Source organism: Kitasatospora sp. NPDC022785, from assembly GCF_055561295.1.
On sequence record NZ_JBVHHB010000001.1, the window covers coordinates 682,349 to 727,688 of the forward strand.

A 45,340-nucleotide genomic window follows, 5' to 3' on the forward strand; every position below is an offset into this window, starting at 1 on the left:
AAACCTTTCCGGGGTGGGCCGCCTTTACCGGGCCCCCCCCCCCCCCCCCCCGCCCCCCCCCCGCGGCGGCGCCGCGCGCCCCCGGGGGGGGGGGGGCGGGGGGGGGGGGGCCCGCCCCGCCCGCGCCGACCGACCTGGAGCGCACGGCGGCAGCGCTGGACACCTGGGAGAAGGTCGTCGACGCCGACGACGAGCACGACCGCGCCGAACTGCTCAACCGGATGCTGGCCTCCGCCTCCGACCACCCGAGGCTGACCGACCACTCCGGCGACGGCTGGCACCTGCACTACCGGGACGACCGGCAGTCGCTCGGCCGGCTGCTCTGCTCACTTATCTCCGTCGGCACCGCGCTGCACCTGGTGGGACGGGGCATGCACCGCCTCGGCCGCTGCGCGGTCACCGAGTGCACCACGATCTTCGCCGACACCACCCGCACCGGGCGGCAGCGCTACTGTTCCCACCGCTGCGCCAACCGGGACGCGGTACGCCGCCACCGCGCGAGGCACGCGCGATGACGGCACACCGGCGCGGGCTGTGCCCCGGCGCCTCTCACGCCCCGGCGCCTCTCACGCCTCGGGGTCGCCGTCGCGGCGCGCCTCCCGCTCCGCCGCCTCGGCGACGCGCTTGATGGCCGCCAACCGCCGGTCCCAGTCGGTGGCCAGCGCCGCCATCCACCGCGCGGTCGCGTCCAGGGCGGCCGGGCGGACGGTGTACCGGACCTCGCGGCCGGCCCGGCCGCCGGTGACCAGGCCCGCAGCGTCCAGCACGGCGAGGTGTTTGACCACGGCCTGCCGCGAGACGGGGAGTTGATCGGCCAGGGTGGTCGCGCTGGCCTCGCCGTGGGCGGCGAGCAAGTCGAGCAGCCGGCGCCGGGTCGGGTCGGCCAGCGCGGTGAGCACGCTGTCGACGGGCTCCGCCTGGTCGGCCCGTTCTGTGGCGTCGGAGTGTTCGCCGGTCACACCGACGACTGTTCGACGCGCTTCTTGAAGGCGTCCAGCACCTGCGGCCAGCCGTCCGTGTTGTCCTTCAGGGCCTTGCTGCGCAGGTCCTCGGAGCCGGCCAGCGCCACGAACCCGCTCTCCACGACGTGCAGCCGGGTCTTGTCGCCCTCCTGCACCAGCGTGAACTCCACGAGGGTGCTGTTGTCCGCGCGCAGGTCCTCGCCGGGGAAGGCGCTGGCCCAGCGGTAGGCCAGGTAGGTCGGCGGCTCGACCTTCTCCACCCGCACGGGGAAGTCGCCGTACTCGGCGTTCCTCGCCACCATCGACTCGCCTTCCTTCGCCACGGTGCCGGGCAGGCTCGCCTCGTCGGCGACCCAGAATCCGGGCTGGGCCACCAGCGGCCAGACCCGCTCCACCGGTGCTTCGATCAGGATGTCGCGCTCGATCCGGTCCTTGCTCATGAGGGGCTCCTCCGTTGCTGCCAGTAGGTGCAACTCCAGGGTTGCACATAGTCACGGCAGGTGCAACCTGCGGGTTGCATCAAGGGCCGGGGTCGTGGCGGAAAAGCGCTGTGGCCGGGAACGGCCCCGTGCTTACATGGGGCGCATGGTGTCGACCGACCGGTTGCTGGCATTCGCGGCCATGTCCTTCCTGCTGATCGTGATCCCCGGCCCCAGTGTGCTGTTCGTGATCGGGCGGGCCCTGGCGCAGGGGCGCCGGGCCGCGCTGACCACGGTCGTGGGGAACACGCTCGGTGCCTACGTGCTCGTCGTGGCCGTGGCGTTCGGGGTCGGGGCGGTGGTGGAGCGCTCGGTCCTCGTCTACACGGGGCTGAAGCTGGTCGGCGCCGCGTACCTGGTCCACCTCGGTGTGAAGGCGGTTCGGCAACGCGGTTCGCTGCAGGCAGTGTTCACCGGTGAGGGCCCCGCGCACGGCAGCCTGCGCACCCTGTGGGAGGGGTTCGCCGTCGGCGTGGCCAATCCCAAGACCATGGTGTTCTTCGCCGCCGTGCTCCCGCAGTTCGTGGACCGAGACCGGGGCCACGTCGCGGTGCAGATGCTGCTGCTCGGCCTGATCTTCAACGTCATCGCCGTGGTCTCGGACAGCCTGTGGGGGCTGGTCGCGGCCACCACGCGGAGCTGGTTCGCCCGCTCGCCGCAGCGGCTCGCCCTGGTCGGCGGGGTCGGCGGGCTCACCATGATCGGCCTCGGGGTGACCGTCGCCGTGACGGGCCGTAAGGACTGACACCCGCACTTCTGTTGACGTACGTTCGGCGTGGTCAAGAGTTCAGGAGCGAGTCATGTCCCTCTTCATCCCCGACTTCGACGAGACCGTCGTCGTGCGCGCCGCCGACGCCGAGCTGACGGGCGCGGGCGGCCCGGTGACCAACCAGCTGCTCGTCGACAGCCCGGCCACCGGCGGAGCGCTCTCCACCATGCGGGTCACCCTCGGCAAGGGTGCGAACGGCGCCCGTCCGCACCGCCACGGCAAGTCCGCCGAGATGTTCTACGTCCTCGACGGCACCGCCCAACTGCTCTCCGGCGACCAGGTGGTCACCGCGGAGCGCGGCGACGTGGTCGTCGTACCGCCCGGCATGCAGCACGCCTTCGCCGCCGCCCCCGGCGAGATCGCGGACATGCTCGTCATCATCACGCCCGGGGTGGAGCGCTTCGAGTACTTCCGCCACCTGGAGCGCATCCGCTACGGCAAGGTGCCGCCGGAGAGCCTCCTGGAGGTCCAGGAGCTCTACGACTCCTACTTCGGGACCAGCGCCGTCTGGGACGCCGCCCGCGGATGACCCCCCCGGTGGGCCGGCGCAGCCCGCCGGGGGCAGTGCCGACCCACGCCGCCCCCTCGGACCACCCATCCGGGTCCCGGCCCAGTGCCGACGCCGCGCGCCCGGGTCGGGCGAGGTACTCCGGCCGGGAGATGACGCCGTCCCCGTCCACGTCCAGCATGGCGAAGATGTGGCTCTTGGCGGTGGTGGTGTCCATGCGTGCGCCTTTCGCGGGGGTGCGGAACGGGATCGACGCGTGATCATTCGCCCTGACATACGCCCGCCCCGGCCGGGGGTCGCTGCCGGTCCGACCCGCCGACGGCCACGCCGCCCGGGCAGCCGAGGGGCGCGGCTCGCCCGTTCGCCCCGGATCAGCCGCCTTCCGGCGTGCAGCCGCAGGAGCGGCGGACCACCAGCCGGGTGGGGAACGTCCGCGCGCCCGCCGGGGCGGGCTCCTCGTCCGCGCGGGCCTGCAGCACCAGGTCGACGGCGGCGCGTGCCATCTCGTCCTGGGCGGCGGCCACGGTGGTGAGCGGCGGTCCGGCGATGACGGCCTCGGCGATGTCGTCGAAGGCGGCGACCGCGAGGTCCTCCGGGACGCGGATGCCCAGGTCGTCGGCGGCCCGCAGCAGGCCGATCGCCTGGTCGTCCGTCGCGCAGAAGACGGCCGAGGGGCGGTCGGGGCGACTCAGCAGCGCGCGCGCCTCGGCGTGCGCCCGGACGCGGTCGAACGGTGCCGGGGTCAGGTGCCCGTCGGCGGGCAGACCGGCCTCGGCGAGGGCGGCCGCCCACCCGGCGGTCCGGGCGGTCACCGGGTCGTTGTGGCTGAGCGCGAACGTGCCGCCGAAGCAGTGCACCCCGGCGTGGCCGTGCGCCAGCAGGTGGCGCACCACCTCCTGCGCCCCGCCCTCGTCGTCCGCGACGACGGCCACACCGCTCTCGGTCTCCGCCCGGTGGTGCAGCAGCACCACCGGCGTGCCGTCGCCGGCGTCGACCCCGGACACCCCGGGTACGGCCGGGTCCTGCGTCACCAGGATCAGGCCGTCCACCTGCATCCCGAGGAACGCCCGGATGTAGTGGGCCTCGCGCTCGTCCGCGTAGTCCGAGTTCCCGATCAGCAACAGCCGGCCGCGCTCGGCCGCGGCCTGCTCGACCATGTGCGCGAGCCCCGCGAAGAACGGCTGCCGGGCGTCCGGGACGACCATGCCGATCAGGTTGGTCCGCCGCCGGGCCATGGCCTGCGCGACCCGGTTCGGCCGGTACCCGAGCTCCTCGACCACCGCCAGCACCCGCTCCCGGGTCGCCGCCGCCACGGGCCGCGGCCCGTTGTTGATCACATAACTGACAACTGCGGTAGACGTCCCCGCCGCCCTCGCCACATCGTCCCGCGTCACCCTCGCCATGTCCGCGAGCCTACACACCACCTCTGACCGTCCGGCCCGGCATTTCCCGGCCGCGCGGTGGCCCTGCCCGCCGCGGTCAGTACAACTGGTCGGCCACGACGTCCGCCGACAGGGTGAGCGCCCGCTCCGCCGCCTCCCCCCTCCGCGCCAGCAGGGTGAGCGTCAGCGCGTCGACCGCGGTCAGGTGGGCGATGCGGCTGGCGGTGGTCTCCAGGCCGAAGACGAGGTCCTGGCCGCCGGCGACGAGGGTGTGGGTGGCCAGCTCGGTGAGGGGGGAGCGGGCGTAGCTGGTGAGGGCGATCACGGCCGCGCCGGCCTCACGGGCGCAGCGGGCGGTGTCGACCACCGTCTGGGTCGCGCCGGTGTGGCTGACGACCAGGCAGGCCGCGGCGGGCGGCAGCTGGGCCGCGGCGAGCTGGGCGGTGAGCGGGTCGGCGGGGGCGTCGACCAGCAGGCCGAGGGCGCGCAGGCGGTAGGCGGCGTCGAGGGCGACCGCGCCGGAGAGGCCTGCGCCGACGAGCAGCACGTGGCGGGCGGCGTCCAGCGCCTCGGCCGCGGCCCGCAGGTCGTCCGCGCCGAGGGTGGTGGCCATCCCGTCGAGCGCCTCGCGGGCGGCCCGGACGGTGTCGGCGAGCGCCCGGGCGGCAGGGTCCCGCCGGTCGTCGGGGGAGGGCGTCGGGGCCGGGGCCTGCCGGACGGCCGCGATCTTCAGCTCCTGGTAGCCGCGGAACCCGAGCCGTTGGCAGGCCCGCACCACGGACGAGGACGCGGTGCCGGCCAGCTCGGCGACGTCGCTCACGCTCAGGTGCACCAGGTCGGCTCCCCGGTCCAGGACGACCTGGGCGACGCGGGCCTCGGTGCCGCGCAGCTCGCCGAGGTGGGCGCGGATGTGGGCGGCCAGCTGGGATTCCAGGGGAGAAAAATCGGAACGGTCTTCCATGGATCTACTGTAGCGTGGAACTTGGTTCCGGACCTGCTGGAGGGAGCTTTGCCATGCCCGAGATCGCGCTCGCGCTGCCGGGCGGTGGGTCGGCGGCGGCCGTGCCCGTCGCCGTCCTCGCCGCGGCGGTCCTGCACGCCGTCTGGAACGGGCTGGCGCACCGGATCCAGGACAAGCTGGTCGGCTTCGCCCTGATCAACCTCGCCTACACGGCCTGCGCGGTGGTCCTGGTCGTGCTCTGTCCGCTGCCGGCCGCCGAGTCCTGGCCGTTCCTCATCGCCTCGGTGGTGACGGAGGTGACGGCCCAGATCCTGCTTCTCCGGGCCTACCAGCTCGGGGACTTCGGGCAGATGTACCCGATCGCCCGCGGTTCGGCGCCGATGCTGGTGGCACTCCTCTCGGTGACGCTGCTCGGGCAGGGCCTCGGCGGCGGGCAGCTGCTCGGCGTCCTGGTGATCTCGTCCGGCCTGATCGGGCTCGCCTTCGCCAAGGGGATACCCGGGCGGGCGCAGCTGCCCGCGCTCGGGGCGGCCGCCGGTACCGGCGTGATGATCGCCGCGTACACCGTGCTGGACGGCAGCGGCGTGCGGCACGCCGGGACGGTGGGCGGCTACGTCGCCTGGCTCTTCCTGCTGCAGGGGCCGAGCCTGGCCCTGATCGTCCGGCTCCGGCGCGGGCGGGGCCTGTTCGCCGGGGTCAGCGGCTCGGTGGTGCGGGTCGGGCTCGCCGGCGGGGTGCTCTCGCTGACCGCCTACGGGCTGGTGGTCTGGGCGCAGTCCCGGGGCAATCTGGCGAGCATCGCCGCCCTGCGCGAGACGAGCATCGTCATCGCGGCGCTGATAGCCACGGTGGTCTTCCGCGAGCGCCTCGGCCGGCTGCGGATGACCGCCAGTGCCATCGTCCTGGCCGGCATCGCGGTCCTGGAGCTGGCCCACCCGTAGACCGGGCAGCCCGTTTCGGCGGCCGGAGCTCCGGGGCTCCGGGGCCATGGAGCGGTGGGGCTCCCGGGCCATGGGGCGGTGGGGCTGAGGGGCGCGGGGCTCCCGGGCTGTGCGCCGCGGGCGGCCGCGGCGGGGCCCGGCTTGCGGCCCGGTCTCGGGCCTGGCGGCGGGGCTCAGGGGACGGCGACCGTCAGGGTGGACTTGGTCACCCGGAAGCCGAGCGATTCGTACAGGCGCCGGGCGGGGTTGCCCTCGGTGACCGCCAGTCCGACCTCGGTGCGTCCGTGGCCGGCGAGGTCGCCCAAACAGCGGTGCAGCAGCTCGCGGCCGAGGCCCGGGTAACTGCGTTCCGGGTGGCGGAAGATCTTCGCGACCCACGGCACGCCGTCGAAGTCGGTCAGGACGAGGCCGCCGACGACCTCGTCCTCGTCGTCCACCACCAGGGAGCCGGCCGGCAGCAGCGGCCCGATGACCTCTCCGGAGAGGACGCGTCGCAGCTCCTCCCGAAGCTGCTCGTCACTGGTGGGCCGGTGGTCCGGGTGGCCCGGGCCGAAGGCGGTGCGGCACGCCGCCAGCATCGTCCCGGCGTCACGATCGCACGGCACCGCGCGGAACCCGTCCCGCAGCGGGGTCCGCGCCCACGCGGCCCAGCCGACGGAAGGAGGATCACCGGTGAGGTCCCGGTGCATGCTGTGGCCGTGGCGGACCACGGCCGCCCCGCGGCCGCGCAGCCGCTCGCCGAACTCGACGGGACAGGTAACCATCCAGCCGGCCATGGAGGCCAGCACGAACTCCACCGGATCGGCGGCACTGACGGCAGCGCCGCCGGCCTGGCCCGGCGCCAAGGCCTCCAGCAGGCTGGCCCAGGGCCGCCCCTCCCGCTCACCGCGCAGGAACCGCACCACAGGAAGGCCGTCGATGTCGCGCCCGAACTCCCAGTCAGTTTCCTTCTCCGCCATGCCGTCCGTCCGATCTCCGAGGGCAACCGTCCACCCGCCATGCTCGGCGGTGGCCCGTCTCGGGATCAACCGGGTTGCTCGCCCGGGCCGTTACCGAGCGGGCCGAGGGAGCCGAAGCCGCGAACGGGAGCCGAGGTGGCGCAGCCGGGCTTCCGGCGGGCCCCGGAGGCGAAGGCTTCGTGCGACAGCGCGGTGAGACCGTCGCGCGGGTACGGCTCCGGGGCGGTGTCCCGCATGGCGGGCGGGCTCCCGGCCGGGTGCGGGCCGGGGCGTCGGCAGGCGCGTCCTCGGCCGTACCCGGCCCCCGTACCCGCCCCGGACTCGCGCCGGACCCGCGCTGGACTCCGCCCCTGGCCTCAACCGACCACCGCCGCCCGCACGCAGAGCACGTCCGGCAGGTGGGAGGTGAGCAGGGACCAGCTCTCGCCCTCGTCGGGGCTGCCGAAGACGTCGCCGTTGCGGTTGCCGAAGTAGATGCCGGCCGGCTCGGCGTCGTCGGTGCGGAGGGCATCGCGCAGCACGACCCCGTAGTGGTCCTCACCGGGGAGGCCCTTGCTGAGCGGGAGCCAGCTGTCGCCGCCGTTGTCGGTGCGGAAGACGCGGCAGCGGCGGTCCGGCGGGATCCGGTCGTCCGCGCCGCCGAGCGGGAAGAGGTAGGCGGTGTCGGCGCGGCGCGGGTGCGCGGCGACGGCGAAGCCGAAGTCGGCGGGCAGGCCGTCGGTGACGAACTGCCAGCTGGCACCCGCGTCGTCACTGCGGTAGACGCCGCCGTGGTTCTGCAGGTAGAGGCGGTCGGGGTTGACGGCGTCGCGGGCGATCTTGTGCACGCACTGGCCGAACTCGGGGTACTGGTTCTCCTCGGGGAGGAACTCCGCGCGCAGGCCGGTGTTGGAAGGCTCCCAGCTTCCGCCGCCGTCCTTGCTGCGATAGACCCCGCCGCTGGACACGGCGACCAGCAGGCGCCCGGCGTCGCGCGGGTCGGTGAGGACGGTGTGCAGGCCCTGGCCGCCGTAGCCGGCGCCCCACTCCGAGCGCTGCGGGTGCGCCCAGAGCGACTCGACCAGGGCGAAGGTCTCGCCGCCGTCCTCGGAGCGGAACAGCGCGGCGGGCTCGGTGCCCGCATAGACGACCCCGGGCGCCTCGTCGCCGGCCGGCTGGAGCTGCCAGACCCGGGTGAGCGAGGCGCCGGTGTGCTCGGGGAAGCGGATGGCGGGCTTGGGCGGCTCGGACCAGCTCGCGCCGAGGTCGTCCGAGCGCCAGACCGACGGGCCCCAGTGGCTGCTGTCGGCGCCGGCCAGCAGCCGGACGTTCCCCGCCCGGCGGTCGATCGAGACGGAGTAGATCGCGTTCATCGGGAAGTGCGGCCCGCTGAACTCCCAGTTCAGCCGGTCGCGACTGCGGCCGAGAAAGAGGCCCTTCTCGGTTCCGACAGCCAACAGCACCTCGGTCATGCCACACACCACCTGGTCGGTGAAACGGCCCCCCTCCGGGCACCCCCTCCACCGGCCAGTGTCCCGCCGTCCACCCGAGGGCACATCTCGCCGCGCCGGTGACGGCCCGGTGGCGGTGACGGGTCCGCGCCGGCGACGGCCCTGTTCCGGCGACCGTCCTGCGCCGGCGACGGGTCCGTGCCGGCGACCGTCCTGTTCCGGTGACGGGTCCGTGCCGGTGACCGTCCTGCGCCGGTGACGGGTCCGTGCCGGTGACCGCCCTGCGCCGGTACCCGCCGCACGCGGCGAGACGCCTTCCTCAGCCCCGGCACCCCTCCAGCAGCCGCAGCCAGACCTCGCTGATCGTGGGGTACGCGGGCACGGCGTGCCAGAGCCGGTCGATCGGCACCTCGCCGACCACCGCGACGGTGGCCGAGTGCAGCAGCTCCGCGACCCCGGGGCCGACGAAACAGGCGCCGACCAGCACCTCCCGGTCCAGGTCGAAGACGACCCTGGCCTTCCCCCGGTAGTCGTCGCCGTACAGCGAGGCGCCGGCGACGGCGCCGAGGTCGTGGTCGACCGCCGTGACGCGAAGGCCCAGCCGCTCGGCGGCGTCCAGGGTGAGGCCCACGGCCGCCACCTCCGGCTCGGTGAAGACGACCTGCGGCGCACCGGCGCTGTCCGCGGAGGCGGCGTGCGCGCCCCAGCGCGACGTGTCCAGCGGCCGCCCCTGGGCGCGCGCCACGATGGCGGCGCCCGCGATCCGCGCCTGGTACTTGCCCTGGTGGGTGAGCAGCGCACGGTGGTTGACGTCCCCGGCCGCGTACAGCCAGGCACCGCCCGGGCCGCCCGAGCCGCCCGAGGCGCCCGAGCCGTCCGAGGCGGCCACGCCGAGCACCGTGCAACTGTCGTCCACGTCCAGCCAGGAGCCTGGCTTGAGGCCGACCTGCTCCAGGCCGACGTCCGCGGTGCGCGGCGCCCTGCCGGTGGCGTACAGCACCTCGTCGACGGTGAGCCGCTCGCCGTCCGCCAGCACCACAGTGACGTGAGAGTCGTCGGCCCCCGGGCCGTCCACCCGCTCCAGCGAGGCCACCGAGACCCCGAACCGCACGTCCACCCCGGCTGCCCGCAGACCCTCGGCGACCAGCTCGCCGGCGAACGGTTCCATCCGGGGCAGCAGCGCGTCGCCGCGGACCAGCAACACCACGTCGGAGCCGAGTGCCCGCCACGCCGTGGCCATCTCCACGCCGACCACCCCGCCGCCGACCACCGCGAGCCGCCCGGGAACGGTGGGCGAACCGGTCGCCTCGCGGTTGGTCCAGGGGCGGGCCTCGGCCAGTCCGGGAACGGCCTGCGGCAGCACCGGCCGGCTGCCGGTGCAGACGGCGACGGCGTGCCGGGCGGTGAGCACCCGCTCGCTGCCGTCCTCGGCCTCGACGGTGACGGTCCGGACCCCGGCCAGCCGGCCGTGGCCGCGGACCAGCTCGATGCCGGTGTCGCGCAGCCACTTCACCTGGCCGTCGTCCTGCCAGTGCGAGGTGAACGAGTCACGCCGGGCCAGCACCGCGGCCGGGTCCAGCGTCCGGCCGCCGACGGCCTCGCGCGCTCCCGCCACCGCCCGGGCGCCCGCCAGCGCGGCGACCGGCCGCAGCAGCGCCTTGCTCGGCATGCACGCCCAGTACGAGCACTCGCCCCCCACCAGCTCGCTCTCCACGATCACCGTGCGCAGGCCGGCGGCGGCGGTGCGGTCGGCCACGTTCTCGCCGGTGGGTCCGGCGCCCACCACGATGACGTCGTACTCCTCGGGCGCGGCCGAGGAGGAAGAAGAGGCGGAAGAAGTGGTCGTCACGCGTGGTCCTCCGTCGTGTCGATGGCCACCCCGGCGCGCAGGGCGAGGGTGACGGGTGTGCGTTCGCAGATGTCGAGCAGCCGGGTGCGCTGGGTGTCGTCGAGCGCGCCGCTGAGTGCGACCCGGCGCGTGATCCGGCCGTTGCGCCCGTCCGTCTCGTACCCGAGCCTGACCCGGACGGACTCCAACGGCCACTCCTTGCGCTCCGCGTACATCCGGAGGGTGATCGCGGTGCAGGAGCCGAGCGAGGCGAGCAGCAGGGCGAACGGCTCCGGCCCGCTGTCCGAACCGCCGCGCCGCACCGGCTCGTCGGAGGTCAGCGGGTGCGTGCCCGCCTTCACGTCCACATGGAACGGCGCGTCGGCGGAGGTTCCGGTCACCAGGGCGGTGGTGACCCGCCGGAACTCGGGGGCGGTGGCCTGCGCGTCGTCCTGCGTGGCGCCCGGCGCGGTACTCCCGTCCACGTCTGCACTGACGGTCGAACTGGTCGGGTTCTGGCTCATCGCGGGCTCGCCCTCGCTGTCGGTGGGTCGGCGCCGGACGGGTGCCGACGCCGTGCCCATCCTGCGACGATTCGCCCGCTCGGCGCAGCCGAACACGCGGACGATGCGCTCTCGGCACAGATCCAGGGCCCCCGGAGACAAGCCGGGGCTGCACCCCGGGGGACCGGCCCGCCCGACCCGCCCGGCCGCGCGGCCGTCTGACCCGGCCGGACGGCCTCGGGCGGCAGCCTCGAACGCCTCAGGCCGTCGGGAGCTCCGCAAGCTCCGCCAGCACCGCCGCCGTCTCGGCCGGCCGGGAGAACATCGGCCAGTGGCCGGTCAGCACCTCCCGCAGCTCCCATTCCGGACCGCCGAGCGCCGCGAAGTACGGGTGGCCGGCCGCGATCATCGCCCGGACCTGCTCCAGCGGGATGGAGCACGAGATCAGGGCCTTCGGCAGCTTCGCGGCCCGGCCGGCCAGCCGCACCGGTTCGCTGACCGTCCGGGCCGGCTGGTCGGTTGCCAGCTCACGGAACCGGGCCAGCCCGGCCTCGTCGATCCCCTCCACGCCGGCCCCGCCGGAGGCCAGCACGTCCCAGGCCGGCAGTGGGAGCCGCCACCCGTCGACCATTGAGGCCTCCAGCGTCTCGCGGTAGGCCGGCTCCCAGAGGTCGCTCAGCGCGACGCCGTCGTCGAGCGGGCCGGAGTCGACGAAGACGACTCGGCGGATGCGCTCGGGGACCCTGTCGGCCGCGCCGGAGACGGCGATCGTGCCGCCGCTGTGGGCGACCAGCACGACGTCCCGGAGGTCCTCCCCGGTCAGCAGGTCGGTCAGGTCGGCGATGTGGGTCTCCGCGCCGACCCCGGGCGAGGCCTCGCCCGCCCGCTCGGCGAGACCGGTCAGGGTCACCGCATGGACGGTGTGCCCGGCCGCGCGCAGGGGTTCGGCGACCGCGTCCCAGGCCCAACCCCCGAGCCAGAAACCGGGGACGAGTACGAAGGTGCTCATGGTGGATCGGTCCTCTCCGGGCAACTTCGCCGTCAGCACTGTGCCGACGGCTCTTTCCGGCGGTGGCGGCCTTGCTTACTCGGCGGCCTTGCCGTCCTTGCTTCCCTGCCGTCCTTGCTTCCTTGCGGTGCAAGGCGGTCGGCGAACCGACGACGTCACACTCCGCCCGCCGCTACGCCGACCTCGCTACGCCGACCCTAGGATCGAATCCGGACAGAACACGACCGGATTTACCGGCCGGATCGAAGGAGTGTCGATGGACCACCCGGTCAGCCGCGTCCTCGCCCTGTTGGAGCTGCTCCAGGCCCGGCCCGGCCTCACCGGCGCCGAGCTGGCCGAGCGGCTGGGCGTGGACGAGCGCACGGTGCGCCGGTACGCGGCCAGGCTGGCCGGTCTCGGCATCCCGGTGCAGGCCGACCGCGGCCGCTACGGCGGCTACCGGCTGATGCCCGGCTTCCGGCTGCCCCCGCTGATGCTCACCGGGGACGAGGCGGCCTCCGTCGTGCTCGGGCTGCTGGCCGGGCGCCGCTCGGGGCTGTCGGTGGGGGAGCAGGCCGCCGAGTCGGCGCTCGCCAAGATCCAGCGGGTGCTGCCGCCGATGCTGCGTGAGCGGGTCGCGGCGGTCGAGCAGACGCTCGGGCTGACCTCGGCGCCCGCGGCCGGCCCGAGCCCGGACACGGCCGCGCTGTTCACGCTCGCCGAGGCGGCCCGCCGCCGGCGCCGCGTCCGGCTCGCCTACCGGAACCGCGCGGGTGCGGCCGGCGAGCGCGAGTTCGACCCGTACGGGCTGGTCTTCCACTCCGGCCGCTGGTACACCACCGGGCTGGACCACCGCAGCGGCGAGCTGCGCACCTTCCGGTTGGACCGGATCGAGGCCGCCGAGCTTGGCGAGGCCGGCTTCGAACCGCCGGAGGGCTTCGATGCCGTCCAGCGGGTGATGGAGTCGCTGGGCTCGGTGCCGTGGACGCACGAGGTGGAGGTGGTGCTCACGACCACCCTGGCCGAGGCCCGGCACCGCATCCCGCCGACGGCCGGAAGCCTCGCCGAGACCGGGGACGGCCGCGTCCTGCTGCGGGCCCGGGCCCAGGACCTCGCCGGCTGCGCGGTGATGCTGGCCGGCCTCGGCTGGCCGTTCACCGTCCGTACCCCGGACGCCCTGCGCACGGAGGTGCGCGCCCTCGCCGCCCGGCTCACCGGGTGGAGCGAGGACGCGCCCGAGCCCTAGCGTCCTGAGGCCGGTCAGGCCGGCGGTCCGATCCTGCTGAGCCCTGCCCCCGTCCCGGCCCTCGGCCGGTGCCCTGCCCCCGTCCCGGCCCTCGGCCCCCGTCCCGGCCCCCGTCCCGGCCCCCGTCCCGGCCCCCGTCCCGGCCCCCGTCCCGGCCCCCGGCCGGTGCCCTGCCCCCGTCAGTGCACCGCCGGCGCCGGTTCGTCCGCGTCACCCGACCGTTCGCCGGGCGCGTCCCCCGCTCCGGGCCCGTGCATCAGCCGCTGCGGACGGCGGACCAGCAGGTAGCCGAGGCCCGCCAGGGTGACCAGGCCGACGCCGAGCACGGCGGCCCACACCTGGTACCAGGGTGCGCCGGGCGGCGCGAGGATGGTGCGCGGCCAGCAGATGTTGACCACCTCCAGGCCGGTCCAGAGCACCGCGAGGGCGTTGATCACCGTCCCGGCGGGCCCGTACGAGACGGCGCCGGACGGCCGCCAGGCGCCGCGCAGCCGGGCCAGCAGGGCGGCCAGGCTGAGCAGGAAGAACGGCAGGAAGGTGGCGGCCGTGCCGAAGGTGATCAGACTGCCCATCGCGGTGGACTCCAGCCCCAGCGGCAGCGCGGCCGAGCTGACCAGGGTGGCCGCGACCAGCCCGCCGATCGGAGCCTTGTGCCGGTTGACCCGGCGGACCCGGGCGGAGAACGGGAAGACGCCGTCGCGGGCCAGCGAGTAGAGACCGCGTGCGGCGCCGCCCTGCGAGGCCATCAGACAGGCGGTGAACGAGACCAGGACGACCACGACGAACGGCTTCGCCGACCAGTCGCCGAACCCGGCGGTGACCGCGGTGGTGACCGGGTCGAGGTCCTCGCCGTGGACCACGGCGGCCGGGTCCGGGTGGGCCAGCTCGACGGCGACGGCGTTCAGGATGACCACCACGCCGACGCTCAGCAGCGCCCACCACATCGCCCGCGGCACCTGCCGGGCGGCGTCCTTGGTCTCCTCGGCGGTGGAGACGCAGGCGTCGAAGCCGATGAACGCCCAGCCGCCGACGGCGACCACGGCGAGGAACGCCGCCCCGGTGGAGACCCCGGCGGTGGCGGGCGCGTCCAGCAGGTCGGTCAGCAGGCCGAAGCCGTGCTGCCGGAAGAAGAGCAGCAGCGCGAAGCCCACCAGCACGGAGGCGACGGCCTCCGCGGCGATGCCCAGGGAGACGAACCGGCGCAGCAGGTTGATGCCGTAGGCGTTGACCAGCGTGCAGGCCAGCATGAACGCGGCCGAGACCAGCACCAGCTGGACGGGCGTCGGGGTGAGCCCGAAGAGGGCGAAGAACCAGGGCGAGGCCAGGTAGGCGACGGTGGTGTTGGCGAACATCACCGCGAACTGCCACATCCAGCCGGTCAGCCAGGCGAAGGTCGGCCCGGCGAGGCGCCGGCTCCACTGGTAGGCGCCGCCGGCCAGCGGCCACTGGGAGGCGAGTTCGGAGTAGACCGCCACCACCAGCATCTGGCCGAGCAGGCAGACCGGGAGCGCCCAGACCCAGGCGCCGCCGGCCACGCCGATGCCGACCTGGCTGACCGCGTAGAGGCCGACCACGGGGGAGACGACGGCGAAGCCCATCGAGATGTTGCCGAGGACGCCCAGGCTGCGGCGCAGCTCCTGCCGGTAGCCGAGCGCGGCGAGCCGCTCGGCGTCGGTGGCGGATCCTGCGCCTGCGCGGGGGCCTCGGTCGGCGCCGGTGTCCGTCGCGCGGGCCGAGGCCGGCGAGGCCCCGGTGCCTGAGCCGGGGGCCTGGGAGATCCGGGATCTTGGGGGGTGCTCGGTCATGGGGCGTCCACCTTGCCGTCGTCCGCGGCTGGCCCGGGGAGGGCCGCCATGGAAAACTAACTTTGTTAGTCCGGGACGGTAACGCGTCGCCCCGGGGCAGCGGAAGAGCCGAGACCGGGCTGTAATAACGTGAGCCGGACACCGTGGGCGACGCGGCCGGCAGCGAGGGGCGACAGGCGTGGGACGACCGAGCAGGGCACTGCTGAGCAGGGAGATCATCGCCAGGGCCGCCCTCGACACGGTCGACGAGCACGGCCCGGACGGCCTCACCATGCGCGCCGTGGCCGACCGCCTGGGCGTGAAGGCGGCCTCCCTCTACAACCACGTGAGCGGCAAGGACGAGCTGATCGACGGGCTCGCCGAACTGGTCAACGCCGAGATCGACCTCGGCCCGCTCACCGGCACCGACGGCACCGGGTGGCGGGCCGGCATCACCACCTACACCCGCGGCTACCGTGCCGCCTTCCTGCGCCACCCCAACACCATCGCGCTGCTCGCCCGCCGCCGGGTCGGGGCCGAACGCCAGCTGCTCGGCTACGACACCCTGCTCGCCGCCCTCGGCCGGGCCGGCCTCGCGCCCGCCGACGCCGCCGAGGCCGCCGCGGCGCTCGACTACCTGGTGCTCGGCTCCGCCCTGGAGACCTTCAGCGCGGGCTTCAGCAGCCCCGCCGCCGACTACCGCCCCAGCTACCCGGCCCTCGCCGGCGCACTGGAGGCCTCCGCCGGACGCGGGGGGCCGGGCACCGGCGCGCCCGGGCTGGACGAGCGCGGCTTCGAACTCGCCCTGCGCCTGCTCCTCGACGGCCTCGCGGCCCGCCTGGCGCCCGGGGCCGAGCCGTCGGACCTGCCTCGTCGGGGCTGAGACGCCGCGCCGGGCCCACGCCGGGCCCGGTCCACGGGCTCACGCCGGGCCGGGTGCACGGGCCCACGCTAACGGCCGCCTGTCATGCCCGCCGCGCGCATGCCGACGGGCCCGGGGGGCATCGTCACCCCGGGCCTACCGTCGCGGAAACCGTCGGTCCGTCAGATCATCGGACGGAACCCGTCAGACCTCGTGACCGCCGTCCTGCTCCGCCGCCACCTTGCGCTTCACCTCGGCCATGTCCAGCTTCCGGGCCTGACCGATCAGATCCTCGAAGACGGCCTCCGGCAGCGCACCCGCCTGCGAGAACACGAGCACGCCCTCGCGGATGATCGCCAGCGTCGGGATGGACTGGATGCCGAAGGCGGCGGCAAGCTCCTGCTGCGCCTCGGTGTCCACCTTCGCGAAGACGAGGTCCGAGTGGCGTTCGGCTGCCTTCTCGTAGACCGGGGCGAACTGCCGGCACGGGCCGCACCAGGCCGCCCAGAAGTCGATGAAGACGAAATCCTTGCCCTCCTGGCCGGGGACGATCTCGTCGAAGTTCTCCTTGGTCAGCTCGACCGTGCTGCTCATGTCGCGATTCCTGCCCTTCGGGAGGCGGCGGCTCAGGCCATGTGCCCGCGACAACCGCGCCCGCCCGCGCGCTATTCCGAAGAATCTTGGCCGCCCGTTGAGTACTCCGTCGCTCCCGTCCGTACAGGTGGGTGTCCGCTTCAGCGCGGCGCGCCGGCAGAGGCGCCCGTGCGTGTCCACCGGGGGAGAACACCATGCACAGCAACAGTCGTACCAGCCGGATCGCCGTGCTCGCCGCGTCCGGAATCGCCGCGGCCGCCCTGGTCGCCGGCTGCGGGTCGTCCGGCGGCGGCTCCTCGACGTCGTCCGGCTCCGGCTCCACGGCCACCGCACCCGCGATGCCGAGCAACCCGGCCGGCTCCAACCCCTCCGGCTCGAGTGCACCGGCCGGCGCCGCCACCCTGCAGACCGCCACCGACCCCAAACTCGGCACCGTCGTCACCGACGGCGCCGGTTTCACCCTCTACCGCTTCGACAAGGACACGGCCAACCCGCCGATGTCCAACTGCAACGGCAACTGCGCCTCGACCTGGCCGCCCGCGCCGGCCAACGGCGCGGTCACCGTCAAGGGCATCGACAGCAAGCTGGTCGGCACCGTCACCCGCGCCGACGGCAGCAAGCAGATCACCCTGAACGGCTGGCCGGCCTACCGCTACGCGCCCGACACGAAGCCCGGCGACACCAAGGGCCAGGGCGTCGGCGGTACCTGGTTCGCCCTGACCCCGACCGGCGCCAAGGCGGGCGCCGGCGCGCCCTCCGGCGGGACGATGCCCAGTACCCCCGGTAGCGGCTACGGCGGCTACTGAGCGGCATCGGGATCGGTATCGATGACAGTCCGGACCGGACGTGGAACTCTCGACCCGGAGGTGCGGGTGCGCGAAGATGGCGTCGTGACCGAGGAGCACCCGGGCGGCGGTGCGGCCGCACGCGGCACCGGCGCACCGGACGAGGACCTCATGCGTGCCCTGTACCAGGAGCACGCGGGGCCGCTGTTCGGCTTCGTGCTCCACCTGGTCGCGGGCGACCGCCAGCGGGCCGAGGACGTCGTCCAGGAGACGCTGGTCCGGGCCTGGCGCAACATCCACCGCCTCGACCCGGAGGCCGGCTCGCTGCGGCCCTGGCTCGTGACGGTGGCGCGGCGGATCGTCATCGACGGTCACCGCAGCAGCCTGGCCCGCCCGCGCGAGGTGGACGCGGCGCCGCTGGAGCTGCTGCCCGCCGAGGACGAACTCGACCGCGCGCTGAGGCTGATGACGATCTCCGAGGCGCTCGGGGACCTGTCGGAGGCACACCGCCAGGTCATCGTGGCGACCTACCTCATGGGCCGTACGGTCAACGAGGCGGCCGCCGAACTCGGCGTCCCGGCCGGTACCGTACGGTCGCGGGTGTTCTACGCGCTGCGCTCGCTCAAGCTCGCGCTGGAGGAACGGGGAGTGACATCGTGACACCGTCCAAGCCCGGTCCTGCCGGCCCCGCTGACCCCACAGGCCCGTTCGGACCCACCAGTCCCACCAGTCCTACCAGTCCTACCAGTCCGTCCGGTCCCGCCGGCCCGTTCGGGCCGACCGGCCCCGAGCGCGACCACGTCCCGGGTGGCGACCACGTGGACGTCGGCGCGTACGTCCTCGGCCTGCTCGAACCGGCCGAGCGCGCCGCCTTCGAGGAGCACCTCGCCGACTGCCCTCAGTGCGCCGATCAGGTGGGCGAACTCGGCTTCATGGAACCGCTGCTGGCCGAGTACGCGGCCTCCGCCGAGGCCGCCGGGCTGGACCCGGCCGACCCCGCCCCCCGGCCGGACCCGCTGCTGCTGGACCGGCTGGTCGCCGAGGTCACGGCCGTCCGTCGCCGGGGCAGGGTCCGCCGGCTGGTGCTGGTCGCCGCGGCGGCGGTCATGGTCGTGGCCGGCCCCGCCGTTACGGCCGTGGTGGTCACCGCGGACAACTCGCCGGGTGTCGTCGCCGTCGCCACCCAGCAGTTCTCCGCCACCGACCCGGCCACCGGTGCCCGGGCCACCGTCGGCGTCGACTCCAAGACCTGGGGGAGCCAGATCAGCCTCGAACTCTCGCACGTCCAAGGACCGTTGAGCTGCGACCTGGTCGCCGTCTCGCACGCCGGCGACCGTCAGACCGTCACCACCTGGAGCGTCCCCGCCGCCGGCTACGGCACCACGGGCGCCGCCCCGGCCGCCCTGCGGACCAGCGGTGGTACCGGGTTCCAGCCCGCCGACATCGACCACTTCGAGATCCGCACCCTCGACGGCGCCACCCTGCTGGTCACCGTCCCGGTTCGCACCGCCTGAGTCGTCCGTCCGCGCGGCGGCCGAGCAGGCTCTGGGCCGCCGCGGGGCCGGGCCAGTGCGGGTTCGGGCTGCCGGCGTCGGTCATGTGGTCGCGGCGCCGGACGCCGGCCCAGCCGGCCCCTGCCACCGGGTCGAGGCGGTGCCGCCGCCCGCACGGACACGGCCGCAGCACCCGTGCGCAGGCCCGGCACGCCTCGACGAACCCGTGCACGGTGGACCGCAGCGCCGCCGGCCGCTCGTCCCCGCAGGCGGGGCACCCGGCGAGCGCCGCGCCGTCCAGCAACGCGCCCTGCCGCCGGTGCACCGGCAGCCCGCCGTCGTGGACGAGCCGGCGGTGGGTCAGGAAGCGGGTCACCCGCAGATCATGCCCGGCCGCCCGGGCCGGGTGCTCTCACCGGGGCGCCGCCGCCGCGGCTGCCGCGATGCGGGTCAGGGCCCGGGCGCAGAGGTGGGCGAAGAGGCGCTGGCCGAGGGGGAGGAGGGGGCCTGCGAGGTGGGCGTACCAGCTGCGGGGGCGGCTGAAGGCGTTGACGGTGAACCAGACGGCCTTGTCGGGGCCCATCTCGACCAGGAAGGTCTCCTCGCCGACGGCGAGGTGGCCGCGCCGGGTGCCGTAGGCGAAGCCGTAGCGGTCGGGGCCGTCGGCGGTCCAGATGACCCGGCAGGGGGCGGCGGCACGCAGCGGGCCGATGCCGATCGCGCAGAGCACGGCGGCGCCGGGTGCGGCCCGGCCGGCGTCGGTGGTGATGCGGACACCGGCCGCGCGGTGCATCCGCCAGCCGAGGACGGCGGTGCCGGCGGCTTCCAGGGCGGTGCGGCCGTGGCCGATCAGGGCGCGGTGGCGCAGGTGGTTGTAGCCGGCGGGGAGCGGGCGGCCGGGGGTGGTACTGGCGCCGATCTCGGGGTAGTTGAGGTCGGTGGCCGCAGGGGTGGTCATCGTGCGACGTCCTTCGACAGCGGGAGCGGAACGGGAAGCGGGTGGGGCAGCGGAGCGAGCCGGCGCCAGGCGAGCAGCGAGCAGAGGGCGAAGCCGAGCGCGTTGCCGACGCCGTGGGTGGCGGCCATCCAGGTGAGGGTGGGGTGGGGGAGTCCGGAGGCCTCGCCGAGTGCCCACCAGAGGGCGAGCACCATGGTGGCGGCGAGGACGGCGGAGGCGGTGCCGAGCAGTGCGGCGGTGGTCCGCTCGGGGGTGCGGGTGCGCAGGTCGCGCCAGGTGAGCAGGCCGACCAGCCACATCCCGGTGGTGAGCACGACGGCACCGAGGAGTTCGGCCCAGTCGTCGATGAAGTAGCCGGCCAGGACGAGCAGGGTGCCGAGCGGCACGCTGAGCGCGGCGAACCGGGCCGCGGCGCTGCTCGACCGGGCCCGGCAGACCAGTCCGGCGACGAGGGCGGCGGTGAACCCGGCGTAGTGGAAGTGCGGCACGGTGAGGGCCAGGATGTCGAGGTCGAAGCCGAACAGCCGGTGCCCCGAGCGTTCGGCGACCAGGGCGAGCCCGGCCACCGACGGGGTGGCGAGCGCGGTCAGCACGGCGATCTCGGCGGGTGCGAGCGAGCGGGTGCGGGCGAGCCGGAGCGGCGCGTGGGCGGCGACGGCGAGGGTGCCGAGGGCGTAGAGGACGGCGCAGCCGGTGGCGAGGCCGCCACGCGGCAGCCAGAGCGCGAGGGCGCCGGGGACGGCGGCCAGCGGCCAGAGCCGGCGGACGCGGGCGAGGCCGGGCTCGTCCATCAGGGCGAGGCCGAGCGGGATGACGGCGCCCATGCCGAGCAGGACCAGGAGGTCGACCAGTTCGGTGGTGCCTGTGCCCATGGCGGCCGCACCCCTTCTCTCATGTTCGCCTGAACCATCCTGAACGCGTTCAAACTTTGCGCCGGTGACTCTACGCCGCGATGTTGAACGCGTTCAAGTCGCCCCCCCGGGGTGCCTCCCCGCCGCCCTCGTCTGGTGTTCACGCTGGGTGCGGCGCACCCTGGAGGAGTAACCGCTGGAGGTGATCCGCCATGCAGACTCTTGTCGGTTGGCACATCGAGATGGAGTTCCGCGAGGAGGGGCCGCGGACGGCAGCCGCTGCCCTGCTGCGGCTGGGCGACGGCTCGGAGCTGCGGGCGCACGGCTACACCAGCCGTCACCCGTCGGACCCGGAACAGCTGCGGGTCGGCGAGGAGATCGCGGCCGCCCGCGCGCTCAACGACCTCGCCTCGCAACTGCTCACCAAGGCCCACGGCGAGATCCAGGAGGTCAGCCCGGTCCCGACCCACCCGCTGACGTGACGACGCCGGACCGCGACGCCGGGCGCGGTGCGTCCGCCGGCCCTGCCGCGTCCACCGGCCCCGCTGCCCCGGAACCCCGGAGGCCACGCATCCCGCTGATCTGCCCGCGCTGCGGACACGAGCAGCAGGTGGTGCCGGGTGGCCCCGGGCGGGCGGTGAAGGTGGTGCACGTCGGCACCGGCCGGGAGGCCTGCGAGCCCGGCGACCTCGCGAAGGCGCCGGAGAACGGGACCTGACACCGGACGGCCGCCCCGCGCACCCGACGGGACGCGGGGCGGCCGGAGCGCCGGCGCGTACGTGGCTGCGCCCGTCTGCCCGTCAGCCCGTCAGCCCGTCAGCCCGTCTGCCCCGGCGTCTGCCCGCCCACGCGCGCGAGTCGGCGCGGCCACCCCTGCGCGCCTCAGTTCGGGCAGTACGTCGTCGGCAGCTGCCACTCCGGCCCGATCAGCCGCTGCTCCAGCTCGTTGAGCGTGATCCGGATGCCGACCGTCCCGGCCAGCCCGAGCCGGAGGCGGCTGCGGGCCAGCGCGATCAGCGCCACCATGCCGTACTTGTTGATCAGCGAGGTGCGGTAGCGCGCGGTGGCGTCCTCGTCACAGACGACCGCGTGGGCCGGGAGCTGGCGTCCGGTGGGGCGCCCGTGGGCGTCGCAGGGGCCGACCAGCACCTTCGGGTGGCGCCGGATGCGTTCGGCCTCGCCGGAGTGGGCGGGCGTCCAGATGCCGAGCGCCGTACCGTCGGCGACCACCCAGATCGGCGAGCACAACCGGCTGCCGTCCGCGCCGAAGGTGGTGAGCAGGAGGTATCTGCTGTCGGCGAGCAGGTCGGTGCGGTCGTGCACGATGTCCTCCCTCGTTCCGGGTAGGGCAGGGCCGGTGTCGCCTGTCGTTCCGCGTGCCTGTCGTTCCGCGTGCCTGCTGTTCCGTGGGCCAGTCGTTCCGTGTGCCTGCCGTCCTGACACGGGTGCGGACCTGAGCGCATCGGCCGGGTGGGCGACTCCATTCTCGTCCACCGGGGCCGACAGTTCGAGGGGCTGCGGCCGCTCGTGTTGCGGTGGGCCGGCGTACGTCGGCGGACTTCGGCGGGCGCGGGCGGGGTGTGCGCCCCCGGTGAGCGACACGGGTGAAACGGCGAGCGGCCCGCCCGGTGTCGGAACACCGGACGGGCCGCTTCGCACCCGCGTCGGCCGCGTCGGCCGAGTCGCCCCCGAGGTGTCAGTGCACCAGCACCGGCACGTCGTTGCTCTCCGCCGCGCCCGCGCCCGAGCCGGAGGCGGCCGTGGCGTCGCCGGGGCGGCCGGCGTTGATCAGGACGAAGGCGATCGCGGCGGCCGTCACCAGGATCCCGAAGGACCACCAGATCGCGGTGGAGAAGCCCTGCACCATGCCCTGGAACTGCACCGCCTTGGCCGCGGCCGGGGTGGTCGCGGCGCCCGCGTGGGCGGCCAGCCAGGTGGCGGTGGCGCTGGCGGCGATGGTGTTGAGCAGCGCGGTGCCGATGGCGCCGCCGACCTGCTGAGAGGTGTTGACCATGGCGGACGCCACGCCCGCGTCGCGCGGCTGGACGCCGTGCGTGGCCAGGCTCATCGCCGGCATGAAGGCGGTGCCCATGCCGAGGCCCATCAGGATCAGGCCGGGCAGGATCAGCGCCGGGTACGAGGTGTCCAGGCCGATCTGGGTGAGCAGCAGCATGCCGATCGAGGCGACGAGGAAGCCGGGCGCCATCAGGAAGCGCGCGGGGACCCTCGTCATCAGCCGGGCGCCGATCTGGGTCGAGCCGGTGATCATGCCCGCCACCATCGGCAGGAACGCGACGCCGGTCAGGACCGGGCTGTAGCCGAGCACGATCTGCAGGTAGTAGGTCAGGAACAGGAAGAGACCGAACATGCCGATCACGGCCAGGCCCAGCGACAGGTAGACACCGCCACGGTTGCGGTCCAGGACGACCCGCAGCGGCAGCAGCGGCGCCTTGACCTTCCGCTCGACCATGACGAACGCGGCCAGCAGGAGCGCGGCGGCGACGAACAGGCCGATCGTCACACCGGAGGACCAGCCGTCCGACTCGGCGCGGGTGAAGCCGTAGACCAGCGAGACCAGACCGAGGGTGACCAGCACCACGCCGGGGATGTCCAGCCGGTTGCGGTTGCGGCCCCCGGCGGGCTCACGGATCACCATCACCGCACCGACCGCCGCGGCGACGGCGAACGGGATGTTGACGAAGAAGGTCCAGCGCCAGTTCATGTACTCGGTCAGCAGGCCGCCGAGTATCAGGCCGATCGCGCCGCCACCACCGGCGATGGCGCCGTAGATGCCGAACGCCTTGGCGCGCTCCTTGGCCTCGGTGAACGTCACGGCCAGCAGCGAGAGCGCGGCAGGCGCGAGCAGTGCGCCGAACACGCCCTGGAGGGCACGGGCGCCGAGCAGCATGGCGGTGTTGGCGGCGGCGCCGCCCAGCGCGGAGGCGAGCGCGAAGCCGGTCAGGCCGACCACGAAGGTGCGCTTGCGTCCCCACAGGTCAGCGATCCGGCCGCCGAACAGCAGCAGGCCACCGAAGGCCAGCGCGTAGGCGGTGATCACCCACTGGCGGTTGCCGTCGGTGATGCCGAGGTCCTTCTGGGCCGACGGCAGGGCGATGTTCACGATGGTGGCGTCGAGGACGACCATCAGCTGGGCGAGCCCGATGAAGATCAGTGCCTTCCAGCGCCTCGGATCGGGCTGCGTGGAGGGCAGGGCATCGGTTTTTGGCATGGGGGTACTCACTTCGCGGTGCGTGGTGTGCGGATCAGGGGCGGTCGGTGTGCGAATGGTCTTCGGCGGCCGGGGTCGCGGATCGCCGCGCGCCGGCACGGCCGGCGCGCGGCGGCGCGGGATCACGGCGGATCGGCGCGGGCGGTCCGGGCGGTCGTCGGTGCTGGTGCTGGTGCTCGGTGCCGGCCGCCGGTGCGGCCGTGGGTCAGTGGTCCGTGTGGAAGTCCTCGAAGGTCGCTGCCCGGCCGGGCAGGGTCGATCGGGCCGGTGCCCGCATGCCGTCCAGGAACAGCTGCAGGTGCCGGTGGACGAACTCCTCCAGGAGCTGGCAGGAGGTGTCCGGCAGCGGGCGGGTGAGCTGGCTCATCGCGATGAACAGGTCACCGTGGTCGACGTCCGGCCGCAGCTCGCCGGCCTGCCGGGCGCGTTCCATCAGGTCGCCCACGGTGGCCGTCAGCCGCAGACGGGCGTCGGTCAGGTCCGGGTCGTTCGGGTCGATCCGGTTGGTGAGGATCGGGCACAGGGCACCGACCTTCTCCGCGACCGTCGCGTGCACGAACCGCTGGAGGGCGTCGAACGGGCCGTCGCTCTCCGCCGACGCCGTCTCGGCGAGGGTCAGGATGCGGTTCTTGACGAGCAGCGCCACCTCGCGGATCAGTGCGGTGCGGTCCGGGAAGTTCCGGTACAGCGTCGCGTTGCCGACGCCCGCCCGCTTCGCGATCTCGTCCAGCGGCGCGTCCGCACCGTGCTCGACGAAGGCGTCACGTGCCGCCATGACGATCCGCTCACGGTTGCGGGTCGCGTCCGCACGCAGCTTGGGCGTACGGACGGGCTCCGCGGTGCGGACCGGCGTGACGGCGGCGGTGCTGCTCACTGCGTGCTCCTCCCAACATACCGGGGATGTTTTCCCCACTTAGGCCTACGTAGGAGCAAACGGGGATTCAGTCCCCGGAAATTTCAGCCTCGGGTGTGACCTGCGTCACATCTCGGCGGCGGGTCGATCGAGGTTCTCCTCCAGTCGCCCCAGGAGTCGGGCCAGCTCGGACTGCTCGGTCTCGTCCAGTCCGGCCAGGGTGATCTGCTCCAGCTCCCGCCAGGTCTCCGCGACCTGGTCGCGCAGCGCGCGGGCCGCCGCCGTCGCCTCGACCAGCACGGCCCTCCGGTCGCTCTCGCTGCGCCGGCGGCGGACGAAGCCGGCCTGCTCCAGGCGCTGCACCATGCGCGTGACGGTGGAGGCGTCGATCTCCAGCTGCTCGATCAGTGCGGCCTGGGGCTGCGGTCCGCCGTCCCAGAGCAGCATCATCAGCAGCTCCTGTCCGGCGTGCAGCCCGTGCGGGCGCAGCAGCCGCTCGGCGGTGGCCCGGTGCAGTCGGGAGACCCGGGCGATGGCCTGGCTGGTACCGCCGGCATCGGCGAGGGGCTGGTTCTGGTGAGCGCGCACGCGGTGATTGTACGCGCAAGCGGCTGCCCCGGTATCCCCGTACGCCTTTTTGAAGGCCCTTGCGGCCAGCGTGATCGAGGCGTTTACTTGGCCGAGCAAGCATTTACTTGGCCGCGCAATCAATGCGGCCGGGATGGACCGAAGGGGAGACAGTCATGCGAGTCGTCAGCCAGAGCGTTCGCGTCAACGAGCCGGCCGAGCGGCTGCGCCTCACCCGGGACGACGTCTGGGCGGCGCTGGAGCGCAAGGCCGAGAACGCGGTGCCGTTCGTCGCCGCCATGGACGAGTGCACCGTGCTCGAGCGCACCGGGAACGGGCTGGTCCGCGAGGTGGTCTTCCACGGCGAGCGTGTCCGTGAGGAGGTCGTCTTCCGGCCGAGGACCGGGGTCAGTTTCTTCCGCGACGACGAGAGGGCCGCCTGGGTGATCCACAACGACATCGAGGAGGACGAGAACGGCCTCGTGCTCACCTTCCGCGGTGAGCTGGAGCTCGGCGGCGGGCCGGACGAGGACGCCGCCGCCGAGCGGATGCGGTCCGGCTACCTGCGGGCGATGCAGACCACCCTCGCGCTGGCCCGCGAGGCGGTCCGGTCCGCAGGGTGAGCCGGGCGTGAGTGACGGGCCGGCTGCGCGTGACGGGCCGGTGCCGCGTCGCGGGCCGGGCTCACCCTGCGGGCGGGGTGCACGGTGGGCGGGCGGCCGGGCCCTGCCGGGCAGCGGTTCAGCCGAGGCCGGCGGTGTACCGGCCGGTCCGCGGATACCAGGCGTGGTCGCCCGCCAGCCAGTCCTTCAGGCCGTCGGCGAAGGCTGCCACCACCCGGTATCCGTCTTGGTCGAACTCGTCGGCCAGCTTGGGGAGTTCCTCGCGGATGAGCCGGTCGAAGCAGTCCAGCCGGGCGTTCATCAGATCGCCCACGGTGTCGACGGCGGTCTGAAGCGGGCAGCGCAGGAAGCGCTGGAACACCGGGACGGCGTTGTTCAACTCGCCCTCCAGCTCCGTCTCCTTGCGGTGGGAGTAGAGGTCGTTGCGCAGGTCCACGTTGTCGGCGAAGGCGTCGATCAGGGCCGACACGGTCGGGTGTCCGAGCAGCTGCGGCGGCAGGTCCTGCCCCGAGGCGTGCAGCGGCAGCACGGTGGAGAGCGGGGTGCCGGCGGTGCGGCGGCGCATCTGGAGGTACTCGACCGGGTCGGGGATGCGTCCGCGCAGATTGTTGGCCAGCTCCCAGAGGTTGGCGGCGGCGAAGTCCAGTGCGGCGTCCCGCAGCCGGCGGCGGAGCCCGGCGGGGAGCGCGGGCGCGGAGCGGGTCCAGACGTCGGCGAGTGCGGCCTCCACCGGGTGCTGTGGGGCCGGGGCGGCGGCGGAGCCCAGTGGCATGCAGGTGGCGAGACGCGTCACGAAGCGCTGCGCGCCCGGCTCGTCGGCGGCCGCCTTGTACCGGAGGAAGTGGTCGTCGACCGCGAAGGCCCAGACGTTCCAGTCGCCGACCAGCAGCAACTCCTCGCGGGGCAGGTCCGGTTGGGTGAGCGCGGTGAACAGTGCCAGTTCGAGGAGATCGAAGTGCTCCCGGCCCCAGACGCCGCCCGGCCCGGCCAGACCGGTCCGTTCGGCCCATTCGGCCGCGCGCTCGCGGGCCGCTGCCAGGTGCGGGTTCATGCGGACCTGGTAGGGCATGGCGAAGACGGGTGGGCGTGGTTGCTGGTCTGTGGCCGCGTGCGGGCGGGCCAGGGCGGCGATCGCACGCTGCGCCGAGTGGCCGAGGCCTGCGGGCAGGCCGGTGAAGACGCCGGGCAGAGCCGGCGTGCGGGTGGTCATCGCTGGTGGGACCCTTCCCCTCGGGTGACCACCAGCCTGGCGTAGCCCCGCACCCCGTGGTAGGCGGTACCCGGCGGTTCACCCTCCCGGGGGACGCCGCGCGCCGTTCAGACCACGACCGGGCGGCGCAGTGGGATCTCGAAGTGCACGGTGGCGACGCCCGGGCCGTGTTCACCGCTCGGGCGGGCGTCGTGGACCTCCTCGGCGAGGCTGCGCCAGAACGCCTCGGCGCCCGCGACCGCGGTGTTGGTGTGCAGGTAGAGCCGCTCGTAGCCGCCCTCGGTGGCGGCGAACTCGCAGGCAAGGCGCACAAGTTCGCGGGCCAGTCCGTGCCGTCGGTGCTCGGCCCGGACGTACACCCGGACCAGCTGCGCGGTGCTGCCGGAGGGGTAGCGCTCGACCAGTTCGCGGGGGTGCGGCGGGTGGGCGGGCCCGGTCGAGTGCAGCGCGGTGGTGGCGACCACCTCGCCGTGGTGGGAGGCGACCAGCAGGGCGTGCCGGGGGTGGTCGAGGTAGTGGCCCTGGAGGTCGACCACGTCCGCATGCCAGTCGGGGACGTAGCCGTAGCCGAACTCGCGGTAGAAGGTGTCCAGGATCAGCCGGCGCGCGCCCGTTACGTCGCCGGGGATGGCATGCCTGATCTGGTAGGCATTTTGACGATCCATCAGAAGAGCTCCGCGGGTCGGGAGGGGCTGGGTGCCTGCGAGCCTACATGGAAACGACTTTCATCTGACGCTTCGGCGGGTGTCGCCCGCGAGCGTGTTGAAAATGAAAACTAATGCCGTTACCTTCTCCCTCGGCACGTCGGACCGGCCTGCCGCCGTCGAGAGGGAGACCTGTGGCGCACCTGCTGGTGATCGAGAGCTGGGTCGGCTCCATGAGCGGGCTGCTGCCCCGGGCGTTGGGGGAGGGCGGTCACCGCTTCACCTTCCTCACCCGCGACCTGCACCACTACCTGCGAGCCGCCCCCGCCGCCGCCCCGCATCCCCTGCTCGCCGCCGAGAACATCCTGACCGCCGACACCAACGACCCGGCCGTCCTCCTCCCGTACGCCGGGCGGCTGCACGAGCTGCTCGGCTTCGACGGGGTGCTCTCCTCCTGCGACTACTACCTGCCGCTGGTCGCGCGGGTCGCCCACCGGCTCGGGCTGCCCGGCCCGGCCCCGGAGGCCGTCACCGCCGCCTGCCGCAAGGATCTCACCCGGCGCGCACTCGCCGCGGCCGGTGTCCCCGGGCCCGCGTACGCGCTCTGCGCCGACCGCGCGCAGGCGCTCGCCGCCGCCCGGGTGATCGGCTTCCCGCTGGTGGTCAAGCCGGTCGACCTCTGTGCCGGGATGCTCGTCCGGGAGGTCGCCGACGAGCACGAACTGCGCGCCGCGCTCCGGGCGTTGGCCGCGTTCCCGGTGAATGCGCGGGGGCAGCGCCGGGTGCCCGTGGTGCTGCTGGAGGAGCTGCTGGCCGGGCCCGAGGTCAGCGTCGAGACCGTCTCCGCCGATGGTGCGGTGCACGTCGTCGGGGTCACCGACAAGAGCGTCGGAGGGGCCCCGGCCTTCATCGAGACCGGCCACATGTACCCCGCCGCGCTCGACCGGGCCGCCGCAACGGCCGCCGCCGACACCGCCGTTGCCGCGCTGGCCGCGCTCGGCCTGGACCAGGTCGTCGCGCACACCGAGATCAAGCTCACCCCGGCCGGGCCCCGGGTGGTGGAGGTCAACCCGCGGCCGGCCGGCAACCGGATCACCGAGCTGGTCCGGCGGGTCACCGGCGTCGACCTCGCCGCCGCCTGCGTGGACGTCGCCCTCGGCCGCCGGCCCGACCTGACCGTCCACCCCACCGGGGTCGCCAGTGCCGCGATCGCCTTCCTGGTCCCCGGGGAGGGGGCGTCCGGGCAGTTGGACGGTTTCGACGGCGAGGCGGCCGTCCGGCGCGACCCGGCCGTGGTCGAGCTGACCCTCGCCGGGCCCGGCCGTGACGTGCGGCCCGCCACCAGCAACAACGAGTACCTGGGACACGTGATGACCGCCGACACCGCCGGCGCCGGGGCACGGGGCGACGCCGAGCGACTGCTCGCCGCGCTGGTGCCCCGGTACGCCGGCGACGCGGGCCCCGCTGCGGGCCGTCCCGCCGGTGCGGCGGCGGTCCCCGCGTGACCGCCGTCGCCCCCGGTGGCGCGGGTGCCCCGGCCGCCGCCCCTGCCCTCACCGCCGCCCTTGGGAACGCCCTCGCCGTCGCCCCTGCCCTCGCCGCCGCCCCGGGGAATGCTCCGGCCGTCGCCCCCGGTGGCGCGTTGGAGCTGATCGCCGAACGGGCCCGCGCCGGTGCGTACGGGCCCGACCCGGCCGGGCAGCGGATCGCCCTCGCCTTCATGACCACCCAGGCCGTCCGGCACGCCGGCCGAGCCCAGGGCTACCGCAACGAGGTGCTCGGCCTGCGCCTCGGCGCCGCTGTCGGTTCCTGCGCCGTCGAACCCGGCGAACTGCCCGCGGACGCGCTCGCCGACTCCGTCGGCGCCACCGTCGACGAGTTGCTCGGCCACCCGCTCACCCCCGTCCGGGTCGCCGCCCTCGACGCCTACCTGATGCACTGCCGCCCGCACACCCCGGCCCACGGCGCCCGGCCGGTGACCGTCCCGGGCGGCGGGTCGCTGGAGAAGTCCCGCGCCCGTGCGCGCGCCGTCGCCGGGCTACTCCCGCTCGCCGCCGTGCGCCGGGTCCTGGTCGTCGGTGTGGTCAACTCCCTGCTGGAGCAGCTCCGTTCGAGCGGAGTCGAGTACGTTCCGTGCGACCTCAAGGGCGGCGCCACCGAGTGGGGCGAGCCGGTGGAGGCCGACGCCCGCGCCCGGCTGGACGACTGCGACGCGATCCTCGCCTCCGGTATGACCCTCGGCAACGGCACGCTCGACCCGCTGCTCACCCACGCCCGCGCCACCGGCAAACCGCTGGTGCTGTTCGCCCAGACCGGCAGCGCCGTCCTCCCGCGCCTGCTCGGCCACGGCGTGAGTGCCGTCAGCGCCGAGCCGTACCCCTTCTTCTGGCTCGACGGCGGCCCCACCGTCCTCCATCTGTACGGGGGAGACCGGCCCCGGGGAGGCCCGGGCGGGCGGGAGCCGCGCGGGGGAGGGCCGCGCGGGGAAGGCCTCCGCGGGGGAGGGTCGCACCGCGAGGGCGGGGCGGCGGGAGGCGGTGCCGGGTGACCGCGCTGCTCGCCTCGGCCGCCGTCGGCAATCCCGACCTGCTGCCGCTGCTCGGCCGCACCCCGCTGGCCCGGATCAGCACGCCGCTGCCGGACCCGCACCCCGGCTTCTGGGCCAAGCTGGAGGGCCTCGCCGCGGGCGGCATGAAGGCCCGATCCGCCGTCGCCATGCTCCGCGGCGCCCACGCGCGCGGCGAACTCCGGCCCGGTGCAACGGTGGTGGAGTCCACGTCGGGCACCCTCGGCATCGGCCTGGCCTTCGCCGGACAGGCCCTCGGACACCCGGTCGTCCTGGTCGGTGACGCCGAACTCGAACCGTCCATGCGGCAGTTGCTCCGCTCGTACGGCGCCCGGTTGGAACTGGTCGACCGGCCCGCCCGGCGCGGCGGCTGGCAGGCAGCCCGGCTCGCCCGGGTGCGGGCCGTCCTGGACCAACTCCCCGACGCCTACTGGCCGGACCAGTACAACAACCCCGACAATGCGGCCGGCTACCGGGCGATGGCCCAGGAGATGGCCGGCGAACTCGACCACCTGGACGTCCTGGTGTGCAGCGTCGGAACCGGCGGCCACAGTGCCGGTCTGGCCGAACCGCTCCGGCGCCGCTGGCCGGCGCTGCGGATCATCGGCGTCGACTCGGTCGGCTCCGCCATCTTCGGCCAGCCGGCCCGCCCCCGGCTGATGCGCGGCCTCGGCAGCTCCATCCACCCGCGCAACGTCGCCCACCAGGCCTTCGACGAGATCCACTGGGTCGGCCCGGCCGAGGCGGTCGACACCTGCCGGCGGCTGGCCCGCGGCGCCTTCGTCAGCGGCGGCTGGAGCACCGGCGCGGTCGCCCTGGTCGCCGCCTGGGCCGCCCGCGTCCACCCGGGCGCCACCGTCGCCACCGTCTTCCCCGACGGTCCGCACCGCTACCTGGGCACCGTCTACGACGACGCCTTCTGTCACCGGCACGGCCTGGAGCCGGAGCGCGCCGCGCTGCGGCCGACCGAGATCCCGCACCCGGCGGCCGTCGAGGTCTCCGGCTGGGCCCGCTGCCGCACCGCCCGGCCGGGCCGCACCGACCCGGCGGAACGCCGGGCCGAACCTGACCGGACCGGCCGCCGGGCCGAACCTGACCGGACTGACCGCCGGAGCCGCCCCGAGGAGTACCGATGAGGCTCGACGTCCGCACCGTCCGGCTCCGGCTCGCCGAGCCGCTGCGGATCTCCCGCTCAGTGACCGCCGAGCGCGACGCCGTCCGGTTCGCCGTGCGCCACGGCGGCCTGACCGGCCACGGCGAGGCCGTCAGCAGCGCCTACCTGCGGCTTCCCGCCGACCTGATCCGCCGCGAGGCCGACGGACTCCGGCCGGACCTCGAACGTCACCCGGACCCGGAGACCGCCCTGGTCGAACTCCAGCGCGGCGCCGCCGCGTTCAAGGGCCTGCCGGCCGGGGTGCTGGCCGCGGTCGAGGCCGCCCTGCTCGACCTGGTCGGCAAACGGGCCGGTGCGCCCGTCCACCAACTCCTCGGCCGGCTTGCCCCGGTGGCCGCCGCCACCGCCCGCACCATCGGCATCGAGCCGCCCGCGCGCGCCGCCGTCCAGGCGTCCCGGCTCGCCGCGGCCGGCTTCGACGTGCTCAAGATCAAGGCGGGCGCGGCGGACCCGGCCGAGGACCTCGCCCGGGTCCGGGCCGTCCGCGAGAGCGCCCCCGGCGCCCGGCTGCTGCTCGACCCCAACGGCGCCTGGACGGAGGACCAGGCGCACCGGCTGCTCCCGGTCTTCGCCGCGGCCGGCGTCGAGGCCGTCGAACAGCCGATCGCGCCGGGCCGCCCCGCCGTCCTGGCCGCCCTCGCGGAACGCTCCCCGATCCCGGTGATCGCCGACGAGGACGCCGTCGGCTACGAGGACGTCTGCCGGCTCGCCGGGCGGGTGCACGGGGTCAACCTCAAGCTCGCCCAGTGCGGCGGCGTCCACCAGGTGCTGCGCATCCAGGCCGCCCTGCACGGCAGCGGCACCGAACTGATGCTCGGCTGCCTCGCCGCCAGCTCGCTCGGCATCGCCCCGGCCGTCCACCTCGCCGACCGGGCCCGCTGGATCGACCTCGACGGGCACCTGCTGCTCGCCCACGACCCCTGGCAGGGCATCGGCGGCACCGACGGCACCGTCCGCACACCGGACCGGGCCGGGCTCGGCGTGCTGCCGACGCCGACGCTCACGCCGGGGCCGACGCCGGGGCCGGTCGGGGGAGCGCGCCCCGCGCCCGGCGGCCGCCCCGTCCCCGCCCGCCCACTCCCCAGCGAGGCCCGATGAACGGCCGCAACCTGCTCACCGACACCCCCGAGCTCTACGAACTGCGCTTCCCCGACCCGGGGTTCACCGCCGCCCGGTGGGCCGAGTCGGTGCTCCGCGCGTACGGCGCCGGGGCCGATCTGCTCGACCTCGGCTGTGGTACCGGCCGGGACGCCGCATGGCTGCACCGCACCGCCGGCCGCACCGTCACCGGCCTGGACAGCTCCGAGGCGATGATCGAGTACGCCCGCGCCCGCCACCCCGGGCCCGCGTACCACGTCGGCGACATGCGGACCTTCCGGCTACCCGGCCGCTTCGACGCCGCGCTCTGCCTGGACAGCGCGCTGCTCTACTGCCACACCAACGACGACCTCGACGCCCTGTGCGGCCGGCTCCGCCGCCACCTGCGCGCGGGCGGACTGCTGGTCGCCGAGATGCGCAACGGCGCCTTCTTCCTCGGCCGCACCGATCTCCTCGACACGCCGCGCACCGACACCGTCACCCGCGACGGCATCACCTTCACCTCCCGCACCACGCTGCGGATCGACCACGCGGCCCAACTGCTGTGCCGCACCAGGACCTGGACCAGCGACGACGGCGCCCCGGCCGTCACGCAGCACTCCGCCTGGCGGCTGCTCTTCCCGCAGGAGCTGCGCTACCTGCTCGCCGCCAACGGCTTCACCGTCCTCGCCCTCTACGACCGGCCCGGCCCGCGCACCGACCCGTGCTGGGCCGACGGCGCCCCGGCCGCCGACACCGCCGACGACGACCGGCTGCACCTGGTCGCCCGGCTCGACACCCCCGCAGGAAAGCGAAGTCGACCGGAGACCGGATGGTCCGTCCGGTCGCCCGACGCGCCCACCAGCCGCCGGGACGGCCGGTTCGAGCCCGGTTCACCCGTACTGGTGACGGAATGTCGGACCGGTGGCCTAAGGTCGCGGCCATGAACACCGTGACCGACCTGCCCGCCCCCGAGGCCCTCGCCGCCCTGGTCGACGTCCTGCTCGCCGAGGACACCACCGGTGCGGACCGCGCGGCCCTGGAGGAGACGGCCCGCCGCGCCTTCGCCGACGAACGGCCCGGCGCGCTGCCCGACCACTGGTGGCTGGCCGTCCCCGGGGAGACGTACGAGGCGGCGTTCGAGGTGCTCGGCCTGCACGACCGGATACCCGTCACCGTGCACTACGGGCTCACCTCCCAGTCGAGCGACGAGAAGTACACCCCGGAGGCGGTGCACCGGGTCTTCGTCACGCCCGAGTACGCCGGCTGGCGCCTGATCTACGCCGAGACCCCGCTGCGGGAGACCACCTGGTGGCCGCACGAGGTGATCGAGCGGCTCAGCGCGGCCTGCGGCAAGGCCCAGGTCTACTACCAGGACCCGTTCGCCGACTCGGTGATCTGGGCCACCGCCGAGCACGGCACCGTGGTGCGCGGCTACTGGCGCTACAGCGCCCCGGAGTGGACGGGCGACCCGCTGCCCTGGGAGGAGGTGCTCACGGCGGCCGACTTCGAGGAGGAGGACTACGAGGACGCCTACCCCGAGCCCAACGCCTCCGAGACCCAGAGCATCGGCGCGGCCGCCGTCCACCTCTCCCTCGACCCCGCCGCGATCACCCCCGGGACCCCGGCCCGAGGCCACGGCTGGCTCGCCCTGACGGCGCCCGGCGCGGGCCACGGCGGCTTCGGGGAGGCCCCGCAGCTCTGAGGCGTACCGTCGGCCATCCGCCGCCTCCCCCTGCGCGCCGTGCCTCGCCCGGGTCGGGTCGGCGGCCTAGGCTGAAGGCGCCCGGGGCGGCCGGTCGGCCGCGGGAGTCGGGAGGGGCCCGGCGGCCGGGTGTCGAGGAGGTGCGCGATGGGCAGCGGTGAGACCGCCAGGGTGCGCTGTGTGGCGGCCGTTCCATGCTGGGTGAGCCTGATGGCGCGCGATCTCGACGCGGCGAAGGCGTTCTACGGGCCGCTGCTGGGCTGGGAGTTCGAGCCCGGGCCGGACCACCTCGGCCCCTATGTGCACGCGGTGGCGGGCGGCGAGGCGGTGGCCGGTCTGGGCGTCGCGGGCGGCGGCTGGGCCATGCCGGTGGCGTGGACGGCCTACTTCGGCACCGAGAGCGCGGACGCCGCCGCCGACTCCGTCCGCGAGCGCGGCGCGACCCTCGCGGTGGGCCCGCTGGCCTTCGACGCCGGGCGGGTGGCGTTCGCCGCCGACCCGGCGGGCGCGGTGTTCGGCATCTGGGAGGGCCCGCTCGGCCGGGCCCGGAAGCTCGACCTGCTGGGCGCGCCGGTCTGGATCGAGCTGCGCACGCCGGACCCGTTCGCCGCGGCGCTCTTCTACGGCGCGGTGTTCCGCTGGGACGGTCGTGACCCCGAGCGCTTCGAGGTGCGGTGGGAGCACGATCGGGTGGTGCTGCGGGCGGAGGGGCACAGCGTCGCGGCCCTGGCCAGGGAGCAGTCGGGCGGCCCGGCGGGCATGCCGCCGCACTGGGAGGTGTCGTTCTCGGTGGCGGACACCGACGCGGCGCTCGCCCGGGCCGAGGAGCTGGGTGGTACGGCGATCGGCCCGGCCTTCGACTCGCCGTACGGGCGGGTCGCGCGCCTCCAGGACCGCGAGGGCGGCCGCTTCGCGGTGATCAGCCCGAAGGGCTGAGGCCGGGAGCGCCGTGGGGCGGGCCTGACGATTCGCGTCGCACGCCTGGCGGGAACCGCCGGACACGCCTTACGGCCCGGCTTCGGCGACCGCCTCCCGCTCGGCCCGCAGCCGGTCGCCGAGCGCGGCGCGGGCGCCGGCCGGCAGGGCCTTCCGTGCGGCGGGGAAGAGCTGCTCCTCCTCCGTGGCCAGATGCCGCCGGACGAGGTCGGCCAGGCCCTCGTAGAGCGTCCCGAAGGCGGGGGCGCCGGGGCCGACACCCTGAAGGTCGGAGAGGTACTGGCCGATCGCCAGGTGCTCGTGGATGCTCGTGAACACCAGGGCCCCGCCGTCCGGCACGTCGTGCTGGACGACCGGGAAGAGGTGTTCCTCCTCGGCGGCGCAGTGGCTGAACAGCAGGTCGGTGAGGCGCCCGAGCAGCTCCGCGCGGTCGGGCCCGCCCTGTGGTGCCTCGTCGATCCGGGCGAGCAGCTCCGTCACCGCCCGATGGTCGGCGGTGAACTCGCCGAGGATGTCCGGCCTGCGGCTCATGGTGCGCCCGCCTCTCGTCCGGTGCTGCCCCCCGACAACTCCAGTATCCGGCGTCGCATGCACATACCGGCCGGTTGGGAGGGATCACTGCAGGTCAGAGGCGCTTTGCCTGGTCCCGTGCTCCCCGGATCCGGGCTCCTCGGGGCCCACCCTCCCCGTGCCCCGTCTCCCTGGGCCCTACGTCCCCGTGCGTGCCCTGCCTCCCTGGGCCCCACATCCCCGTGCCCTGCCTCCCCCGGAGCCGGATTCGTCAGAGCCGGTCGCGGCGCCCGGTGAGGGCGAGCAGCCGGGTCTGCGGGCTCGCGTCGTCCGGTACCGGCAGGGGCGGGTCGAACAGCCCGCTGCCGGAGAGGTCCCCGTAGCCGGAGACCTCGCCGAGCGCGAACTCGACCAGTCCGGCCGGCAACCGGGTGCGGCGGCGGATCCCCTCGGCGAGGTCCCAGGTGTGCACGACGGCGTCGGTGGTGAGCTGGTCCAGGTAGTACTGGCCGGTGACGTCGCCGAAGGAGAGGTGGACGGTCAGCTCGGTGGCGCCGGGCACCTCGAACGCCGCACGGGCGGCGTCGGCGGCGGCCGTCCAGGCGGAGGCCGGGTCGGAGCCGAGCACGTCGCCGTCGAAGCGGCTCCCGACCTCGGAGATCGTCGAGCCCATGAGCAGCTCGGGCACCCAGAGCTGCTCGCCGGTGAGGTGGTTGACCAGGTCGCGGACAGACCAGTCGGCGCACGGCGTCGGCGCGTCCCACTGGGCGGGCGTGACCAGCCGGACGCGGTCGCCGAACGCGGCCAGCGCCTCGGCGTAGGGCGTGCCGGGCTGTGCGGTCCGCCGGTGTTCCCTGCGATGAGCCATGCCTCCACCCTGCCCCCGCCTCCATCCCGCCGCGACTCGCCGCCGCGCGTGCGGCGCCGCCCGCGGGCATGTTTGTTCAAATTCGAACTTCCGGGTACGGTCGAGAAGCGGCCGGTTCGAATTTGAACGACATTGCCACCTCCCGGCCGCCGTACCACCCCCTCGATCCGACCGACCCCGATTGATGGAGACGCGCATGCCGAGCACCAGCCCGAGCACGACCGCCCCCACCACCACCGTCCTCCCAGGCCGGGCGGCCCCCGCCCCCGCGACGACCTCCCCGCACGCCTATGACGCCGGCCTGCTCCTGCTGCGCCTCGCCCTCGGCCTGACCATGGCCGCGCACGGCAGTCAGAAGCTCTTCGGCTGGTTCGGCGGCGGCGGAATCGACGGCACCGGTCAGTTCTTCACCATGAGCGGCTACCCGGCCGGCGACACGATGGCCGTGGTCGCGGGCCTGACCGAGACCTTCGGTGGCCTGGCCCTGGCCGCCGGCCTGCTGACCCCGCTGGCCGCCGCCGCGATCCTCGGCACCATGGTCAACGCACTCGCCGTCACCTGGGGCGGCGGCTTCTTCGCCCCCAAGGGCAGCGAGTACGAGCTGCTGCTCACCGCCGGTGCCGCCGCGCTCGCCCTGACCGGGCCCGGCCGCTACGCCGTCGACCGCTTCCTGCCGGTGCTGCGCGCCCACCGCCTGGCGTACGGCGTTGCCGCCGTCGCGGTCGGCCTGGTGACCGCCGGCGTCATCCTGATGCTGCGTAAGTGACCTTCGGGCCCCCCGGGTTCGCGGCGGAAGCCGTCCGCACCCGGCGGGGCCAAGGCGTTCGAGAGGGGCCGCCGGTCGTCCGACCGGCGGCCCCTTCGTGTGTGCGCGTGCCGCATCCGGCTGTCCGTGGTCCGGCGGGGAAGGTCGGCGTCAGAAGGTCGGTGTCCGGGGGCTTCCCACCGTCATGTGATGTGTGCCATGGTACATGTCACACTCCCCACCGTGTGCTGGTCGGAGCCGCTGTGCGGCGCCGTCGCAACGGTCCTCACCCTCGTACGGTCGCGCCCCCCAACGCGGCCGCAGAAGGCCCGGAGGCCCCCCACGTGAGAACCGCACGCCCTCTGTCGCAACTACCCCACGTTGCGCGACTGTTGACGATCACCCTGGCGCTCCTCCTGGCGGTCGGCCTGTTCACCCCGCGCAGTCAGGCGGCCCCCGTCCCGACCTCTCCGCAGTCCGGCGGCGCGGCGCCCGCCGCCCCCACGGACCCGGGCCCGCAGCCCGGTGTCGGCGCCACCCCGGATGACCACGGCAGGAACCAGCCGGTTCCGGCCCGCGACCGGGCCCCGCTCTCGGCCACCGCACCCACCGACGACCCGGCGTCCGCAAGCGCGGCGAAGTCCGCCAAGTCCGCGGCGCAGCAGGCCCCCGGCGCCACCGGCAGCGCAACCGCCGCGGCCTGCAACATCGGTGACTTCACCAGCCGTACCGGCAGCGCTCTCGTCCAGCTGATCAAGTCGGTCGACCTCGGCTGCGTCAACCAGCTCTTCAGCCTCACCGGAACCGACGCCAACAAGGCGTTCCGCGAGGCGCAGATGGTCACGGTGGCCGACGCCCTGCGCGACGCCGCCGCGAGCTACCCGGGCAACAACACCACCTCCGTCGGCCAGTTGGTGCTCTACCTGCGCGCCGGCTACTTCGTGCAGTGGTACCACCCCGCCGACGTGGGCACCTACGGCACCGCCCTGCAGACCTCGATACGCGGCGCGTTGGACACGTTCTTCGCCAACTCGCACTCCCGCGACGTCTCTTCGGACAACGCGGGCACCCTCGGCGAGGCCGTCACCCTGATCGACAGTGCACAGGAGAACGCCCGCTACCTCTACGTGGTCAAGCGGATGCTGGCCGACTACAACAGTGCCACCCACAACCCGGTCGGCATGGGGAACGCGCTCAACGGCGTCTTCACCGTGCTCTGGCGCGGCCACCAGAACCCCGCCTTCGTGTCCGCCGTACAGGCCGACCCGAGTGTGCTGGACTCGCTGTACAGCTTCGCCACCGCCAACAACGCCCAACTCGGCGGCGACTACACCTTCCTGGTCTACAACGCCGCCCGCGAGCTGGGCCGCTTCGTCCAGTACGCCCCGCTGCAGGCCAAGGACCGGCCGCTGATGAAGGGCCTGGCCGACCAGTCCTCGGTCGCCGGCCGGACCGCCTACCAGTGGTCCGCCGTCGCCGAGATGGCCGACTCGTACGACGCCGGCAACTGCTCGTACTACGGCACCTGTGACGCCGCCAACCGGCTCAAGGCGGCCAACCTGACGGTCAACTACACCTGCAGCCCGAGCATCCGGATCCTCGCCCAGGCCCTGGACACGACCCAGCTGAACACCGCCTGCACCAGCCTGACCGGTCAGGACGCCTTCTTCCACGGGGTCGTCAAGGACAACGGCCCGGTCGCCAACGACAAGAACACCACGATCGAGGTCGTGGTCTTCCACACCCGGTTCGACTACGGCGTGTTCGCCGCGATGATCTACGGCATCAACACCAACAACGGCGGCATGTACCTGGAGGGAAACCCGGCCACCGTCGGCAACCAGCCGCGCTTCCTCGCCTACGAGGCCGAGTGGGTGCGCCCGGACTTCCAGGTCTGGAACCTCAACCACGAGTACACCCACTACCTCGACGGCCGGTTCGACATGTTCGGCGACTTCAACGCAGGCATGGTGACGCCGACCGTCTGGTGGGTCGAGGGCTTCGCCGAGTACGTCTCCTACTCCTACCGCAAGGTGTCGTACGACGCGGCGATCGCCGCCGCCGGCCTCCACACCTACAGCCTGAGCACCCTCTTCGACACCACCTACGACAACAGCGACACCGAGCGGGTCTACCGCTGGGGCTACCTGGCCGTCCGCTACATGCTGGAGCAGCACCGCGCGGACATGGACGCCGTCCTCGCCAAGTACCGCGCCGGCGACTGGAACGGTGCCCGTACGTATCTGACCTCGACCATCGGCACCCGCTACAACGCCGACTTCGACACCTGGCTGACCGCCTGCGCCGGCGGCGCCTGCGGCACCACCACCAACCCGCCCGGCAACCAGGCGCCCAAGGCCGCCTTCACCACCGCCGTCGGCGAGCTGGCCGTGACCTTCGTCGACCGTTCGACCGACCCGGACGGCACCATCGCCTCCCGCGCCTGGGACTTCGGTGACGGCACCACCTCCACCGCCGCCAACCCGACCAAGTGGTACACCGCGCCCGGCACCTACACCGTCCGGCTCACCGTGACCGACGACAAGGGCGCCACGGCGAGCACCAGCCAGAGTGTCACCGTCGCCCGCCTGCCGGAGTGCTCGGGCGCCGACACCCGCCAGCTGGACAAGAACTGCCGGCGCAGCAACGTGGCGTCGACCACCGGCAACTACGCCCACTTCTACCTGTTCGTCCCGGCCGGGACGAAGCAGCTGAAGGTCAGCAGCACCGGCGGCACCGGCAACGCCGACCTCTACTACAACGCCGGCGGCTGGGCGTACACCAACGCGTACACCGCCAAGTCCACCAACCAGAGCAACAACACCGAGACCCTGACGGTCACCGATCCGCCCGCCGGCTACCTGTACTTCAGCCTCTACGCGGAGCAGGGCTTCAACGGGGTGAACATCAAGGCCGAGTACTAGACGCGCCGGTGACACACCTGTGAGCGGGCACCCCGGCGGAGCGCACCCAGCGCCCTGCCGGGGTGCCCGGCTGTCCCCCGTCGTCCGGTGGGACCGCGGGGCCAGGGGGCGGCCGGCACGTCCCGCCGCGCGCTGACGCGACGCGAACCGTCGGACAAGTCCTAAGCGCCGATCCGGACCAGCGCCAGCGTGATGTTGTCCGGCCCGCCCGCCTCGATCGCGGCCTTCCAGAGCTCGAACGCGGCCCGCCCGTCGGCCCGTTCGACGTCCTCGTGGGTGCGCGCCAGCAGTCCGGCCAGTTCCTCCTCGGGCACCGGGTCGGTCAGCCCGTCACTGCACACCAGGTACCGGTCCCCGACCGACAGCGGGGCGCTGCGCACGTGCGGCTCGACGAACGTCAGGCCCAGCGAGCCGCCGAGCGTCTGGGTGACCAGGGAGGTGGTGCGCCGTCCGGGAGCCGGCGGCGGGCTGTCGTCCACGCTGACCCGGTGCAACCCGTCGCCGTCGATCCGGTAGACCCGGCTGTCGCCGACGTTGAAGACCACCGCCTGCTCGGGCAGCAGCACCACGCCGGCCACCGTCGTGCCCATCGCGGCCAGCTCGGGGTCACCGGCCGCCACCGCGAACACGGCCCGGTTGCACGACTGGAGCGCCTCCCGGACGGCCTCCTCGCCGTCCAGCGCGGGCCCGGCCGTCGCCAGCTCCCGCGCCACCAGCGAGCTGGCCACCTCGCCGCCCGGGTGCCCGCCGAGGCCGTCCGCCACCGCGACCACGCAGGGCAGGCCGAGCGGGAAGAGCAGCGTCTGCGGGTTGGTGGTCACGGTCGCGCAGAGTGTCCACGGCCCGATCGTCAGGCTGTCCTCGTTGTGCTCCCGCACCAGGCCCTCGTGGCTCAGCGCGCTCACCGAGATGTAGGCCGCCATCGGTTCGCCGTCCTTCGCAGTTCCGGGCCGGCCGTCCTTGCCCTCCCATTGTCGCGCGGCCCCGGCCCGCCGCCCCGGGGCGCCGCCCCGACCGGTCCACGAGGCCACGTGCCGACAGGCCGTCGGCGCGGGTCGGTGCTCGGGGAATACCGCCGGAGCGGCCGGTGCTAAGATGGTTGAAACTTTGACGATCGGATCCTGAAGCCGGGATTCACCTGGAGTGTGGTGAGCAGCATGCAGTTCGGAATCTTCACCGTCGGCGACGTCACCCCCGACCCCACGACCGGCCGCACCCCGACCGAGCACGAGCGGATCAAGGCGATGGTGGCCATCGCGCGCAAGGCCGAGGAGGTCGGCCTGGACGTCTTCGCGACCGGCGAGCACCACAACCCGCCGTTCGTCCCGTCCTCGCCGACGACCATGCTCGGCTACATAGCCGCGCAGACCGACCGCATCATCCTCTCCACCTCGACCACGCTGATCACCACCAACGACCCGGTGAAGATCGCCGAGGACTTCGCGATGCTCCAGCACCTCGCCGAGGGCCGGGTGGACGTCATGATGGGCCGCGGCAACACGGGCCCGGTGTACCCGTGGTTCGGCAAGGACATCCGCCAGGGCATCCCGCTCGCCGTCGAGAACTACGCGCTGCTGCACCAGCTGTGGCGCGAGGACGTGGTGGACTGGTCCGGCCGCTTCCGCACCCCGCTGCAGTCCTTCACCTCCACCCCGCGCCCGCTGGACGGCGTCCCGCCGTTCGTCTGGCACGGCTCGATCCGCAGCCCGGAGATCGCCGAGCAGGCCGCCTACTACGGCGACGGCTTCTTCGCGAACAACATCTTCTGGCCCAAGGAGCACTTCCAGAAGCTGATCGAGCTCTACCGCGAGCGCTACGCCCACTACGGCCACGGCACGCCCGAGCAGGCGTACGTCGGCCTCGGCGGGCAGGTGTTCATGCGGAAGAACTCGCAGGACGCCGTGCGCGAGTTCCGTCCGTACTTCGACAACGCGCCGGTGTACGGGCACGGGCCCTCGCTGGAGGAGTTCACCGAGCAGACCCCGCTCACCGTGGGCAGCCCGCAGGAGGTCGTCGAGAAGACGCTGACCTTCCGCGAGTCCTTCGGCGACTATCAGCGCCAGCTGTTCCTGATGGACCACGCCGGCCTGCCGCTGAAGACCGTGCTGGAACAGCTGGACCTGCTCGGCGAGGAGGTCCTGCCGGTGCTGCGCGCCGAGTTCGCCAAGGGCCGGCCGGCCGACGTCCCGGACGGGCCGACGCACGCCGCGCGGGTCGCGGCCGAACTCGCCGCCCAGCGTGAGGAAGAGACGACGGAGGTGGCCAAGTGAGCACGTTCCGGCTGGCGGTGGTCAGTGCCGGGCTGAGCAAGCCGTCCTCGACGCGTCTGCTGGCCGACCGGCTCGCCGAGTCGGCTGTCCGTCAACTCGGCCTGGCGGGCGGCTCGGTGGAGGTCACGGTGATCGAGCTCCGTGACCTCGCCACCGACATCGCGCACAACTTCGTGACCGGGTTCCCGGGTGCCGCGCTGCGCGAGGCGATCGGGACGGTGACCCACGCGGACGGTCTGATCGCCGTCACACCGATCTTCACCGCCTCGTACAGCGGCCTGTTCAAGTCCTTCTTCGACGTGATCGACCACGACGCCCTGGCGGGCAAGCCGGTGCTGATCGCCGCCACCGGCGGCACCCCTCGGCACTCGCTCGCCCTGGAGCACGCCGTCCGGCCGCTCTTCGCCTACCTGCGGTCGGTCGTCGTCCCCACCGCCGTGTACGCGGCCACCGACGACTGGGGCGCGACGGGGGACGGGCACACCGACGGCCTCCCGGGCCGGATCGACCGCGCGGCGGGCGAGCTGGCCGCCCTGCTGGCCGGCCGCGGTCCGGCGGCCGCGGAGCAGCCGGAGGCCGTGGTGCCGTTCGCCCAGCAGCTGGCGGCTCTGCGGGTCTGACGGCCGCGGGCGCGGAACGGAAGGGGCGGGCCCGTGGGCCCGCCCCTTCGGCGTGCCTGCGCCCGGCCTCCCGCCGCTCCCGCCGCCGCTCCTCCGGCCTCTTCTCCAGCCTTCTCGGCTGCCTCGGAGGGCCGGCGGGTGAGGCCGGGAGCAGGCCCCGGCAGTGGTCGCCGGCCCCGGCGGACGCCCGCCCGCCGGGGCCGTCCGGGCGTGTGTCGCCCTAGCCCCGATGTCCGCTCTGGGGTGTAATCGTACGCATGATCAGATTTGCCCAGGTCCGTTCCGCCCCGCCCGCCCCGGAGCCCTGAGGTGGAGCCCGCCGTGCCGCCCGAGCCCGCCGTGCCGCCCGAGCCCGCCGTGCCGCCCGAGCCCGCACCCGTGCCGCAGGCCGTTCTCACCCCGCTCACCAGCGCCGCGATCTTCCTCGTCCTCACCGTCGACCCCGGCGGAGAGCAGGCCGTCCGCGAGCTGCTGCCCGACCTGGCCGGCCTGCGGCGCGCGGTCGGCTTCCGGGCCCCGGAGGGCGGCCTGACCTGTGTCACCGGCATCGGTTCCGACGCCTGGGACCGTCTCTTCGCCGGTCCCCGCCCCGCCGACCTCCACCCCTTCCGCGCGGTGGCCGGCGCCCGCCACCGAGCCCCGGCCACCCCCGGCGACCTGCTGCTCCACCTGCGGGCGGCCCGGATGGACCTCTGCTTCGAACTGGCAGGCGAGATCACCCGGCGTCTCGCCGGCGCCGCCACCGTGGTCGACGCCGTCCACGGCTTCCGCTACTTCGACGACCGCGACCTGCTCGGCTTCGTGGACGGCACCGAGAACCCCGAGGGCCGGGCGGCGGCCGCCGCGGTCACCGTCGGTGCGGAGGACGGGGAGTTCGCCGGCGGCAGCTACGTCATCGTGCAGAAGTACCTGCACGATCTCGCCGCCTGGAACGCCCTGCCGGTCGAGGAGCAGGAACGGGCGGTCGGCCGCACCAAACTCGGCGACATCGAGCTGGCCGACGCGGTCAAGCCCCCCGACTCGCACGTCGCCCTGACCGGCGTCACCGGCCCGGACGGGGAGGAACGGCAGATCATGCGCTTCAACATGCCGTTCGGCTCCTTCGAGGGGGCGGGGGAGGCCGGGACGTACTTCATCGGCTACGCGCGCACCCCCGAGGTGACCGAGGAGATGCTGCGCAGCATGTTCGTCGGCCGCCCGCCGGGCACCCACGACCGGCTGCTCGACTTCTCCACCGCGGTCACCGGGTCGCTCTACTTCGTCCCCGGCGCCGACTTCCTGGACGACCCGCCCCCCGCGCCGCGCTCCTCCGCTGCCGGGGTCACCGCCGGGGCCGCCGCCCCCGCCGGCGCCGCCGTCACCGTCTCCGTGCCCGATGGCTCGCTCGCCATCGGCAGTCTGAAGAGGACCCCCGCCCGATGACCAACCTGCACCGCGACCTGGCCCCCGTCTCCGCCGACGCCTGGGCGGAGATCGAGGAGGAGGCCCGGCAGACCTTCAAGCTCCACATCGCCGGCCGCCGCGTGGTCGACCTGCACGGCCCCGACGGCGCCACCCTCGCCGCGGTCGGCACCGGCCACCTCTCCGGCATCGACCCGCCCGCCGAGGGCGTCCTCGCGCACACCCGCGAGGCCCAGCCGCTGGTCGAGCTCCGCGTCCCCTTCACCGTCGGCCGCGCAGCCGTGGACGACGTCGAACGCGGGTCCCGCGACTCCGACTGGCAGCCCGTCAAGGACGCCGCCCGCACCCTCGCGCTCGCCGAGGACCGCGCGATCTTCGAGGGCTACCGGGCCGCCGCCATCGAGGGCATCCGGGCCGGCGCCACCAACCCGCCGATCCCGCTCCCCGCCGACGTCCGCGACTACCCCACCACCGTGAGCCAGGCCCTCACCGCCCTGCGCCTGGCCGGTGTCGGCGGCCCCTACTCGCTCCTCCTCGGCGCCGACCCCTTCACCGCCGTCAGCGAGACCAGCGACCACGGCTACCCCGTCGCCGCCCACATCGCCCGCCTCCTCGACGGCGAGATCATCTGGGCCCCGGCCATCCAGGGCGCCTACCTGCTCTCCGCCCGCGGCGGCGACTTCGAACTCTTCCTCGGCCAGGACGTCTCGGTCGGCTACCTCTCCCACGACGCCGACTCCGTCTCCCTCTACCTCCAGGAGTCGATGACCTTCCGCCTCTACACCGGCGAGGCCGCCGTCGTCCTGGGCGGCCCGGGGCTGTGAGCGGCAAAAGGGTACTGAGTTCCTTTACGCGGGGTACTGAGTGCCGTATTGTCTCGGTTGAGCCTCTGACGCCAGTCGAAGAGAGCCGACACGGCTTGCCGGTCAAGGTCGCGCTTGCTGCGCGCAGGCCGCACCCTGGCCGGACTTGGCACTCAGTACCCTTGGCATGACCTGAGGCCATGGATCCAGTGCACCCGTAATCAGGAGAACCGCTCATGAGCTTGAGGATCGTTGTCTGTGTGAAGTACGTGCCGGACGCGACGGGTGACCGTCGTTTCGCGGACGACCACACCACCGACCGGGAGGGCGTG

The 45,340-nt window shown here is 74.2% G+C and carries 49 protein-coding genes and 1 pseudogene; 26 read left to right on the plus strand and 24 right to left on the minus strand.

Features of this window, described 5'->3' with window-relative positions:
- A partial coding sequence (locus tag ACZ3YO_RS03005; RefSeq protein WP_465563994.1) for a CGNR zinc finger domain-containing protein occupies positions 1-515 on the plus strand: 515 nt, incomplete at its 5' end.
- 51 nt (positions 516-566) lie between these two features.
- Here the strand turns inward: ACZ3YO_RS03005 and ACZ3YO_RS03010 are convergent.
- Together ACZ3YO_RS03010 and ACZ3YO_RS03015 are read right to left on the minus strand one after the other, a co-directional pair.
- Complete coding sequence (locus ACZ3YO_RS03010) at positions 567-959, minus strand: ArsR/SmtB family transcription factor (protein ID WP_465563997.1); 393 nt, start codon at positions 957-959, stop codon at positions 567-569.
- A complete protein-coding gene (locus ACZ3YO_RS03015; protein ID WP_465553808.1) occupies positions 956-1,402 on the minus strand; it encodes an SRPBCC domain-containing protein in 447 nt (148 codons plus the stop codon). The genes ACZ3YO_RS03010 and ACZ3YO_RS03015 overlap by 4 nt, the downstream gene beginning before the upstream one ends.
- A gap of 136 nt (positions 1,403-1,538) precedes the next feature.
- Between ACZ3YO_RS03015 and ACZ3YO_RS03020 the strand changes: the two genes are divergently transcribed.
- Both ACZ3YO_RS03020 and ACZ3YO_RS03025 read left to right on the plus strand, forming a co-directional pair.
- The gene (locus ACZ3YO_RS03020; RefSeq protein ID WP_465564002.1) at positions 1,539-2,186 is read left to right on the plus strand and encodes a LysE family translocator; all 648 of its coding nucleotides are present in this window, start codon (positions 1,539-1,541) and stop codon (positions 2,184-2,186) included.
- 55 nt (positions 2,187-2,241) lie between these two features.
- Positions 2,242-2,739 carry a cupin domain-containing protein gene (locus ACZ3YO_RS03025; protein ID WP_465564005.1) on the plus strand — a complete coding sequence of 166 codons (498 nt, stop codon included), beginning with the start codon at positions 2,242-2,244 and terminating at the stop codon, positions 2,737-2,739.
- Between the two features lie 350 nt (positions 2,740-3,089).
- On the opposite strand, the gene ACZ3YO_RS03030 is transcribed toward ACZ3YO_RS03025, so the two are convergent.
- Positions 3,090-4,121: a LacI family DNA-binding transcriptional regulator gene (locus tag ACZ3YO_RS03030; protein ID WP_465553814.1), complete on the minus strand. Its 1,032-nt coding sequence runs from the start codon at positions 4,119-4,121 to the stop codon at positions 3,090-3,092.
- 76 nt (positions 4,122-4,197) lie between these two features.
- Entirely contained in the window at positions 4,198-5,061 is an 864-nt protein-coding gene (locus ACZ3YO_RS03035) for a MurR/RpiR family transcriptional regulator (RefSeq protein WP_465553816.1), read from the minus strand.
- Positions 5,062-5,114: 53 nt separating this feature from the next.
- Between ACZ3YO_RS03035 and ACZ3YO_RS03040 the strand changes: the two genes are divergently transcribed.
- Positions 5,115-6,002: an EamA family transporter gene (locus ACZ3YO_RS03040; protein WP_465564010.1), complete on the plus strand. Its 888-nt coding sequence runs from the start codon at positions 5,115-5,117 to the stop codon at positions 6,000-6,002.
- Between the two features lie 173 nt (positions 6,003-6,175).
- Here ACZ3YO_RS03040 and ACZ3YO_RS03045 read toward each other — a convergent pair whose 3' ends face one another.
- The 6 genes from ACZ3YO_RS03045 to ACZ3YO_RS03070 form a co-directional block, all read right to left on the minus strand.
- Positions 6,176-6,961, minus strand: coding sequence for a GNAT family N-acetyltransferase (locus ACZ3YO_RS03045; protein ID WP_465564013.1), 786 nt, complete (start codon positions 6,959-6,961; stop codon positions 6,176-6,178).
- 65 nt (positions 6,962-7,026) lie between these two features.
- Positions 7,027-7,197, minus strand: a complete 171-nt coding sequence (locus ACZ3YO_RS03050) for a hypothetical protein (protein ID WP_465564016.1) — start codon at positions 7,195-7,197, stop codon at positions 7,027-7,029.
- A gap of 120 nt (positions 7,198-7,317) precedes the next feature.
- Positions 7,318-8,412 (minus strand): WD40/YVTN/BNR-like repeat-containing protein, encoded by a 1,095-nt coding sequence (locus ACZ3YO_RS03055; RefSeq protein ID WP_465564019.1) that lies wholly within the window; start codon positions 8,410-8,412, stop codon positions 7,318-7,320.
- Between the two features lie 298 nt (positions 8,413-8,710).
- The gene (locus ACZ3YO_RS03060) at positions 8,711-10,240 is read right to left on the minus strand and encodes a dihydrolipoyl dehydrogenase family protein (protein WP_465564022.1); all 1,530 of its coding nucleotides are present in this window, start codon (positions 10,238-10,240) and stop codon (positions 8,711-8,713) included.
- The gene (locus tag ACZ3YO_RS03065) at positions 10,237-10,803 is read right to left on the minus strand and encodes an OsmC family protein (protein ID WP_465564025.1); all 567 of its coding nucleotides are present in this window, start codon (positions 10,801-10,803) and stop codon (positions 10,237-10,239) included. Before ACZ3YO_RS03065 ends, ACZ3YO_RS03060 begins: the two co-directional genes overlap by 4 nt.
- A gap of 178 nt (positions 10,804-10,981) precedes the next feature.
- Positions 10,982-11,731, minus strand: coding sequence for an alpha/beta fold hydrolase (locus ACZ3YO_RS03070; protein ID WP_465564028.1), 750 nt, complete (start codon positions 11,729-11,731; stop codon positions 10,982-10,984).
- Positions 11,732-11,987: 256 nt separating this feature from the next.
- Between ACZ3YO_RS03070 and ACZ3YO_RS03075 the strand changes: the two genes are divergently transcribed.
- On the plus strand, positions 11,988-12,956 hold the full coding sequence (locus ACZ3YO_RS03075; protein ID WP_465564031.1) for a helix-turn-helix transcriptional regulator: 969 nt from the start codon (positions 11,988-11,990) through the stop codon (positions 12,954-12,956).
- A 179-nt stretch (positions 12,957-13,135) separates the two neighbouring features.
- Here the strand turns inward: ACZ3YO_RS03075 and ACZ3YO_RS03080 are convergent, their stop codons facing one another.
- Positions 13,136-14,761 (minus strand): APC family permease, encoded by a 1,626-nt coding sequence (locus tag ACZ3YO_RS03080; protein WP_465564034.1) that lies wholly within the window; start codon positions 14,759-14,761, stop codon positions 13,136-13,138.
- Between the two features lie 178 nt (positions 14,762-14,939).
- Here ACZ3YO_RS03080 and ACZ3YO_RS03085 point away from each other — a divergent pair, with 178 nt between their 5' ends.
- On the plus strand, positions 14,940-15,623 hold the full coding sequence (locus ACZ3YO_RS03085) for a TetR/AcrR family transcriptional regulator (RefSeq protein WP_465564037.1): 684 nt from the start codon (positions 14,940-14,942) through the stop codon (positions 15,621-15,623).
- A 183-nt stretch (positions 15,624-15,806) separates the two neighbouring features.
- Here the strand turns inward: ACZ3YO_RS03085 and trxA are convergent, their stop codons facing one another.
- Positions 15,807-16,196, minus strand: a complete 390-nt coding sequence (gene trxA, locus ACZ3YO_RS03090) for a thioredoxin (protein WP_396319063.1) — start codon at positions 16,194-16,196, stop codon at positions 15,807-15,809.
- A 194-nt stretch (positions 16,197-16,390) separates the two neighbouring features.
- Here trxA and ACZ3YO_RS03095 point away from each other — a divergent pair, with 194 nt between their 5' ends.
- From ACZ3YO_RS03095 to ACZ3YO_RS03105, 3 genes are all read left to right on the plus strand, one after another.
- Positions 16,391-17,002 carry a hypothetical protein gene (locus ACZ3YO_RS03095; protein WP_465564040.1) on the plus strand — a complete coding sequence of 204 codons (612 nt, stop codon included), beginning with the start codon at positions 16,391-16,393 and terminating at the stop codon, positions 17,000-17,002.
- A 21-nt stretch (positions 17,003-17,023) separates the two neighbouring features.
- Entirely contained in the window at positions 17,024-17,641 is a 618-nt protein-coding gene (locus ACZ3YO_RS03100; RefSeq protein ID WP_405359381.1) for a sigma-70 family RNA polymerase sigma factor, read from the plus strand.
- A 158-nt stretch (positions 17,642-17,799) separates the two neighbouring features.
- Positions 17,800-18,495, plus strand: a complete 696-nt coding sequence (locus ACZ3YO_RS03105; RefSeq protein ID WP_465564042.1) for an anti-sigma factor family protein — start codon at positions 17,800-17,802, stop codon at positions 18,493-18,495.
- Here the strand turns inward: ACZ3YO_RS03105 and ACZ3YO_RS03110 are convergent.
- The 3 genes from ACZ3YO_RS03110 to ACZ3YO_RS03120 are packed head-to-tail and all read right to left on the minus strand — an operon-like array spanning position 18,470 to position 20,304.
- A complete protein-coding gene (locus tag ACZ3YO_RS03110) occupies positions 18,470-18,850 on the minus strand; it encodes a hypothetical protein (protein WP_465564045.1) in 381 nt (126 codons plus the stop codon). The genes ACZ3YO_RS03105 and ACZ3YO_RS03110 overlap by 26 nt on opposite strands.
- Before the next feature lie 36 nt (positions 18,851-18,886).
- A complete protein-coding gene (locus ACZ3YO_RS03115) occupies positions 18,887-19,432 on the minus strand; it encodes a DUF1990 family protein (protein ID WP_465564048.1) in 546 nt (181 codons plus the stop codon).
- Entirely contained in the window at positions 19,429-20,304 is an 876-nt protein-coding gene (locus ACZ3YO_RS03120; protein ID WP_465564051.1) for a YndJ family protein, read from the minus strand. The genes ACZ3YO_RS03115 and ACZ3YO_RS03120 overlap by 4 nt, the downstream gene beginning before the upstream one ends.
- Positions 20,305-20,495: 191 nt before the next feature.
- Between ACZ3YO_RS03120 and ACZ3YO_RS03125 the strand changes: the two genes are divergently transcribed.
- Entirely contained in the window at positions 20,496-20,765 is a 270-nt protein-coding gene (locus ACZ3YO_RS03125) for a DUF1876 domain-containing protein (protein WP_396319056.1), read from the plus strand.
- Positions 20,762-21,001, plus strand: coding sequence for a hypothetical protein (locus tag ACZ3YO_RS03130; protein WP_465564054.1), 240 nt, complete (start codon positions 20,762-20,764; stop codon positions 20,999-21,001). The genes ACZ3YO_RS03125 and ACZ3YO_RS03130 overlap by 4 nt, the downstream gene beginning before the upstream one ends.
- A gap of 164 nt (positions 21,002-21,165) precedes the next feature.
- Here ACZ3YO_RS03130 and ACZ3YO_RS03135 read toward each other — a convergent pair whose 3' ends face one another.
- From ACZ3YO_RS03135 to ACZ3YO_RS03150, 4 genes are all read right to left on the minus strand, one after another.
- Positions 21,166-21,606 (minus strand): PPOX class F420-dependent oxidoreductase, encoded by a 441-nt coding sequence (locus tag ACZ3YO_RS03135; protein ID WP_465553851.1) that lies wholly within the window; start codon positions 21,604-21,606, stop codon positions 21,166-21,168.
- A 373-nt stretch (positions 21,607-21,979) separates the two neighbouring features.
- Positions 21,980-23,512: an MFS transporter gene (locus ACZ3YO_RS03140; protein WP_465553853.1), complete on the minus strand. Its 1,533-nt coding sequence runs from the start codon at positions 23,510-23,512 to the stop codon at positions 21,980-21,982.
- A 205-nt stretch (positions 23,513-23,717) separates the two neighbouring features.
- Entirely contained in the window at positions 23,718-24,386 is a 669-nt protein-coding gene (locus tag ACZ3YO_RS03145; protein ID WP_465553855.1) for a TetR/AcrR family transcriptional regulator, read from the minus strand.
- Positions 24,387-24,491: 105 nt separating this feature from the next.
- Complete coding sequence (locus ACZ3YO_RS03150) at positions 24,492-24,953, minus strand: MarR family winged helix-turn-helix transcriptional regulator (RefSeq protein ID WP_465564059.1); 462 nt, start codon at positions 24,951-24,953, stop codon at positions 24,492-24,494.
- Positions 24,954-25,108: 155 nt separating this feature from the next.
- Between ACZ3YO_RS03150 and ACZ3YO_RS03155 the strand changes: the two genes are divergently transcribed.
- Positions 25,109-25,555, plus strand: a complete 447-nt coding sequence (locus ACZ3YO_RS03155; protein ID WP_465564062.1) for an SRPBCC family protein — start codon at positions 25,109-25,111, stop codon at positions 25,553-25,555.
- A gap of 118 nt (positions 25,556-25,673) precedes the next feature.
- Here ACZ3YO_RS03155 and ACZ3YO_RS03160 read toward each other — a convergent pair whose 3' ends face one another.
- On the minus strand, positions 25,674-26,765 hold the full coding sequence (locus ACZ3YO_RS03160) for a terpene synthase family protein (RefSeq protein WP_465564065.1): 1,092 nt from the start codon (positions 26,763-26,765) through the stop codon (positions 25,674-25,676).
- A 107-nt stretch (positions 26,766-26,872) separates the two neighbouring features.
- A complete protein-coding gene (locus ACZ3YO_RS03165) occupies positions 26,873-27,430 on the minus strand; it encodes a GNAT family N-acetyltransferase (RefSeq protein WP_465564068.1) in 558 nt (185 codons plus the stop codon).
- 173 nt (positions 27,431-27,603) lie between these two features.
- Here ACZ3YO_RS03165 and ACZ3YO_RS03170 point away from each other — a divergent pair, with 173 nt between their 5' ends.
- The 7 genes from ACZ3YO_RS03170 (at position 27,604) to ACZ3YO_RS03200 (ending at position 34,867) form a co-directional block, all read left to right on the plus strand.
- Positions 27,604-28,914, plus strand: coding sequence for an ATP-grasp domain-containing protein (locus ACZ3YO_RS03170; RefSeq protein ID WP_465564071.1), 1,311 nt, complete (start codon positions 27,604-27,606; stop codon positions 28,912-28,914).
- A 137-nt stretch (positions 28,915-29,051) separates the two neighbouring features.
- Positions 29,052-29,957 (plus strand): Rossmann-like domain-containing protein, encoded by a 906-nt coding sequence (locus ACZ3YO_RS03175; protein WP_465564184.1) that lies wholly within the window; start codon positions 29,052-29,054, stop codon positions 29,955-29,957.
- Positions 29,954-31,111 (plus strand): PLP-dependent cysteine synthase family protein, encoded by a 1,158-nt coding sequence (locus ACZ3YO_RS03180; protein WP_465564073.1) that lies wholly within the window; start codon positions 29,954-29,956, stop codon positions 31,109-31,111. The genes ACZ3YO_RS03175 and ACZ3YO_RS03180 overlap by 4 nt, the downstream gene beginning before the upstream one ends.
- Positions 31,108-32,247: a dipeptide epimerase gene (locus tag ACZ3YO_RS03185; protein WP_465564076.1), complete on the plus strand. Its 1,140-nt coding sequence runs from the start codon at positions 31,108-31,110 to the stop codon at positions 32,245-32,247. Before ACZ3YO_RS03180 ends, ACZ3YO_RS03185 begins: the two co-directional genes overlap by 4 nt.
- Positions 32,244-33,173 carry a class I SAM-dependent methyltransferase gene (locus tag ACZ3YO_RS03190; RefSeq protein ID WP_465564079.1) on the plus strand — a complete coding sequence of 310 codons (930 nt, stop codon included), beginning with the start codon at positions 32,244-32,246 and terminating at the stop codon, positions 33,171-33,173. The genes ACZ3YO_RS03185 and ACZ3YO_RS03190 overlap by 4 nt, the downstream gene beginning before the upstream one ends.
- The gene (locus ACZ3YO_RS03195; RefSeq protein ID WP_465564082.1) at positions 33,170-33,931 is read left to right on the plus strand and encodes a hypothetical protein; all 762 of its coding nucleotides are present in this window, start codon (positions 33,170-33,172) and stop codon (positions 33,929-33,931) included. The genes ACZ3YO_RS03190 and ACZ3YO_RS03195 overlap by 4 nt, the downstream gene beginning before the upstream one ends.
- A 147-nt stretch (positions 33,932-34,078) precedes the next feature.
- The gene (locus tag ACZ3YO_RS03200; RefSeq protein WP_465564085.1) at positions 34,079-34,867 is read left to right on the plus strand and encodes a VOC family protein; all 789 of its coding nucleotides are present in this window, start codon (positions 34,079-34,081) and stop codon (positions 34,865-34,867) included.
- A gap of 69 nt (positions 34,868-34,936) precedes the next feature.
- Here the strand turns inward: ACZ3YO_RS03200 and ACZ3YO_RS03205 are convergent, their stop codons facing one another.
- Complete coding sequence (locus ACZ3YO_RS03205) at positions 34,937-35,398, minus strand: hemerythrin domain-containing protein (protein ID WP_465564088.1); 462 nt, start codon at positions 35,396-35,398, stop codon at positions 34,937-34,939.
- 250 nt (positions 35,399-35,648) lie between these two features.
- Positions 35,649-36,245, minus strand: coding sequence for a TIGR03086 family metal-binding protein (locus tag ACZ3YO_RS03210; protein WP_465564091.1), 597 nt, complete (start codon positions 36,243-36,245; stop codon positions 35,649-35,651).
- Positions 36,246-36,441: 196 nt separating this feature from the next.
- Between ACZ3YO_RS03210 and ACZ3YO_RS03215 the strand changes: the two genes are divergently transcribed.
- Together ACZ3YO_RS03215 and ACZ3YO_RS03220 are read left to right on the plus strand one after the other, a co-directional pair.
- Complete coding sequence (locus ACZ3YO_RS03215; RefSeq protein WP_465564094.1) at positions 36,442-37,011, plus strand: DoxX family membrane protein; 570 nt, start codon at positions 36,442-36,444, stop codon at positions 37,009-37,011.
- 371 nt (positions 37,012-37,382) lie between these two features.
- Positions 37,383-39,914, plus strand: a complete 2,532-nt coding sequence (locus tag ACZ3YO_RS03220) for a collagenase (RefSeq protein ID WP_465564096.1) — start codon at positions 37,383-37,385, stop codon at positions 39,912-39,914.
- A gap of 161 nt (positions 39,915-40,075) precedes the next feature.
- Here the strand turns inward: ACZ3YO_RS03220 and ACZ3YO_RS03225 are convergent, their stop codons facing one another.
- A complete protein-coding gene (locus ACZ3YO_RS03225; protein WP_465564099.1) occupies positions 40,076-40,837 on the minus strand; it encodes a PP2C family protein-serine/threonine phosphatase in 762 nt (253 codons plus the stop codon).
- A gap of 234 nt (positions 40,838-41,071) precedes the next feature.
- Here ACZ3YO_RS03225 and ACZ3YO_RS03230 point away from each other — a divergent pair, with 234 nt between their 5' ends.
- The 5 genes and pseudogenes from ACZ3YO_RS03230 to ACZ3YO_RS03250 all read left to right on the plus strand — a co-directional run.
- On the plus strand, positions 41,072-42,184 hold the full coding sequence (locus ACZ3YO_RS03230) for an LLM class flavin-dependent oxidoreductase (RefSeq protein WP_465564102.1): 1,113 nt from the start codon (positions 41,072-41,074) through the stop codon (positions 42,182-42,184).
- The gene (locus ACZ3YO_RS03235; protein WP_465564105.1) at positions 42,181-42,804 is read left to right on the plus strand and encodes an FMN reductase; all 624 of its coding nucleotides are present in this window, start codon (positions 42,181-42,183) and stop codon (positions 42,802-42,804) included. The genes ACZ3YO_RS03230 and ACZ3YO_RS03235 overlap by 4 nt, the downstream gene beginning before the upstream one ends.
- A gap of 321 nt (positions 42,805-43,125) precedes the next feature.
- Positions 43,126-44,226: a Dyp-type peroxidase gene (locus ACZ3YO_RS03240; protein WP_465564108.1), complete on the plus strand. Its 1,101-nt coding sequence runs from the start codon at positions 43,126-43,128 to the stop codon at positions 44,224-44,226.
- Positions 44,223-45,029, plus strand: coding sequence for a family 1 encapsulin nanocompartment shell protein (locus tag ACZ3YO_RS03245; RefSeq protein ID WP_465564111.1), 807 nt, complete (start codon positions 44,223-44,225; stop codon positions 45,027-45,029). Before ACZ3YO_RS03240 ends, ACZ3YO_RS03245 begins: the two co-directional genes overlap by 4 nt.
- Before the next feature lie 215 nt (positions 45,030-45,244).
- Positions 45,245-45,340 (plus strand): annotated as a pseudogene (locus ACZ3YO_RS03250) (electron transfer flavoprotein subunit beta); the annotation flags it as partial.

Coding starts and splice junctions, on each gene's coding strand:
- ACZ3YO_RS03015 (WP_465553808.1), bottom strand. CDS start 1,402: ATGAGCAAGGACCGGATCGAGCGCGACATCCTGATCGAAGCACCGGTG.
- ACZ3YO_RS03020 (WP_465564002.1), top strand. CDS start 1,539: ATGGGGCGCATGGTGTCGACCGACCGGTTGCTGGCATTCGCGGCCATG.
- ACZ3YO_RS03025 (WP_465564005.1), top strand. CDS start 2,242: ATGTCCCTCTTCATCCCCGACTTCGACGAGACCGTCGTCGTGCGCGCC.
- ACZ3YO_RS03030 (WP_465553814.1), bottom strand. CDS start 4,121: ATGGCGAGGGTGACGCGGGACGATGTGGCGAGGGCGGCGGGGACGTCT.
- ACZ3YO_RS03035 (WP_465553816.1), bottom strand. CDS start 5,061: ATGGAAGACCGTTCCGATTTTTCTCCCCTGGAATCCCAGCTGGCCGCC.
- ACZ3YO_RS03040 (WP_465564010.1), top strand. CDS start 5,115: ATGCCCGAGATCGCGCTCGCGCTGCCGGGCGGTGGGTCGGCGGCGGCC.
- ACZ3YO_RS03045 (WP_465564013.1), bottom strand. CDS start 6,961: ATGGCGGAGAAGGAAACTGACTGGGAGTTCGGGCGCGACATCGACGGC.
- ACZ3YO_RS03050 (WP_465564016.1), bottom strand. CDS start 7,197: ATGCGGGACACCGCCCCGGAGCCGTACCCGCGCGACGGTCTCACCGCG.
- ACZ3YO_RS03055 (WP_465564019.1), bottom strand. CDS start 8,412: ATGACCGAGGTGCTGTTGGCTGTCGGAACCGAGAAGGGCCTCTTTCTC.
- ACZ3YO_RS03065 (WP_465564025.1), bottom strand. CDS start 10,803: ATGGGCACGGCGTCGGCACCCGTCCGGCGCCGACCCACCGACAGCGAG.
- ACZ3YO_RS03070 (WP_465564028.1), bottom strand. CDS start 11,731: ATGAGCACCTTCGTACTCGTCCCCGGTTTCTGGCTCGGGGGTTGGGCC.
- ACZ3YO_RS03075 (WP_465564031.1), top strand. CDS start 11,988: ATGGACCACCCGGTCAGCCGCGTCCTCGCCCTGTTGGAGCTGCTCCAG.
- ACZ3YO_RS03080 (WP_465564034.1), bottom strand. CDS start 14,761: ATGACCGAGCACCCCCCAAGATCCCGGATCTCCCAGGCCCCCGGCTCA.
- trxA (WP_396319063.1), bottom strand. CDS start 16,196: ATGAGCAGCACGGTCGAGCTGACCAAGGAGAACTTCGACGAGATCGTC.
- ACZ3YO_RS03095 (WP_465564040.1), top strand. CDS start 16,391: ATGCACAGCAACAGTCGTACCAGCCGGATCGCCGTGCTCGCCGCGTCC.
- ACZ3YO_RS03100 (WP_405359381.1), top strand. CDS start 17,024: ATGACAGTCCGGACCGGACGTGGAACTCTCGACCCGGAGGTGCGGGTG.
- ACZ3YO_RS03115 (WP_465564048.1), bottom strand. CDS start 19,432: ATGACCACCCCTGCGGCCACCGACCTCAACTACCCCGAGATCGGCGCC.
- ACZ3YO_RS03120 (WP_465564051.1), bottom strand. CDS start 20,304: ATGGGCACAGGCACCACCGAACTGGTCGACCTCCTGGTCCTGCTCGGC.
- ACZ3YO_RS03125 (WP_396319056.1), top strand. CDS start 20,496: ATGCAGACTCTTGTCGGTTGGCACATCGAGATGGAGTTCCGCGAGGAG.
- ACZ3YO_RS03140 (WP_465553853.1), bottom strand. CDS start 23,512: ATGCCAAAAACCGATGCCCTGCCCTCCACGCAGCCCGATCCGAGGCGC.
- ACZ3YO_RS03155 (WP_465564062.1), top strand. CDS start 25,109: ATGCGAGTCGTCAGCCAGAGCGTTCGCGTCAACGAGCCGGCCGAGCGG.
- ACZ3YO_RS03160 (WP_465564065.1), bottom strand. CDS start 26,765: ATGACCACCCGCACGCCGGCTCTGCCCGGCGTCTTCACCGGCCTGCCC.
- ACZ3YO_RS03165 (WP_465564068.1), bottom strand. CDS start 27,430: ATGGATCGTCAAAATGCCTACCAGATCAGGCATGCCATCCCCGGCGAC.
- ACZ3YO_RS03185 (WP_465564076.1), top strand. CDS start 31,108: ATGAGGCTCGACGTCCGCACCGTCCGGCTCCGGCTCGCCGAGCCGCTG.
- ACZ3YO_RS03190 (WP_465564079.1), top strand. CDS start 32,244: ATGAACGGCCGCAACCTGCTCACCGACACCCCCGAGCTCTACGAACTG.
- ACZ3YO_RS03195 (WP_465564082.1), top strand. CDS start 33,170: ATGAACACCGTGACCGACCTGCCCGCCCCCGAGGCCCTCGCCGCCCTG.
- ACZ3YO_RS03200 (WP_465564085.1), top strand. CDS start 34,079: ATGGGCAGCGGTGAGACCGCCAGGGTGCGCTGTGTGGCGGCCGTTCCA.
- ACZ3YO_RS03205 (WP_465564088.1), bottom strand. CDS start 35,398: ATGAGCCGCAGGCCGGACATCCTCGGCGAGTTCACCGCCGACCATCGG.
- ACZ3YO_RS03210 (WP_465564091.1), bottom strand. CDS start 36,245: ATGGCTCATCGCAGGGAACACCGGCGGACCGCACAGCCCGGCACGCCC.
- ACZ3YO_RS03215 (WP_465564094.1), top strand. CDS start 36,442: ATGCCGAGCACCAGCCCGAGCACGACCGCCCCCACCACCACCGTCCTC.
- ACZ3YO_RS03225 (WP_465564099.1), bottom strand. CDS start 40,837: ATGGCGGCCTACATCTCGGTGAGCGCGCTGAGCCACGAGGGCCTGGTG.
- ACZ3YO_RS03230 (WP_465564102.1), top strand. CDS start 41,072: ATGCAGTTCGGAATCTTCACCGTCGGCGACGTCACCCCCGACCCCACG.
- ACZ3YO_RS03245 (WP_465564111.1), top strand. CDS start 44,223: ATGACCAACCTGCACCGCGACCTGGCCCCCGTCTCCGCCGACGCCTGG.